Source organism: Nocardiopsis sp. NRRL B-16309 (assembly GCF_001279585.1).
Classification (GTDB): Bacteria; Actinomycetota; Actinomycetes; order Streptosporangiales; family Streptosporangiaceae; genus Nocardiopsis.
Genome location: NZ_LGEC01000079.1, coordinates 1 through 56,851, shown reverse-complemented (window position 1 = coordinate 56,851; position 56,851 = coordinate 1). Strand labels below are relative to the sequence as shown.

Genomic DNA, 56,851 nt, shown 5'->3' with positions numbered 1-56,851 from the left:
GCATGTCGGCTAGCCGTTTCCTCCGCTCGGTCCGTGCGGCGCTGAGACTGGAGGCCATCATCCTCGGCCGGAACCGGCATGAGCTCGTGACCTTCGCGGTCATCCCGTTGCAGACGCTTGGCTTCCTCAGTGTCGTGCGCTTCGCCGGCCGCGCCGACCTGGACATCATCGCCGTGGTCGCCCCCGCGCTCATGGCGTTGTGGGTGAACGCCCTGTACACCGGCGGCGAGGTGGTGCGAAAGGACCGTGACGACCTGCGATTGGAACCGCTGGTGTCGTCGCGGGGGTCGGTCTTCGGCTACCTCGTCGGTCGGGTGGGGGCGGTGACGATCTTCTCTCTCCTGGTCTTCACCGAAGCGCTTCTCGTCGGCTGGCTGGTGTTCGGGGTCTCCCTGGAAATCAGCGCCCTGCACGTCGTCGCCGTCACCCTCGTGACCACGGCGGTCGCCACGACGGCGACGTCGATCCTGTTCTCCGTGGTCTTCGTCAACACGAGGAACCCGCACACCTATCAGAACGCGATGGGTTACCCCTTCTTCCTCCTCGGCGGCGTGCTGGTGCCAGTCACGCTGTACCCGGACTGGATTCAGGCGCTGTGCCGGGCGGTCTACCTGTCGTGGTCGTCCGACCTGTTCCGAGAGGCCTTTGGGGAGGGGCATGCCGACGGTTGGCTGTGGCGCAACGGGGTGATTCTCGGCCTGGCCGCCGTCACGCTCGCGGTCGCGGCCTGGATGCTCATGCGCACCCTGGACAACGCGCGGAGGGAGGGGCGCCTTGCTCTCACCTGAAGCCACCGGTCGGAGACGGCCGAGAGTGTGGGACGTTCTCCGGGCGGGCATCACCGTCGGAGTCGCGGATCTCACCAAGCGTTACACATGGATCACCTGGGGTCTCGGATGGCTGCTCCGAGGCTGTCTGGAAGTCACCTTCTTCGCGCTCATCGGGGTGCTGCTCGGCCGCGCTGACATCGTCACCTTCCTCGTCATCGGGCGCGGGCTCTTCCTGGCCTGTCTGGAAATGCTCCTGGTAGTCCAGACGGTCGCCTGGGAGAGGCAGGCGGGCACACTGCCACTCCTGATGATCTCGCCCAGCCGCGTCTGGCCGGTGTTCGTCGGACGCGCCTGCCAGTGGTTCCCGAGCGCGGTGGTGACGCCGATGATCGTGCTGCTTGTCCTCGGGCCCTTCTTCGGTGTCTCGTTCAGCCTGGCCGGCGCGGTGTTTCTGTTGCCCGCCGTACTCGTGACGGCCCTGGGCTCGTTCGGATTCGCCCTCACCGTCGCCGCGGTGTCCATGCGCTGGCCCGACGCGCGCAACCTGATCTCCAACTTGACGCAGCTAGTGATCGCACTTGGGTGCGGGGTGTTCGTCCCCATCACGTTCTGGCCGACCGTGGTGCAGTACGTCGTCCAAGTGGTGCCTCTGACTCACACCATTCAGGCGGTGCGTGACATCGAGGCGGGTGCGGGGGGCTGGGGACAGTCCGCCGTCGCGGCCGGAACGCCGCTGCTCATGGCCCTCGCGTTGGGCGCGGCGTGGTTCGTGCTCGGTGTGCTGCTGGTTGAGCGGCACGCGGCCACGGGGCGCGCCGACGGAAGCATCGACCTCGATGAGTGACCCCCTTTGAGACCACACGTTGAGAGGACATCCAAGCATGATCATCCGGAGCGCTCCGAACGAGCTGCGCAGAGGTGGCCTTCGCGCGAAGCTTGATCAGGAGGGGTTCGTTCGCCTGATCGAGGCGCACGACCCCCTCTCCGCGGTCGTCGGCGAGCAGACCAGCGTGATGCGCGGGCGCGGTGTGGAGAAGATCGAGTTCGACGGTTTCTGGTCGAGCTCCCTGACGGACTCGGCTCGCCGGGCCCTGCCCGACATCGAGCTGGTCGGCATCCGCAGCCGTCTCGAAAGGATCGCGGAGATCTTCGCGGTGACGGCCAAACCCCTCCTGATGGACGGTGACACCGGGGGCCGGCCCGAACACTTCGAGTTCGCCGTCCGAGACCTGGAACGGGCCGGGGTGTCCGGAGTCGTCATTGAGGACAAGACCGGGCTCAAGCAGAACTCCCTGCTCGGCACCGAGGTATCGCAGACCATCGCCGACATCGACGAGTTCAGCGACAAGATCGCCAGAGGCAGGGCCGCCAGGTCCGGCGACGACTTCATGATCGTGGCCCGGCTGGAAAGCCTGATCCTCGAACTGGGGATGGACGACGCGCTGAAGCGAGCCAGCGCCTATGTCGACTCGGGCTGCGACGCCATCATGATCCACAGCCGCAGAAAGGTGCCCGACGAGGTACTCGAGTTCGCGCACCGGTTCCGGAAGAGCTTCCCCGCCGTGCCGCTGGTCTCGGTTCCCACAAGCTACAACTCGATCAACGCCGAGCAGTTGCGGGAGGCAGGGTTCAACGTCGTCATCTACGCCAACCACATGCTGAGAGCGTCGATGAAGGCGATGTCCAGCGTCGCCGAGAGCATCCTCGTCCATGACCGGACCCTCGAGGCCGAACCGTACTGCTCGGACGTCAAGGACCTGCTGAACATCGAAGTGGAGACCCCGCGGACGGCGGCGCTGTGAACGGCGGCATCGCGAACGGGGCCGCTCCCAGGGGGATGGTGCTGGGGGCCTACCTCTCCTACGCCGCGGGACACCACGCCGCCGCCTGGCGCCACCCCCGGGCCATCGCCGACGGCGCATCCGACATCGACCACTTCGTCCGACTCGCGGCGACGGCCGAAAGAGGGCTCTTCGACTTCGTCTTCCTCGCGGATACGCCTTCGGTGTTCAACGACGACAGCCAGGGCCACGGAGGGCGGGTCGTCAGCCTCGAACCGTTCACGCTGCTGTCCGCGCTGGCCATGGTGACGCGGGACATCGGGCTCATCGCCACCGCCTCGACCACCTACACCGAGCCCTACAACACCGCTCGCCAGCTCGCCACGATGGACCACCTCAGCAGAGGGCGTGCGGGGTGGAACCTGGTGACCTCGTCCAAGGTTGCGGCGGCGCGCAACTTCGGTCTCGATGAGCACCCCGATCACGCGGCCCGCTACGAGCGGGCCAACGAGTACCTCGACGCGGTCACCGCCCTGTGGGACAGCTGGGAGGACGACGCCCTTGTCCGCGACAAGGGGTCCGGGATCTACTACGACCCGGACAAACGCCACGCCCCCCGGTTCCTGGGGCGACACATCCGGGTGGAGGGCGAGCTGAACGTCGCGCGCCCTCCCCAGGGGCATCCCGTGATCGTCCAGGCCGGTTCCTCCGAACCCGGGCTCGACCTCGCCGCACGGGGCGCGGACCTCGTGTTCACCGCGCAGTCCCGGATGCCCGACGCCGTCGCGTTCGCCAGCGGGCTCCGGGCAAGGACTGAACGTGTGAGACCGCATGCCCGTCCGCCGCTCATCCTGCCTGGCATCTCGCCCTACACGGCCGCGACCAGGAAGGAAGCGCTGGAACGCTACCGGTCACTCGAATCGCTGATCCACCCCAGCCATGGGGTCGGCATGCTCGGCGACATGCTCGGGGGACTCGATCTGAGCGGGTACGACATCGACGGTCCGCTGCCCGAGCTGCCGCGGTCGAACGGCAATCAGAGCCGACGCCGCCTCATCGAGGCCATGGCCAGGGACGAAGGGCTGTCGATCCGGGAGCTGTACCTGAGGCTCACGGTGTCACGCGGTCACCTCACCGTGATCGGCGACTACGACGAGGTCGCCGACGCCATGACCGAGTGGTTCCGCTCGGGCGCCGCGGACGGGTTCAACGTGATGCCCCCGGTACTGCCGGGCGACCTCGACGACTTCGTCGACCACGTCCTACCGCGTCTGCGGGAGCGCGGTGTGTTCAAGGAACGCTACGAACCGGGAACCTTGCGGCGCAAGCTCGGGCTCCCCCGCCCGGTCGCGGCTCACAGGGGCCGCGACCAGTCAATGATCACCGTTCCGGCCGAAGCCGGATGAACGAGGAGTACAGCATGCGAGACGACATTGTCCTTGAGGACACCACGCTCCGCGATGGTGAGCAGGCCCCCGGTGTGGCCTTTTCGGAGGACACCAAGGTCCAGATCTTCGACGCCCTGGTCGACAGCGGTGTGAAGTGGATCGAGGCGGGGATCCCCGCGATGGGTGGGCAGGACGTCGCCGCCATCAAGCGGATGCTCGAACGCCGTGACGAGGTCAACCTGATCGGTTGGAACCGAGGCGTTCTTGACGACGTGAAGTACACGGTCTCCCTCGGTTTCAAGGCGGTCCACATCGGTCTGCCCACATCCAACGTGCACCTCAAGAACAGTGTGCGCAAGGACCGCACTTGGCTGTTGGCCACGGCCAAGGACATGGTGAAGTACGCCAAGGACCAGGGGTGCTTCGTCTCCATCAGCGCCGAGGACATCGGGCGTACCGAGATCGGCTTCCTCCAGGAGTACGCCGCCGCGGTGCACGAAGCTGGCGCGGACCGCCTGCGGCTGTCCGACACCATCGGGATCCTCGACCCGGCGGGCTACGCTGAGCGCGTCCGCGCAGTGGTGGAAACCTCGGACATCGACCCCCAGATGCACTGCCACAACGATTTCGGCCTCGCGGTCGCCAACACGCTCGCGGGTCTGGCGGCCGGCGGACGCTACTTCCACGTCACGGTGAACTCGGTGGGCGAGCGGGCGGGCATGCCTGACTTCGCACAGATGGTCCTTGCCCTCAAGCAGTTCCACGGGGTCGACCTCGGGGTCGACCTGACCAAGCTCAAGGAGGTCTCCCGAATCGTCGCAGAGGCCTGCAACCAAGACGTCGCACCGTGGCAGCCGGTGGTCGGGGCCAACGTCTTTGCCCACGAGTCCGGTATCCACACCAACGGGATGCTTCGGGACTCCAGTACCTTCGAGCCCTTCCCTCCGGAACTAGTGGGTGGCGAGCGTCTGCTGGTCGTGGGCAAGCACTCCGGCCGCGCGATGATCCGGCACCTGCTGGAGGAGGAGGGCATCAGCGTCGACGACTCCCTGATCGACGAGTGCCTGGTGGAGGTCCGAGAGCTGGCGATCCGGAACCGGAGCACGGTGAGCACCCCGGATCTGGTCGACCTGTACAAGAGGATCTCCGCCTCGGCGAGTGTCGGGGTCTGACATGGCACGACACGCCTTCCCCCTCGTCAACCGAATCATCGCCGAGCATGCCGGACGCGAGTCCGTCGAGACGGGAGAGCTGTTGTTCGCCGACGTGGACAGGGTCTACGTCCAGGACGGGAACTCACCGACGATCGCGAGGCTGTACCGCGAGCACGGCCTTGACTCGGTCTTCGACCCCGACCGGGTGGCCTTCGTCTTCGACCACTCGGTCCTGGTCCCCAACCGGGACATGGCCGACCGGATCGGTGAGGCCGAGCGTTTCGCCCGCAACCTCGGCGTTCGTGTCTACGGGCGGGGCGCTGGCATCAGCCACCTGGTCGCGATGGAGGAGGGCTGGTTCGTCCCGGGTGACCTGGTGCTCGGTTCCGACAGCCACACCTGCGTGGGTGGGGCCCGGCAGTCCCTGGCCCTCGGGATGGGGGCGACGGACATCGCGGCGGCGATGGCGACCGGACGCACCTGGCTGAAGGTGCCAGAGACGGTGTGGCTGAGGGTCAGCGGAACACCGCATCCGGCCCTGCGCCCCAAGGACGTCCTGTTGGAGGTCCTGCGACGTTTCGGCAGCGAGACGTTCCTGTACCGGTCGGTGCAGTGGACCGGTTCCTGGGCCGAGTCGTTGAGCGAGGATTCCGCCGGCTCCGTCGCGAGCATGGGTGTGGAGATGGGGGCCAAGTGCGTCTTCCTCCCGCCTCGCCCGAGATCGAGCGAGGGTCTTCGGTCGACCGAGGCGGGGACCGACGACCTCGTGTACGACCTGGATGTCTCGGAGCTGATGCCGATGGTGGCATTGCCCCATTCACCGAGTGACACGGTCCCGGTCGACCGGTTGGCGGGCAAACGGGTGGACTACGTGTTCATCGGCACCTGCACCAACGGCCGGTTGGAGGACATCGCCGAAGCGGCCAGGGTGGTTCGGGGGCGTGAGATCGACCCGACGGTCCACTTCGTGGTGACACCCGGGTCGCGCGACACGTATCTCGACGCGGTCGCCGCCGGTCACGTCGACACGCTTGTCCGCGCGGGAGCACTGGTCACTCCGCCGGGTTGCGGGGCGTGCGTGGGCACACAGGGTTCGGTCCCCGAGACCGGGAGCACTGTGCTGACGACGATGAACCGGAACTTCAAGGGCCGAATGGGTAACGGCGGCGCCGACATCTATCTGTCGTCACCGCTGGTCGCGGCCTCCGCCGCACTGGTGGGGCACTTCCCCGACGGAGAGGAACTCCGGCTGTGACCACGTCTCACAGGGTGATGAACGTCCACGGTGTGATTTCCACTGATGACATCATCCCCGCCCGGTACAAACACATGTACACAAAACCCGAGGAACTCGCGCCGCACGTCTTCGAGCACCGGTTTCCGGGGATGGCGGGCGAGTTCCGTCAGGGTGACACCCTGGTCTCGGACTCGATCACCGGTATCGGTAGTTCACGTGAACAGGCCGTTTCCGCGTTGCTGGGCTGCGGGGTTACGGTGGTCATCGCGCCGAAGTTCGGGCGTATCTTCTACCGGAACTGCTGGAACCTGGGCCTCCCCGCCCTGGAGATGGACACACGGGAATTGGGAGCGGCGGAGAAACTCGAGGTCTCGCTGGAAGCCGGCGTCGTGAGCACCGGTTCGATCGAACTCGCGTTCACCCCCGTACCGCAGCTCATGGTCGACATGGTGCGGGCGGGCGGGATGCTCTCCTTCGTTCTCGCCGGGGGAGGACCGGTATCAGCTGCCAACAAAGGAATGCGAGCGTGAGCGTGCGGCAGAAGTTCGATGGTCTGTCCGATGACTACGACCTGCACCGGCCCCGGTACCCCGACGAGTTCTTCGCGACCATCGCGGAGGAGCTCACGTCGTTCGCGGAGGTGACGGTGGTCGACACCGGTGCGGGAACCGGGATCGCCCTGGAGGGGTTGGTGCCAGCGCTGGGCGGGTCCACTCGCTATCTCGCGGTGGACGTGTCCCAGGACATGGTCGACAGGGGGCGGAGGAAGTTCCCGGGCGTCGAGTGGACGGTCGGTGCGGCGGAGGAGTACCTGGAAGGGCTGACCCAGCGGGTGCAGCTCGTGGTGGCGGCCCAGGCCTACCAGTGGATGGACCGGAAGCGCTATGTGGCCGCAGCCCTCGCAGCGCTGGCACCGGGCGGTCTGTTGGCGATCATGCAGAACAACCGGGACCACACCTCCAGCGCGTTCCTCGACGCTTACGAGTCCCTGTTGGAAGTGCACAGTCCGGGTTACGGTCGCGGGTACCGCGACTTCGACATCAGGGCGGAGGTCGCGGCCGACTTCGAGCCTGCCGGTGGTCGGGTAGACACCCGTGTCGCGCGCTGGATCCGTTCGGTGCGGGTGGAGGACTTCGTCCGCATGTCCTCCTCCTCGACCCAGGTTCAGCGGGCTATCGCCAAGGAGGGCGAAGGCTTCCTCGACCTTGTTCGTGGTCTGTGCGAGGAGCACGCGCGGGACGGGTCGCTGGACGTCGCCTACACCTCGGAACTCTTTCTCGGAGTCCGTGGCTGATTCAGGGCACCGGTGCCGCGCCCGCTCCGACAAAGGCGGGCGCGTCTCCGGTCCATCCTCTACCGGATGGCTTCGGCCCTCTGCGGCACCCTGGGGAGAGGAGACCAACCTGGCAGGGGAAGTTATTCGCGACCTTGCGCTTCTCCAGCTCCGCGAGGCGGTGTGGAAGGGGGCCGATGGCCTCGCTTCGGCGTCTACATGCCGCAGGAGCCCTGCCTCCCCAGGTCGGCCTTGCGATCGTCTGCGACGATTACTCCCCGTACTTGAGTACGAAGAAGTGCTGGCGACTGTGCACGTGGGCGGCCAGCCCGCGTAGTCCGGGTATCGCTACGGCGCGTGCAGCACCGACCACAGGTCCTGGTAGGGGTGTTGTCACACACCGGCCTGACCCTCACCGAGACAACCGATAACACGGATGAAGTCTCAGTACTGGCCCCAGGGGCAACGGGGCCGGCACAACTCCTACCCGGTCGAACACGAGGGCGATCTCGGGGTTCTTCATGAGCGGGCACCCGTGCCGGTGCTGTTCACGGTCGCCAACGCGACCGCCATGCCGATGCCCGGCGCCTACTTTCCGTCGTCGACAGGGCGAGCGTTGCTTGAAACGGCACTCATTCCTGCCAGGTTCTCCTGAGAGCTGCTCCGTCTGCTTCCGATTCCGTTCGCCTGCTGAGGTGGGTCGACCTCAGAAACCCTCGGGCCGTCGTTGCGCCGCGATGATCGCGCTCTTCTCCGCTTTTGATTCCGTGCGGGTTGGTATGGATCGTCGGACGAGGTCAGATACGTTTGCGGGAAGCGCCTTCGGGTCGAGTTGGCCGCTCAGGGCTGCAAGGATAATCGCCTGGTTCTTGGTTTCGGTGCCGAATTTCTCCTGGATATTGTTCAGATGTCGGCGTAGCTGGCGATCCGTAATACCAAGCCATTCAGCGGCGGTTTTTTGGTCGGGGGCCGCCACGAGGTGAGAGATTATTCTGCGCTGCCTGTAATTCAGAGACGGGACTACATATTCGCCTTTGACTGAATTCAATGATATCCCCCGGCGCTGTTGATTCAACGTGCAATGATCTTCGATCGGGAGCCATGTTACATCGATTGATTCGGTGAACTCTGGAGCTTGTTCGGAGTGTAGTCACGCGCTTTTCATCAGTGCTGGTCACGTGAAGTAAACCTCCGGGTGGCGTCCGCTTCGGGTCACTTTGAATAACTCTGAGTAACGATCTGTTGCTCTCCAGGCGGCCTCGGCGTCCAGCGGGTCGGGTTCCGCGAGCGCTCTGGGGATGCGGATGGATGCGATGAGGTGCGGGGCGGTTCAGGTCGGGCTGGGGTCTGCCGGTGAGTGGAGCGCATTTTCGCAAGGTGCTCGGCGACCTCGAGGCGCGGATGAGGCTGACGAGCGCACATGGAGCGAAACCAAGGTGGAATGGGCGCCCGATTTGCGCAGTGCATCCGTCCTGAACTGCGGGTTTGTTGCGGGTAAGCGGTGTGATCACGCTTATCAAAAGTCCGCTGCTCTGCCAATTGAGCTAAGGCCCCGTGGCGGGCCCCAGGTGGCCTGGGGTCGGATCGCCAAGGCCCGAGTCTACCGGATACCACAGTAGGTACAGAGCAGGGGATTGGTCCGCGAAGGAGCGTTCTGGGTCGGGTTTCGATGGCGTCGTCGGGAGGGGATTGCGGGGAGTCGGTGGGACCGTGGCGGCGGGCGCGAACCCCCGCGCCAGCGTCGGTCGCGCCGTTCCCCGGTCAGCGCCGGCCAGATCTTCAACGGTGGTCCTGTCCACGGCCCGCAGCGCCGAGTCCACATGCTCTCGCCAACCTCGCGGATGTGCTGCTTTCAGCCACCGGAGCGTCCCCGCGCCCGCCAACGCACCCGGCGATCGCCCGGCCCCGGAAGCGGTGACACAGGAGTACGGGCCTGTGGAATTGCTGGTCTACCCCGCCTTGGATGGGACGATTCCGGTACCGCGTCCTACTCCTACGACGCGGACGACCCACCAGCGCAGCGGCATCGCACGTATTGCCACGTCCGCAGGGCGGGTCACCGTCAAGATCATCAGACCAGGGGTGGCGAGGTCCGGCCCTGCGCCGCTGTTCACCCACGCGCTCTTGCCAGGAGTCCCCTCAACGCCAGGTGCGCTCCCTTGAGAGGCCGGGTACGCAGGACGTCGGACAGTCGCTGGCCCGCGCCGGGGGACGGTCTCTTCGCCATGGTGGGATGCCATCATGACCAGGTGACCGCACTGCTCTGGGATGACGTCGTGGACCTGTTCGACCCCGAGCGCATGGGCTCACTCCCGGACCTGTGCGTCCCCGACGCCTCGGTGCGCGACTGGCAGAGCTTATTGGAGCTGGTCATCGAACGTGGGTGGACTCACCGGTACACCGACGACGGTGTCGTCGTGCCCTTACCCCCAGCGCACACCGTGTTGGCGAGATCTCCGTTCTCGGAGCTGCGGGTATGGCCGAGTGAGGGTGTGCTCGCGATCTTCCGTTTCTACTCACCGGATGAGATCGACTTCGACATGGACCTGCGCGAACTCCAGGGCCAAGGACGTCTGGACATCTTCTGCCACTTCGTCACGGCCATCGGGCGTCGCCTGGGCAAACCCGTCCTGATGCACCGTGAGGGCACCCGCAGTCCCTCGGTTCTCGGATTCGACGTCCGTGCGGATCGGGTGGTCCGCATGATCGAACCGATGTGACGTCGCGGCCGTTCGAGCTCAGGCAGGCCTTCCCTCGGGTTCCAGTTTCCGTCATCTCTTGCGATGCCCAAGGTGCGTAAGTGGCGTCGACCGTCCATCACAGCGCTGTGAGTGTGCCCCCGGATCTCCCAGGAGGTTCGTAGCGGCGCGGACTTCCCCGGCGGGCCCTGCTCCACCCTTCCGGGCGGAGCAGGGAGCCTCCTCAGGCTTCCTCGGTGACCTCGATGGCGGCGGCCGGGCAGACCGCGGCCGACTCGCGGACCAGCGCGTGCTGGTCCGGCCCGGGCGCGGAGTCCAGCAGGACGACGATCCCGTCGTCGTCGCGCTGGTCGAACACCTCCGGCGCGATCAGCACGCACTGCCCAGCGCCGCAGCACTTGTCCTCGTCCACGGTGACCTTCATACGTCTCCCTCTTACTCTTCTCGGCCGGACCCGCTCACCAGCGGACGGGCACCTCGCGCAGACCGCCGACGACCAGGCCGTCCACGCGCTCCAGCTCCTCGGATGGCACGGCGAGCTCCAGGGTGGGCAGTCGGCGCAGCAGGACCGTCAGGACGACCTGGAGTTCGGTGCGCGCCAGGGCCTGGCCCAGGCAGGAGTGGGCCCCCGCACCGAAGGCCAGGTGCGGGTTGGGGCTGCGCGTCAGGTCCATCTCACCGGCGCCCTCGAAGACGGACTCGTCGCGGTTGGCCGCGCCCATGCTGCACATCACGGTGGTGCCGCGCGGGATCACCTCGCCGGAGGCCTCGCCGTCCTCGGGCAGGTAGCGGGGCAGCCCGATGCCCGAGTTGGCGTCGAAGCGCAGCGACTCCTCCACGGCCGTGCGGACCAGCGACGGGTCGGCCAGCAGGGCCTCCCACCGGGTGCGGTCGGCCAGGAGCATGCAGACCATCTTCCCGATCATGTTCGCGGTGGTCTCGTGCCCGGCGACCAGCAGGCCGATCCCGGTTCCCAGGAGCTCCTGGTCGGTGAGCCCCCCGTCGGTGCCGGTCTCCTTGATCAGCTCGCTGAGCAGGTCCTCGCCCGGGTCGGCGCGCTTGGCCGTGATGTGCGCCGACATGTACTCGACGAACGCCCCCATCGCCTCGGCGTTCTCGCCCTGCGAGTAGCGCGTGAGGTTGAGCAGGGCGTCGGACCAGTAGGAGAAGCGCTCCCGGTCCTCGGCCGGCACACCGAGGATGTCGCAGATGACGTACACCGGCAGCGGGAAGCCCAGGCCCGCCTTGAGGTCGCTGGGCTGGCCGCCCTCGATCATCGCGTCGATGAGCTCGTTCGCGATGGCCTCCATCGACGGACGCAGCGCGGACATCCGCTTGGCCGTGAACCACTTGCCGACCAGCCGCCGCCACCGCAGGTGGCCCTCGCCGCTGTCGGGGACCATCGACGACATCTCGCTGTTGAACACGCTGCCCTCGGCCGACAGCCGGGCCGCGTCCTCGGCGTCGAGCCTGCGGGTGAAGCGGGGGTCGGACAGGACCCGCTTGACGTCCTCGTAGCGGGTGACGAGCCGGCCCTCGTCGCCGGTCGGGAACCTCATCCTGGCCACCGGGCACTTCTCTCGCAGGTCCGCCCACTCCGCGGGCGGTTCCAACGCCTCGTCGCTCCGCAGGGGGAAGTCGAGGACCTGGTCGTTCTCACTCATGGGGCTCTCCTCTGAACATGGTGTCGTCCGTCGTGGGTGTCGTCCGGCGTCGGGGTGCCAGGCGTGGGTGTCGGCGGGGGTCGGGGCCGTCTCCGTCGCCGCTCCGGGGCGCCCCGTCGCCACCCTGGGATCACCGCACGGAGGGTTGTGGCGGCCGGCGCGCGTCCGGCGGGGCGAGGTGCTCCTGGCGCAGCAGACGGGCCTGCTTGGGCATGTTCCAGCCGAGGACGCCGGTGACCCGGCCGCCCTCGGTGTACACGGCGACGAACCGGCGGTCGGCCGGGTCGCCCTCGGCGATCGAGACCTGCGCCCCGGGCGACGGCATGCCGTGGGCCTGGATCCTCGCGTCGTACTGGTCGGTCCAGAAGTAGGGGACGGGCGTGAAGGGGCGGTCGGCGCCGAGGATCGCGGCCGCCACGGCCTGGGCCTGCTCGACGGCGTTCGTGCGGTTCTCCAGGCGCAGTCGCCGGCCGAGCCCCTCGTGGAACCACGACGCGGCGTCGCCGACCGCGTAGATCCCGGGGGCGGCGCGGCACCGTGCATCGGTCTCCACACCGTCGCCGAGCGGGAGCCCGCTGCCCTCCAGCCAGGCGGTCGCGGGACGCGACCCGACGGCGGCCACGACCACGTCCGCCGACAGGACCTCGCCGCCGGTCAGGCGCACCCCGCTCACCCTGCCGCCGTCGCCGACCACGGACTCGACCGCCGTGCCGAGCCGCAGCCGCACCCCGCGCTCGGTGTGCAGGTCGGTGAGGACGCCGCCGACGGTGCCGCCCAGCTGGTCGGCCAGGAGCGTGTGACCGAGTCCCACGAGCGTGACGTCCAGACCGAGCCCGCGGGCGGTGGCGGCGATCTCCGCGCCGAGGACCCCCTCGCCGACGACGACCACCCGTGCGGCGGTGACCAGGTCGCGGCGCAGGGCCAGCGCGTGGTCAAGGCCGCGCAGGACGTGGGCGCCGGCGAGGCCGTCCTGGCCGGGCAGGACCACGGGCGCCAGGCCGGTGGCCAGGACGAGGACGTCGTCCTCCAGTGACCGGCCGGTGTCCGTGGTGACGGACCGGTTCCGGAGGTCGAGGGACACGGCGCGCTCGCCGAGCAGGAGTTCGGCGTTCAGCGCGGCCAGCTGGTCGGGGCCGCGCAGCCGAGCCCGCGACGGCTCCCACGCCCCGGACAGGACCTGCTTGGACAGCGGCGGCCGGTCGTAGGGAAGCCGGTCCTCGGCGTCGAGCAGCCGCAGCCGTCCCTGGTAGCCGCGTCGGCGGAGGGCCTCCGCGGTCGACAGCCCGGCGGCCGACGCTCCGACGATCGTGACGCCCGACGGCGGGCCGGGCCGCGTGCCCGCGTCGTCGTCCTGCTGGGGGCCTGCCCTCATCACACGTCCTCACTGCCGGGAGGCGCCGGAACCCGCTGCCGTGGCGCCCGCGTCACGTTAACCTACATCTGTAGGTTTTCCTACAAGAGTAGGTTAACCTGCATATGTAGGGATGGCATAAGCTGAGGAACGTGGTGGTGACGAGAGCAGACCGGGGCCAGCCCGTTGACCGGCGTGTTCGACGTACGCAGGCGGCACTACAGGGCGCGCTGACCGAACTCATCAAGGACCAGGACCTGTCCCGGGTGAGCGTCGCCGACGTCGTGAAGCAGGCTGGTGTGAGCCGCTCGACGTTCTACGACCACTACCGCGACGTGCACGAACTCTCCGAGGCCGCGTGTACGGCGGTGATCGACGAGGTGGTCGGCGCGATCCCGAGGCCCGATCCCGGCAACGCGCCGACCCAACTCCGACTCTTCTTCGCCAGCCTCGCCGAACACGCCGGTCTGTTCCGCGCCGTGCTGGGACCCCAGGGCAGCGCGCGCGTCATCGACCACCTCCGCCGCCGGACGACGGACGCCTGCCACACGGCCATGGCCGACTTCCTGGGCGGCCTCGGGTCCGCCTCTGGTTCCGGAGCCGTTCCCGATCCCGGCCCGGACTCTGACAGCGGATCCGGTTCCGGCACTGGCCCCGGCCCCAGCCCTGACACCGGAACGAGTTCCGGCTCTGGCCCCGCTTCTGACCCCACCCCTGGCTCTGGCCCCACCCCCACCCCCGCTGCCGACCGGAGCGCGGACCGGGCGGGCGCGCCGTACGACCTCGCGGCGGCGTTCATCGCGGGCGCGCTCATCTCCACCGCCACCGACTGGCTCCAGAACGACTGCCCGCGCACGCCCGACGAGATGGCGGCGCTCACCTGGCCGCTGCTCACGGCCCTCTACCCCGACGTCCGGTCGATGGCGGCGGAACCGGGTCCCGAGCAGGTCCGGACGCCGCTCTGGCGGTGACCGGCCGGCCGGTGGTGGGATGGGATGTGGGGCCGATGCCCGAGCCGGCAGGGCGAGCCGCCTTGGCGCCGACCGACGGGCTTGGTCTACTCGATGCGACCGACAGCGACGTTGTGGAGGAAGCCATGGCAGTGGTACCCGAGGACCGGCAGGACATCCTCACCAAGCCCTCGTACGGACACGTGGCCACGCTCGGCCCCAAGGGCGAGCCGCAGGTGAACCCCGTGTGGATCGACTGGGACGGGGAGTTCCTGCGGTTCAGCCAGACCAAGACCCGGCAGAAGGTGCGCAACCTGGGCAGGGACGCGCGGATCTCGGTCTCGGTGCAGGACCCCGAGAACCCCTACCGGTACGTGGAGGTGCGCGGGCGGGTGGACCGGATCGAGGACGACCCGGACAACGCCTTCATCAACGCGATGGCCAAGAAGTACCTCAACGAGGACGTCTACCCCTGGCACCAGCCGGGCGACGAGCGGGTGGTCGTGTACGTCCGCCCCGAGCACTCGACGAAGATGTAGACAGCGCGGCTTCGACGAACGGCTCCGCCCTCGGGCGGGGCCGTTCTCTTGCGCCGAGTGAAATAATTCATCTTGAGAAAGCTTGCAGAGCATGCAACAATCGTCGGTGTACGGGGGAGGAACGCATGGGGCTGCGTGAACGGAAGAAGACGGCCACACGCCGTGCCCTCCAGGAGGCGGCACTGGAGCTCTTCCTGGAGCGCGGCCTGGAGAACGTGACCGTGGAGGAGATCGCGGCCGAGGCCGACGTCTCCGCGCGGACGTTCTTCAACTACTTCGCCTCGAAGGAAGAGGCGGTCCTGGGCGACCTCCCCGTGCGCCCCGACGAACCGGTACGGCAGGAGTTCGCCTCCGGCGGCCCCTCCGGCGACTTCGTCGAGGACCTCATCACCATGCTGACATCGTTCCTGGTCAACACCGAAGACCTCGTCTCGCACCGGCGCAGGATGCGGATGCGCAAAGAACTCATGGAACGCGAGCCCCAGCTCGCCCGCGGCTTCTTCGGGCGCTTCCACACAGTGGAACTCGAAGTGGCCGCGGTCATCGCCGAACGGTGGGGCGACCCGCCGGAGGAGAACCGCTCGTTCGTGGTCGCCGCCGCGGCCATGGCGGTGATGCGACAGACCATGAAGCGCCTCCACTTCGAGGAGGGCGAGCAGGTCGCGGACGTCCGCGCGAAGCTCCGCGAAGCCTTCCAGAACCTCGGTGAGGCCTTCGGCCCCGTCCGTTGACCCGGAACGCCTCCCGAAGGCGAACGGAGTCCCATGTCCACACCCACCGCGCCACCGGCCGAGTCCGGCGTCGGCCGTTCCCGGCTGCGCTGGATCTTCCTGGCGATCATCCTCACGATGCTGCTGGCCGCACTGGACCAGACCATCGTGGCGACCGCGCTGCCCACGATCGTCGGCGAGCTCAACGGCCTCGAACACCTGTCCTGGGTCGTGACGGCCTACATGCTCGCGGCCACCGTCGGCATGCCCATCTACGGCAAGGCGGGCGACATCTTCGGCCGCCGCTACGTGTACATCTTCGCGATCGCCGTGTTCCTCCTCGGCTCGGTCCTGGCCGGGCTCGCTCAGGACATGACCCAGCTGATCCTCTTCCGCGCCCTGCAGGGCATCGGCGGCGGCGGGCTCATGATCAGCGCGCAGGCGATCATCGCCGACGTCGTCTCCCCGCGTGAGCGCGGCAAGTACATGGGCGTGGTCGGCGGTGTCTTCGGGCTGGCGTCGATCGCCGGCCCGCTGCTCGGCGGCTTCTTCACCGACCAGCTCGACTGGCGCTGGATCTTCTACATCAACCTGCCGCTGGGCGCGATCGCGCTGGTCACGGCCATCGTCACGATCCGGCTGCCCCGGCCGTCCGGCCCCAGGCCCAGACTCGACTACATGGGCACGCTGCTGCTGGCCGCGACGAGCGTGTGCCTGGTGCTGGTCACGAGCTGGGGCGGCCACACCTACGACTGGGCCAGCCCGCAGATCATCGGACTGGCGGTGGGCGCGGTGGTCGCCGCCGGGCTGTTCGTCCTGGTCGAGCAGCGGGCGGCGGAGCCCATCCTCCCGCTGCGGCTGTTCCGGGACCGCGACTTCGTGCTCACGGCGATCATCGGCATCACCGTCGGCATCGCGATGTTCTCCACCGTGTCCTACCTGCCGACGTTCTTCCAGATGGTCAAGGGCGCCAGCGCGACCGAGTCCGGGCTGCTGATGATCCCCATGGTGGCCGGAATGCTCACCAGCACCATCACCACCGGTCGGCGCATCTCCACCACGGGTCGTTACAAGCACTGGCCGATCATCGGCACCGCCATCATCATGGTGGGCCTGGTCCTGCTGTCGCGGATGGACACCGACACCACCTACCTCTACAACGGGTCCGCGATGCTGGTCCTGGGCCTGGGCGTCGGCATGGTGATGCAGAACCTCGTGCTCATCGTGCAGAACACCGCGCCCCGGCGCGATCTCGGAGCGGCCACGTCGGCCAACAACTACTTCCGCCAGATCGGCGCGTCCTTCGGGATCGCGGTGTTCGGGTCGATCTTCGTGTCCCGGCTCAACGACCGGATGGCCGAGGCGCCCGGCGGCGGAGTGGAGTTCGCGGGCGGCGAGGCCGGGATCAGTTCCATGACCCCGCAGATGCTCCAGTCCCTGCCGGATCCCGTGCGCGCGTTCGTCGAGCAGGCCTTCGCGGGGGCGCTGCCGCCGATCTTCCTCTACGCGGTGCCGATCGCGCTGGTGGGCTTCGTGCTCTCCTGGTTCATCACCGAGAAGCCGCTGGCGACGACCGTCGGCGCCGAGGACGGCGGCGAGTCCGGCTCGGGGGCGGGGGACGGAGGCGAGCCGCGCCCGGGTGTCGAGGCCGCCGACACGTCCCCCGGCACGTCGGTGGGGGCGTCGGCCGAGGCGTCGGCGGAGGCGTCCCCGGGGACGTCACCCGGGACGGGCAGGGGTACCGCCACCAGGTGAACGTACCGGGGAGCCGTCGGCGGTAGCGGCACCCGCCGTGAGGCCGCCGTGAAGTGCTCCGCCATGAGGTGCCGTCCGTGAGATGCCCCGCCATCAGGCGCATCGGCACGAGGCTGCCCGATGCCCCGCCATGAGGTGCCGCCCGTGTGGCGCACCGCCACGAGGCCGCCCATGAGGTGCCCCGCAATGAGGCGCCGCGCATGAGGGCCGCGCATGAGGTTCCCCGCCACAATGCGCTGCGCATGAGGCGCATCACCCGAGACCCCGTCCACGAAGCCGCCGGGGTGTGCCACACGCCTCAGGAACCACTCGCGCCCCCGTGCCGTCTCACTCGGTACGGGGGCGTATCGCCGCCCCCCACCTGCTCCCTTCCCTGGGGGTCGGGGGGATGTCAGGGGCGGCCCAGGGCTGTCCCCGATGGGAATCGTCGTGGTGAGGAGGCAGTCTGGAGATATGAGCGAGAACTTCACGACCAAGCGCTTCTGCCGCAGTGACTCCGACCGCTTCCTGACCGGCGTTTGCGGGGGCATCGCCGCCTACACCGGGATCGACGCCACCATCGTCCGCCTGATCTTCGTGGTCTTCGCGTTCCTCGGCGGCGGCGTCTTCGTCTACGTCCTGGCGTGGCTGCTGATGCCCGCCGAGCACGAGAAGCGCTCCCTGCTGGAGCAGATCATCCGCAACTTCCAAGGAAAGCCGAGCGAGAGCTGATGTGGACCCTGAGAGCCCACCCCGGGTGGCAACGACGCGACATCGACGCCCCGCGCGAGGAGTGCGAGGGTGAGGAGGCCCGCGACTCCTCGGCCGACGGCGGCCGGGACCGGTAGGTAGAGGGAACGCGGGACAGGAGACGGGCAGCGGGAAGCAGGAGGCGGTGCCGGCCACGCCCTTCGGGCGGCGGCGAGCCCCCTCCCGCCGGGGCGGCTCGGCGGGCAGCTCCCGCTAGGACGTGTATGGCGGATACTCGCCCTGCTGCGCGTCGCCCAGCGGCACTCTCACCGCGTTCTCATCAGTCGGCAGGGGAACCACCCCGACTCCCTCTTCGGCCTTGCGAGAGCACCACTGGCTGCACCGCTCGCGACGGGCAGCATCCACCACACGCGCCCTAGGACGCCTTCTCCGTCTGGTTCATGAGCGCGACGGTGTGGCCCGCCAACCGGGACCACGGCAGCGCCAGACCGGCCGCCAGGACGATCCCCGCGGCTCCGGCGCCGATGACGACGACGTTGGGGCCGAACGACTCGGCGAGGAGTCCCGCGAGCAGGATGCCCAGGCCCTGAGCGGTCTGCAGGCCCGCCGCGACCAGGCCGAAGGCCAGACCCCTGCCCTCCTTCGGGACGCACAGGACGAAGGCCGCGTTCGCCACGATCTGGTAGGAGCTGCACGCGCCGCTGACCGCGAGCGCCGTGATCATCAGCCACAGCGGGGGATCGAAGAGCCACAGCAGCAGGGGCACCGACGCGAGCACGGCCAGCGGGCCGAGCATGCGGATCCTCGTGGGCGGCGGAATCAGCCGGGTGAGCACGAAGCCGCCGACGAACGCGCCGATGAACGGACCCGCCATGATCAGCCCCGCGGAGGTGGGGCCGCCGCCGACCTGCTCCGCCAGCGGGCTGGCCAGCCCGTAGGGGATCATGTACAGGCCCGCGAGCCAGGCCATGAGCGCCAGGGTGCGCAGGCGGTCGTCGCCGAACACGAGCTTGGACCCGTCGCGGATCATCACCGGCAGCCGGGGGCGCTCGGAGGCCTCGGCCCGTGGTGAGGGCCGCGACCGCACGCCGAACAGCACGATGAGCGCCGCCAGGACGATCACGGCTCCGTTGGCCATGAAGGCCGTGTCGACGCCGAGCATGGCGGCGATGTAGCCGCCCGCGGCCAGTCCGGCCAGCGTGCCGATCTGCGTGGTGAGCTGGAAGATCGCCAGGCCCGCGACGTAGCGCTCGCCCTGGACGATCTCGGTCAGCAGCGCGGCGCGGGCGGCGGCGAACGGCAGTGTGGGCAGGACCGAGCAGAACAGCAGGGCCCAGACCGCCCAGAGCGGGACGCCCGGGATGCCGATCGCGAAGATCAGGGACGCGCGGAGCAGATCGCAGACGACCATCACGCGGCGGCGGGGGAAGATGTCGGCGACGCCGGACAGCAGGGGGCCGGCGATGAGCGGGGGCAGGAACGTCAGCGCCAGCGTGAAACCCGCGGCGAGGGGCGAGTCGGTCTGCTGGAACACCAGCGTCACGGCCGCGATGTTGAGCAGGTTGGAACCGATGGTCGACAGGGCGTGGGCGAGCCAGAGGGAACGGAACTCGCTGATGGCCATGACCTGGCGGTAGCTGCTGCGCCAGGAATCGTCCGGGGCATCCGAGGAGGGCGAACGGTCCTCGTCTTCGGGTGTGTGGTTGAGGCGCGGTTCGGCCACCCGGCACTCCCTAACTGTTACATGGTTGAAATCACGCTGTGTCGTGTCCCAATGACCAACGGTTCCGGAAGGACGGCCGTGTCGCAAGCCCGTTCCGGAAATTTGTGTCTGTTTCGTTGCTGCGGGTGAGGGGGATCGCCTGAATTCGGCGCGGAATCGAGTTCGGGAGCTATCTGGTGTTATCGCTGCTGGGAGCGGTGTTCTTGGGGTGATTGAGGTGATTGCTCCGCCGCTGGTTCCACGCGAACCGTTGTTGCCCGGACACGCTAGGAACCCGAAATGGAATCGGATTTCTTCAGGAACCGAGGCCCGTTGTGTGACGCACGGTCGCTCCTGGGGGAATGGCCGGTCGGGGTGTGGCCGAATCCGGGGAGCGTGGCCGTCCGCTCTCGTGGTCGTCCCCGGGCGGGTGGTCGCCCCGGCGGGTGGTCGCCGACCCTCGTCGTCTCCGGCCCGTGCGGGGTCGTGCGGGACGCGCGACCGTCCCCGAGGGCGTGGTTGCCCGCGGTCGCGGTCAGCCCCAGCCGAGGTCGCCGAGACGCGCGTCGTCGATGCCGAAGTGGTGGGCGATCTCGTGCACGACCGTCACCAGGACCTCCTCCACCACCTGTTCGGGCGTCTCGCAGAAGGAGCAGATGTTGAGCCGGTAGACGAAGATCTGGTCCGGGAGCACGCCGAAGTAGCCGTCCCCGCGCTCGGTCAGCGGGATGCCCTCGTAGAGACCGAGGAGGCCTTCCGGGGACTCGTCCTCGACCGTGATGACCACGTTGTCCATCAGGCGGGTCAGCTCCGGAGGGATCCGGTCCAGCGCGTCGGCGACCAGTTCCTCGAATTCTTCGCGTGCGATGTCCACCACGTCTGCCATTGTGCGGCCTCGGAGGGGCTCGGTGGGACGGCGGCCCCTGGCGCGGCGGATCGGGGGAGGCGAGGGGAGGACGGCGTGTCGGCCCCCGGCGAACGCTCCCGGTGGGCGGGGCGCGACGGCACAAAAGCACTCCGGGCGGGAGGAAGCGTTGGGAACGGGCCGTGTCACCGGCATGATGGGGGTGTGGTGTCTTGGGAAGCGATTCGTGCTTACGACTACCGTGGTGCCTTCAACAAGGTGCGCGCCGGGCGTGCGTGGCGGTGGGGCGGCGTCGCCGCGGCGGGCCTGGTCGGGGGCTGGCTGGGACTCGCGCTCGGTGGTGAGGTCGTCACTCCGATCGGGCCGGCCGACGTCACGCTCGGGCTGAGCCTCCAGTGGGACGGCGAGACGGTCGTCGACGTCCGCCCGCTGGGGCAGCTCGCCTTCGACACGCACGACGCGCCGCTGCGTCTGGAGGCGACCATCTCCGACATCCGGCTGTCGGCCGCCGAGGAGATGTTCGCCGACCCCGACGCCATCAACCGCATGGCGGCCGGTATCGGTTCGGACCTGCGCGCCGGCGTGATCTCGCTCGTGGTGCGCGCCCTCGTGGCCGCCACCCTGGGCGCCGTGATCATGGGACTGCTGCTGTTCCGGAGCGCGGGGCGGGCCCTGTTCAGCGGCCTCGTGTCACTGGTGGTGCTCGTGGGGTCCGGGGCCCTTGCGGCCTCGTCCTTCAACCCGAGTGCCATCGCCGAACCCCGCTACACCGGACTGATCGCCGGCGCACCGCAGGTCGTGGGCGGCGCGGAGGCCGTGGTCAGCCGGTTCAACCAGTACCAGGAACAACTCGCCGGACTCGTGGGCAACGTCGCGATGATCTACGAGGCCACGTCGACGCTGCCGGTGTACGAGGAGGACGAGTCGGTCGTCCGGGTCCTGCACGTGTCCGACATCCAGCTCAATCCCGCGTCGTGGAGCATCATCCGCACGCTGCGCGAGCAGTACGGGGCCGACGTGGTCGTGGACTCGGGCGACCTGACCGACCGGGGGAGCGCGGCCGAGGACGTCTTCGCCGACGAGATCGCCGACCTGGAGGTGCCGTACGTGTGGGTGCGCGGCGAGCACGACTCCATGGGAACGCAGCGCGCGGTCGAGTCCCAGCCGAACGCGGTGGTGCTGGACGAGGACACCGAGGAGGTGGCGGGTCTGACGTTCTACGGGGTCGGCGACCCCCGGTACACGCCGGACGCGACCCGGCTCAATCCCGACGAGGAGGCCGTGGCGGCGCTGGGCGAGGAGCAGGCGTCGTCGGTGGCCGAGTCCGACGCGGGGAACGAGGTCGACGTCGCGGTCCTGCACACCCGCACGCAGGGGAACGCGTTCGACGGGGTCGTCCCCCTTGTGCTGACGGGCGGCGACCACATGCGCTCGACCGCGCTGGGCGATCAGGGGACCCGGTTCCTCGTCCAGGGGTCCACGGGCGGGGCCGGATTGAGTGGGCTTGATCACGGCAGGGGAAGACCGACGCCGTACCAGGCGTCGGTGCTGTACTTCGACGTCGAGACCGGGCGGCTCCAGGCCCGCGACGACATCGACCTCGGCGGGATCGGGTTGACGTCGGCGCAGGTCGAGCGGCATATCGAACCGGACCCGGATCGGCCCGTCGGCGACGAGCCGGAGGAGGCCGAGGAGGATGCCACGGAGCCGGAGCGGACCCCGTAGGGTGGGGGTTCGCGCAGGTCGGCTCGGGGTGCCCGACGGGAAGAATCACTTTGGTGTTGGTGACGATCTCCCCTATGCTGAACCTGTCACACGGGCCCCCATCGTCTAGCGGCCTAGGACGCCGCCCTTTCAAGGCGGTAGCGCGGGTTCGAATCCCGTTGGGGGTACGGCGCGGTTCGAGCACTGTCGGACATCTGGCAGAATGAGTACCGCGACAACGCGCCAGGTCAATGCGACCGGGTGCGACAACAGAACAAGGTCCTGTGGAGCAGTTAGGAGTGCTCGCCACCCTGTCAAGGTGGAGGCCGCGGGTTCAAATCCCGTCAGGACCGCTGCGAGATCGAGAGATCGTCGCACGCGGCTAGGTAGCTCAGTTGGTACGAGCGTCCGCCTGAAAAGCGGAAGGTCGGCGGTTCGACCCCGCCCCTAGCCACAACCCACACACATGCAAAAAGGCCCCGCCACCTGCGTAAACAGGTGGCGGGGCCTTCTCGTGCGTTCACCGTCGACCAGCAGTACGCACTGGGAGTCGCCTCAGGCATGCTCGCCGACGAGTTCGCGGGGGTGTTCGACACCGAGACCATCGAGCGGTTCCTGCACTCCAGCTATGACCAGTTCGGGGACCGGGCCACCGTCGCCCAGTTCCTGCCGCTGCTGGCCGAGCGCTTCGCCCGCCAGCGGCTGAGCGCCCTGGCGCGGATCGAGAGCACGGTGGACGACGGCCGCCCCGTCGTGCTGTTCCTGTGCACGCACAACGCCGGGCGCAGCCAGATGGCTCTGGGCTTCTTCCGGCGTCTGGCCGGTGAGCGGGCGATCGCCTGGTCGGGCGGATCCGAGCCCGGGCAGGAGGTCAACCGGTCACGGTGGCGGCCATGAAGGAGGTCGGTATCGACATCGCGAGCGAGTTCCCCAAGCCGTGGACGGACGAGGTCGTGCGCGCCGCCGACGTGGTGGTCGGCAGGGGCTGTGGGCACGCGTGACCGATCTTCCCGGGCGAACGCTACGAGGAGTGGACCCTGGACGACCCGGCGGGCCAGGACATGGCCGCCGTGCGGTCGATCCGCGACGAGGTCGAGGAACGGTCCCGCGGGCGCCGCCGCGCCGACCGGCACGGGACGCGCGAGGGCCCGGCGCGCACGCGCCGGGCCCTTCGGGTCAGCGGTCGGCCCGCCGGCGGCCGGTCAGCTCTCCACCACCCGCTCGGGGGACTGTCCGGCCTCGGGAGCCTTCCCGCTGTCGCGGGGCCTGCGCTCGTGGTTGATCACGCCGTCGTCCTCGCCGGAGAAGAACCGGCGGCCGTACACGAGCAGGCAGAGGACGATGCCCACGGCGAAGCCCCAGGCGGCGCCGTTCAGGGCCAGGACTGCGCCGGTGACTCCGGCGATGCCCAGGTCGGTGCGGCTGCGCGCTTCGAGGATGCCGACCTTGACGCTCACGAAGCCCTGGATGATGAGCGTGAGGGCGAGTGCCACGCCCAGGACGGGCTCCACGAGCGAGACGATCGGCAGCAGCCACAGGCCGGTGTTGGTGCCCCAGCGGAACGAGCCGGCGCCGCCGAAGATGGACTGCATCGCGTCGCGGCCCTTCTTGTACCGCTCCGAGATGGCCACGTGCATGGCCGCCCACAGGGGGCCGCACATGGTGACGTCCGGGCCGATGATGCCCATGAAGGCGTTGCGCCCGCCGAAGATGACGTGGGCGCGGTTCGGGTTGTAGGTGACCTTCTCGTCGGTGCGGACCTCGGAGGCCTCGTCCAGGACGGCACGCGCCTGCAGGACGTCGCCGAAGACCACGATGTAGGCGGCGGCCACGGTGGGGACCGCGGTGAGCAGCATCATCGCCGGCGGGAAGCCCACGCCGAAGACGGTGTACTCCGTCCACAGGGTGACGAAGTCGGGCGTGGCGAAGCCCCATTCCAGGGTCGGCCACGGCGCCTCGCCGAAGAGCGGCGCGACGACGACGGCGAGCAGGATGCACGGCAGGATGCCGAGGCTGCCGATCAGCCGCAGCACCCGGCTGTGCTCCTGCGCCTTGGCGAAGCCCTTGGAGTACAGCAGGAGGAAGGCCAGGCCGACGGCGATCGAGATCGTCCACGGGAAGGTCTCGAACCGGCCGCCCTCGGCGAAGACGCTCTGCACCGCGGCGAAGCCGGCTCCGACCACGATTCCCGCGCGCAGCGCGTTCGGGATGAAGCGGACCACCTTCGAGGCCAGCCCGGTCACCCCCAGGGTGATCGACAGCACCGCGAGGACGAGCTGGAACGCGACCAGCGCCTGGACCCGCTCGGGGCCCTCGGGGAACTGCTGGCAGTAGACCATCAGCAGGGGGATGGCCGGGGTGATCCAGCCGGGCACGACCGGGTCGCCCAGCAGGTGGTGGAGGAGGTAGAGGAGGCCGTTGAGGACGACCACGGCGAGCGCGGCCTCGAACGGCATGCCGAGGAGTTCGGTCAGCAGCGGGATCGCGGCGAGGTCGACCGCGCACATGACCAGGCCCTGCGTGTAGTCCTGCCACTGGAACCTGTAGTGCACGAAGGGCAGGCGGACCTCGAACGGCCCCGCCTTCCAGTGCGCCGAAGCCGCGTCCGGCTGGGAGGGTGTCTGACTCATTGACCAGTGCTTTCGTGATCCCCGGGCACGGTCGCGCCCGGGTCGGTGGCTACTCGGGGGTCACTCGTCGAAGACGATGACCTGGCGGACGGCCCTGCCCTCGGCGAGTTCGTCCATGGCCTCGTTGATCTCCTCCAGCCGGATCCGGCGGCTGATCAGGTGCTCGACGGGCAGCCGGCCCTCGCGCCACCACTGGGCGAACTTCGGGATGTCGCGCGCGGGGACGGCGGAGCCCAGGTAGGACCCGATGACGGTGCGGGCCTCGGCGGTCATCGTGAGCGGTGAGAGCCGCGCCATGGCGTCCGGGCTCGGCAGGCCCACCGTCACGGTGCGCCCGCCCGGGGCGGTGGCGGCGAACGCGGTCTCGAAGGCGCGCGGGTGCCCGGCGCACTCGATGGCGTGGGCGGCCCGGACTCCCTGGTCGGCCACCTCGTCGGGGGTGTAGGCGTGGGTGGCGCCCAGCCGCCGGGCCAGGTCCAGCTTCTCCGGGAGCGTGTCGACGGCTATGACGTCGCCGGCCCCCTCGGCGACCGCGGCCAGCAGCGCGGCCATGCCGACCCCGCCCAGGCCGACGACCATGACGCTCTCGCCCGGCGCGGCGCGCACCGCGTTGAGCAGCGTGCCGCCCCCGGTGAGGACCGCGCAGCCCAGGACCGCCGCTATCTCGGCCGGGACGTCGTCGTCGACGGGGACCAGGGAGGCGCGGTCCACGACGGCGTGCGTGGCGAAGCCGGAGACGCCCAGGTGGTGGTGGACGGTCTCCCCGTCACGGGTGAGGTGGCGCGATCCGCGCAGCAGCCGGCCGTCGTTGTTGGCGGCGGTGCCGGGACCGCAGGGCAGCCTGCCGTCCGTCCGGCAGCCGTCGCACTCGCCGCAGCGCGGGAGGAACGTCATCACCACGCGGCGGCCGACGGAGATGTCGGTCACCTCCGGGCCGACGGCCTCGACGCGGCCGGCGGCCTCGTGGCCGAGCAGCATAGGGACCGGGCGCACGCGGTTGCCGTCGAGCACCGACAGGTCGGAGTGGCACACCCCGGCCGCCTCGATCCGCACCCGCACCTCGGTCGGCCCGGGTTCGGCGAGCTCCACCCGGGCCACGCTGACGGGGGTCGACTCCGCGTACGGGCGCCGCCGCCCGATCTGCTCCAGTACCGCCCCGGTGATCTGCACCGTCGTCCGTCCTTCCTTGTGGGCCTCCGCGAGGGTGGTCCACGGGTCGTGGGACCCGGTTCGCGCCAGCGTGTGGCGGGTGACCAGGCAACTTACGGAAACTTAACGTGGCGGTGACAGCGGACACGATGTGCTGGCGACCATTGATCCGAGTAGGTTGTGTGCATGGCGAACACCCTTCGGCGCTCGCGTGAGGACCTGCTGAGGGTCCTGCTCGACACCGCCACGGACCTCACCGCGCTGCGGGACGTGGAGGCCGTCCTCCAGGCGATCGTGCGCCGCACGCGCGCGATCGTCGGCGCGGACATGGCCTACATCAGCCTCAACGACCCCGAGCGCGGCGACACCTACATCCGCCAGTCCGACGGTGTGACCACGCCTGCCTACCGGGCCCTGCGGATGCCGCTCGGGGTCGGGGTGCTGGGGCAGGTCGCGACCGGCCTGGCGCCCTTCCAGACCTCCGGGTACCTGGCCGACACCTCGGTCGTGCACGACCCCGAGGTGGACGAGATCGTGCGGGCCGAGGCGGTCGAGACGATCATGGGCGCCCCGCTCACCGTGGCGGGCCGGGTGATCGGCGCGCTCATCGTGGCCGAACGGCGGTCCCGCCGGTTCGAGCCCGAGGAGGTCAGCTGCGTCGAGTCGATCGCCAAGCAGGCGGCGGTCGCGATCGACAACTCGCTGCGCTTCGAGGAGATGGCCCGCCGGACCGAACTGCTCAACGTGGAGCACCGGCGCAGCGCCGCCGAGCTGCAGCTGGCCACCCGGATGCTCGAACTCGACCGCAGGCTGCTGGACGCGGTGATGGTCTCCCCGGACGTCGACCGGGTCCTCACCATCGGCCGCGGCGCGCTCGACGACGACCTCCACCTGCGGGACGCCTCGGGCGGACTGCTCGCCACGACCGCGGACCGGGCGGCGGCCGAGGCCGTCCCCGATCCCGGCACCGCCGTCGCGATCACCGCGGCGGCCGAGACCCTGGGCACGCTGCACACGGGGTCGGTCCTGGACTCCGACGACAGGGCGCTGCTGGAGCGGGTCGCCGTGCACGCCGCCCTCGCGCTGCTCTTCTCACGCGCCGAGGAGGACGCCGACCTGCGCGGCCAGCACGAGCTGGTCGACGACCTGCTCTCCGGCGTGGACCTGCCGCACGACCGGCTGGAGCGGCGGATGCGCCGCTGGGGCCTGCGGTCCGACGACCGCCTGTGGTGCGTGTCCCTGGACGTGTCCTTCGCGGACGCGCGGCGGTGCCGCCAGGTGCTGCGCGCCGCGATCGGGCGGTCCGTGATGACCGTGCACGACGACCACCTGTGCCTGCTCACGGCCTCGCCCGGCTGGGAGGACGGACTGCGCGCCGTGTTCGAGGGCCACGGCTGGCCGCTGCGGGCGGGTGCGGCCGGTCCGGTCACGTCCCCGCGGGACCTGCCCGACGCGCACCGGCGCGCGTCGCTCGCCCTCGGGTCGCTCGTCACCCTCGACCGGGACGGCGTGCTCGACGGCGAGCGGCTGGGCATGGTGCACGCCCTGCTCGACCTGGCCCGCGCGGGCGGGCTCCCGGGCTCGCTCACCCGCGCGATCGACCCGCTGCTGGCCTACGACGACGAGCGGGGCACCGACCTGGCGCGTACCGCCTTCCACTACCTGGAGACCGACGGCAGCGTGGCGCGGGTCGCCGCACTGTTGCACCTGCACCGCAACACCGTGCGGCAGCGGCTGACCCGCATCGGTGTCCTGCTCGGCACGGGATGGGACGCCTCGCCGCGCCGTCTGGAGACGCACCTGGCGCTGCACGTGCGCGACGCACAGGTGGGTCTGCGCCGCCCCGGGGCCTCCGCGCCCCCCGGGTGAACGCGGGTCGTACGGCTGTGGTCCGATACGGGTGGTCCTTCGACGACACACCCAGGAGAGCGGTCCATGCCACCTTCCCCGAGCCGACGTCCGAGCGAGACGGAACAGCTCCGACAGCGGTTGGCGCGTCTGGAGGCGCGCTTCCACGCGCACGCCTACGACGCGGAACGGCTGCGGGCGGCCACGGCTCTGCTGACCGGGGGCACGGTCGTCGTGTTCCTGTCGCGCGCCCTGCCGTGGGCGAGTGACGAGAGTTGGGTTCCGTCGGGCGACGACGCCATGCTCACCTCCTTCCTCCTCTGGGTCGCCGTGGCCGCGCTGGCGGCGGTCGTCGTGCGCTACTTGCTCCGTCCGTCCCGCTTCTTGCTGGGGGCCGCCGTCGGGCTGGCGTGCGTGCCGCCGGCCCTCATGCTGGTCGAGTGGGCGATGGTCGCCGCTGCCGCCGACACCGCCTATGCCGACGACGTCGCCGACCCGGAGACCGGCCGGAGTGTCCTGCTCATGGTGCTCGGGTGCGCGGTGGTCGGCGGGACCGCCGCCTGGCTGCTCCAGGAGGAGCGGTCCTCCTGACCTGACCGGTCGATGGAGGCGCGCCCCTCAGCCGCGGATCTGGAGGCGGCGCTGGAGGAAGCGGCTCACGAGCGGGTTGGCGGCCATGCGCAGCGGTAGGTCGCGCAGCCACAGACCGAACCGGTCCTCGGGCGCGTACAGGCCCTTCACCTGGCGGCCCAGGCGCTGTTTGCGCTCGGCCTCCGGGCGGATCCGCCGCTCCCACGCGGCCAGGGCGGCCGGGAGGTCGTCCGGGTGTTCCTCCAGGGCGGTGCCCAGGGCGTCCGCGCCGCCGACGGCCAGCGCCGAGCCGTACCCGGCGAAGAGGGTGACGCACCAGGCCGCGTCGCCGAGCAGGACCACCCGGCCGCGGCTCCACCCGTCCACCTCCATCTGGCTGACGGTGTCGAAGTACACGTCCCGCGCCGCGGCCAGCTGCTCCAGCACCTGGGGTGCCACCCAGCCCATGTCCCCGCAGGCGCGCGGGATCGCGGTGTACGGGCCCTCGGCGAGTTCGCGGCCGGACTCCTCGGAGCGGTAGCCGAAGAAGGCCGCGGCCCCGTTCGCCCCCAGGTCGATGACGGCCAGGGTCCGGCCGGTGTCGGTGAGCGAGGCGGTGGCGCCGGGCGCCACGCCCTCGGGCCGGTGGTCGAGCATGAACACGCCCACCATGTGCCGCAGGTCGCGGCGGTACGCCGACTCCGGGCCGAAGACCTGGGCCCGGGTGGCCGAGTGCAGGCCGTCGGCGCCGATGAGCAGGTCGGCGGTGGTTACGGTGCCGTCGCTGAGCGTGGCGCGCACGCCGTCGGCGTCCTGCTCGACGCGTTCGACGGTGGTGCCGTAGGTGAACTCGGCGTGGTCGCGGACCCTGCGGTGGAGCACGTCCTCGATGTCGCCGCGCAGCAGGTTGAGGTTGCGCTCGCCCGCCAGGGCCCGCACGGTCCGGCCGGGGACGGTGAACGCCTCCGTCCCGTCCTTCCTGACGTAGACCAGGGCGTCGGGCGTGATGTGCCGGTCGAGCAGGTCGGGCAGGACGCCCATCCGCTCGGCGGCGTCGTAGCCGATCCCCGCGAAGGAGACGGCGTACCCTCCGCCTCGGCGCCGCGGGGCGCGCTCGACGACCCGGACGCGCCAGCCGGCCTGGTGCAGGCGCAGGGCCGCGGCCTGGCCGGCGATGCCGGCGCCGACGATGAGGGCGCTCCTGGTGCCGGACGGTCCGGTGTCGTGGGCGGTCATGGCGGTCAGCCCTTCTGCGGGGTGAGGCCCGTGGCGACGATGTCCACCAGCAGGTCCTGGATCCGGGGCAGCAGGGCGGGGTCGCCGAGCAGCTCCTTGTTGAGGGGCAGGACGAGGACCGCCTGGATCACGCCGAGGAGCACGGCGGGGTCGTGTTCGGGCAGCTCGCCCTCCTCCTGGTGGTGGCGGAGGAAGTCCGCGAGGGCCCGCGCCGGGTTGTCGGGCGAGGCCGTGAAGGCGGAGACGGACTCCGGATCGGCGCTGCCGAGCCGGCGCGTGACGGCGGCCATCTCCTCCGGGTGGGTCATGAGGCGCCGGTAGAGCGGGTCGGTCTCCAACCGGCGCAGGGTGGCGTGCAGGAAGCGCCGCAGGCCCTCGCGGACGTCCTCGGTGCTGAGCAGGGCCTCGTCGACGACCTCGCGCTTGACGTCGGCGGCCTGGCGCATCATCAGCTCCAGGTAGAGCGCCTCCTTGGCGGCGAAGAACCGGTAGAAGCTGCTCTTGGCGATGCCGGTGCCGCTGACCAGGTCCTCCAGGGAGGTCTTGCGCAGGCCCTGGGTGGTGAACAGCCGTTCCCCGTTGGCGAGCAGCCGCTCGGTGACGCGGGCGCGTTCGGCCTCGCTGAAGGCGGCGGGCACGGGCCGACTCCCTCCGGTCTCGGTGGCGGGGTGTCCCGCCGTCGTGTGTCTATTTGAACATAGTGGATTTTTGTTTTCAAGACGCGGCTCCCGCGTACGGAGCCGGATCCGGGAGACGCCGGGGGCCGCGGACCAGGTACTGGTCAGGTGTTGTTAGCCTTGCCTAACCAACCCTCTCCGTGCCGCCACGGTCGGCAGAGGCCCGGCCGTACCCCCGTCGAGGAGAACCACCGCATGACCGCCCTGTCCAGCCCCGTCCAGATCACCGCGGCCGCCCTCGTCGGCGCCGCCCTCCTCACCGCCTGCTCCGGAACCGACGCCGGGGACGACGGGCAGCCGGTCGGCGGTGGCGGCGACGGCGCCTTCCCCGTGACCGTCGACAGCGCCCTCGGCGAGGCGGTCATCCCCGAGGAGCCCGAGCGCGTCGTCACCTGGGGCTGGTCAGCGCAGGACGTCGTGCTGGCCCTGGACGTCGTCCCGGTGGCCATGCCCCGCAACGACTACGGCGGCAACGAGGACGGCGTCTTCGAGTGGGACGCCGACAGGATCGAGGAGCTCGGCGGCGAGCAGCCCACCCTCCTCTCCGGCGCGCACGCCGACGCGCCGCCGCTGGAGGAGATCGTCGAGGCCCGCCCCGACGTGATCCTGGCCCCCAACTCCGGCCTCACGCAGGAGGACTTCGACCGCCTCCAGGAGATCGCCCCCACCGTCGCCTACCCCGACCAGCCCTGGGCCACCACCTGGCAGGAGCAGGTCGACATCGTCGGCCGGGCGCTGGGCCGGGAGGAGGAGGCCGCCGCGCTGCTGGAGGACACCCAGGCGCAGGTCGGGGCGCTGGCCGCGGAGAACCCGGAGCTGGAGGGCACGACGTTCTTCTACGCCGCCGCCAACGAGGCCGACGTGCTCAACGTGTACCGCGAGTACGACCCGCGCGTGGAGATGCTCGTGGACCTGGGCATGGAGCCCAGCGCCAGCGTGTCCGAACTGGACGCCGACCCCGACGAGTCGTTCTTCTACTCGCTCAGCTACGAGAACCTGCAGGAGATCGAGACCGACGTCCTGGTGATGTACTTCGCCGACGAGGCGTCCCTGAGGGAGTTCACCTCCGACCCGCTGGTCGCCGCCATGCCCGCCGTCGAGGAGGGCCGCTTCGCGCCGATCGTGGGCGAGGACTTCGTCATGGCCAGCAGCGCCCCCACCGTGCTGTCCATCCCGTGGATGCTCGACCGGTACGTGCCCGAGCTGGTCGCCGCCGCCGAGAACGTCGAGTAGCGCGGAATCCGATGACCACCACCACCGGGGGCGGCGCCCGCACCGCCCCCGCCACCCGCGGGCCCGGGCGGGCGCGCTGGGCGCTCGGCTTCCCGCTGCTGGGCCTGGCCCTGGCGGTCGCCGCGCTGCTCAGCCTCGCCGTGGGGGCCAACCCCCTGCCGCCGGCCGTCGTGCTCGACGCCGTGCTGCGCTACGACCCGACCCTCCCCGACCATTTGGTCGTCGTCGAGAAGCGCCTCCCGCGGACCCTGGTCGGGCTCACGGCGGGCCTGGCCCTGGGCATGGCGGGCGCGGTGATGCAGGGGCTGACCCGCAACCCGCTCGCCGACCCCGGCCTGCTCGGGATCAACGCCGGAGCCTCGCTCTTCGTGGTGGGCGCGATCGGCCTCCTCGGCGTCACCTCGCCCGGAGGGTACGTGTGGTTCGCCTTCGCGGGGGCGGCGGTGTCGGCGGTGGTCGTGTACGGGGTGTCGAGTTTCGGCCGTGAGGGCGCGACCCCCGTCAAGCTCGCGCTGGCCGGTGCGGCGGTCACCGCCGCCCTGACCTCGATCGTCACCGCGGTGCTGCTCGTCGACCAGTCCTCGCTGGACCAGATGCGGTTCTGGCAGGTCGGGGCCCTGGCGGCGCGGGGGCTGCCGGTGGTCGCCCAGACGACGCCGTTCATCGTCGGCGGCGCGCTGGTCGCCCTCCTGCTCGGCCGCTCGCTCAACGGCCTGGCGCTGGGCGACGACGTCGCCCGCGGGCTCGGCCAGAACATCGTGCGGACCCGGATCCTGGCGGCCGTGGCGATCGTCGCGCTGTGCGGCGCCGCGACCGCGTCGGTCGGGCCGATCGCCTTCGTCGGACTGCTCGTGCCGCACATCGCCCGCGGCGTCGTGGGCCTGGACTACCGGCTCATCCTGCCCTTCAGTGCGCTCGCCTCGCCCACACTGCTGCTGGCCTGCGACGTCATCGCCCGGGTCGTGGCCCGGCCGGGCGAACTCCAGGTCGGGATCGTCACGGCGGTGATCGGCGCGCCCCTGTTCATCGCACTGGTACGCAAGGGAAAGGCGGTGCGGCTGTGATCACCACCCGTCCGGACGGCCGGGGCCGGACCGTCCGAGCCGTCCGCCGGAGCGGCACCCGGCGCGAGACGGCGGTCACGCTCGTCCTCGTCCTGCTGCTCCTCGGCGCGATGACGGTGGGAGTGAGCGTCGGTCAGGCGTCGGTGTCCCTGCCCGAACTCCTCGACCTCCTGACCGGGCGGGCCGACCAGGTCACCCGGTTCGTGCTGATCGAACTGCGGCTCCCGCGCCTGCTCACCGCGGTGGTCACGGGCGCCTGCCTCGGCCTGTCCGGGGCGCTGCTCCAGACCATCGTCCGCAACCCGCTGGCCAGCCCGGACATCGTCGGCATCACCCACAGCGCGAGCGCGGCGGGCGTCCTGGGCGTGGTCTACCTCGGCCTCAGCGGCCTGGCGCTGGCCGGGTTCGTGAGCCTGGGGGCGCTCGCCGCCGCGATGGCCATCTACCTGCTGGCCTGGCGCCACGGCGTGGCCGGCTACCGGCTGCTGCTCGTGGGCATCGGGGTGGCGGCCCTGTCCACCAGCGCCGTCTCCTGGGTGCTGACCCAGAGCGACATCCGCGACGCGCAGGTGGCCCTGACCTGGATCACCGGCAGCCTGGCGCGCGCCGACTGGCCCACCCTGAACCCGCTGCTGGGCTGCTTCGCCGTGTTGCTGGCGGTCCTGGTCCCGCTCGGCGGCCGGCTGCGCTCCCTCGAACTGGGCGACGACTCCGCCACCTCGCTCGGCGTGCCAGCCGAGCGCTCCCGGCTGTGGCTGCTGCTGGCGTCGGTGGGCCTGGCCGCCTCGGCGGTGGCGGTGGCCGGGCCGGTCGCGTTCGTGGCCCTGGTCAGCGCGCCGATCGCCCGGCGCACCGTCCGGTCGGGCCGCCTGGCGCTGCTGCCCGCGGCGCTGATCGGGGCGCTCATCATGCTCGCGTCCGACCTCCTCGCGCAGTTCACGATCCCCGACGTCACCCTCCCAGTGGGGGTCGTGACCGGGATCGTGGGCGCGCCGTACCTTCTCTGGCTCCTCATGCGGACCAACCGGTCCGGGGCAGGTGGTTGACATGACCTCGTCCGACACCGCGCGTACGGCGGACCCCGCCGCCTTCTCGGCCCTGGCTGCCGAGGACCTGTCGCTCGGCTACGGCGACCGGACCATCGTGGGCGGCCTGAGCATGGCCGTCCCGCCCGGTGTGGTCACCTCGATCGTCGGCGCCAACGGGTGCGGCAAGTCCACCCTGCTGCGGGGCCTGGCCCGCCTGCTGCCGCCGCGCGGGGGCCGCGTGCTGCTCAACGGCACGGACATCCGGACCCTGCCCACCCGCGACGTGGCCCGGACGGTGGGCCTGCTGCCGCAGAGCCCCGTCGCGCCGGACGGCATCACCGTCGCCGACCTGGTCGGCCGCGGCCGCTATCCGCACCAGGGCTGGTTCCGCCGCTGGACGAGCGGCGACGACGAGGCGGTGCAGGAGGCCCTGGAGGTGACCGGGACGCTGGACCTGGCGGATCGGTCGGTGGACGAGTTGTCCGGTGGGCAGCGGCAGCGGGTGTGGATCGCCATGACCCTCGCCCAGCGGACCGGCCTGCTGCTCCTGGACGAGCCCACGACGTTCCTCGACATCGCGCACCAGGTGGAGGTCCTGGACCTGCTGCTGGAGCTGAACCGGACGCAGGGGACCACGGTGGTGATGGTCCTGCACGACCTCACCCTGGCCTCGCGCTATTCCGACCACCTGGTGGCGATGCTCGACGGCTCGGTGTACGCGTCCGGGCGGCCCCGCGACGTGGTGACCGAGGACCTGGTCAGGGACGTCTTCGGGCTCGCGGCCCAGGTCTTCCCGGATCCGGTCACGGGCACGCCCAGCCTCTCGCCCCTGGTGCGCAATCCCGCGCACATGCCCACCTGAGACCGGAACCGGACCGGGCTCCGGGGATCTCCCCCGGTGACGCTGACACCCGAGCAGGAGGGAACCGAGGTATGGCCGAGAGGAAGGCCGAGGACGGCCCGGACGAGCTCCACCGGCTGCGCAACCGGATGGCCGCCCTGGAACAGCGGGTCGCGCACAACGAGGTGGGCACGCTGCACGCGCGGGTCGTGGCCGGCGGGTTGGGGGCGGGAGCCATGGCCCTGCTGCTGTCACTCTCCCTGCCGTGGGTGCGCGGCGGCGGCTTCGGGCCCTCGTTCGACGAGGACGGAGAACTGAGCCTCGGATCGTCGGCCCGCTCCGTGGGAACCGGGTGGGAGCTGCTGTCGACGGCGTTCGACGACGGCTGGTGGCTGCTCGTCACCGGGCTGGTCGCGGTGCTCCTGACCGCGGCCCTGGCGTTCGCCGGGCTGTTCGGCGCGCGGCGCGGCGTCCACGTCGCCGTCCAGGCCGCGGGGCTGACCCTGCCGGTCCTGCTCCTGCTGGCATGGCCGCACGGATCGGACCCCGAAGCCGGCGGCGGACCGATGATGGCCGCGGCCGCGGGCGTGGTGGTCGCCCTGGCGTCGTTCTGGGCGGTCTCGGAGATCGACCGCACCGCGGAGAACCGGGCCGTGTGGGAGCGGCTGGGCCGACAGGTGTGACCCGCGACGCGGCGGGATCCGGATCGCGCGGGTAGTGTCCGGACGCGTGAGCCACGTGATCGCCGCCGACGGCACCCGACTCTGGTACGACGTCCTCGGGGAGGGCGAACCCCTCCTGCTGTTCAACGGCCAGGCGCTCGACCACGAGATGTGGGAGGGCGTCCACACCGGCCTCGCGCGGCGGTACCGGGTCGTGCGGACCGACTTCCGGGGCACCGGCGGCAGCGACGCGCCGCTGGGGGAGCCCTACAGCCTGGAGCTGTTCGCCCGCGACGCCCTCGCGGTCCTGGACGCGCTCGGGATCGGCCGCGCCCACGTCTACGGCTTCTCGATGGGCGGCAAGGTCGCCCAGACCCTCGCCGCGCTGGCGCCCGAGCGGATCGGCGCGCTGGTCCTGGGCTCGACCGCGCCGGGCGGGGACCACGAGGTGGAGCGTCCCCGTTCGGCCACGCTGGCGCTGCGCCAGGCCGGTACGGCCGCCGGGGCGGACCTGATCGGCCCCCTGTTCTACACGCCCGAGTGGGCCGCCGCGCACCCCGACACCGTCGCCCGGATCCTGCCGCGCGGCCCCCTGCGCGCCCAGCGCCTGCACTACGGGGCCAGCACGGGCTACGACGGCTGGGACCTTCTGCCCGGCATCACCGCGCCGACCCTGGTCGTGCACGGGGAGGACGACGAGCTCACGCCCGTGGGCAACGCCGCGCTGCTCGCCGAGCGCGTCCCCGGTGCCCGTCTGTTGACGCTGCCCGGGATGCGCCACGGCTACCTGCACGAGGACGAGCCCGAGGCCACCCGGGCGGTCCTGGAGTTCCTGGAGGAGCACAGCGCGGCCGTGCGCGGTCGCGCGGACGATCCACTGCGCGCCTGACAGCGCCACCGGTGCCGCTCACACCGGCGGGACCACAGCGGCGGGGGCACACCAGCGGGAGCACCGTCGCGGGATCACAGCGGTGGAGGGAACTCCGTGCGCATGCGCTCCATCTGGCGGCGGTCGCGCTTGGTCGGGCGGCCCGCGCCGCGGTCGCGCCGCACGAACGGCACCGCCGCCTCCGGGGGAGGGGCGGGAGTCCGGTCGGTGTAGCAGCGCGCGGCGACCGGTGCGCCGACCCGCTTGGCCAGCACGTGCGTGACGTCGACGATGCGCGTGGTCCCGTGCAGGCGGACCCGCACCTCGTCGCCCGGCTTGACGGTCGTGGCCGGTTTGGCCGGGCGGTCGTTGACGCGGACGTGTCCGCCACGACAGGCCTGGGCGGCGTCCGCGCGCGTCTTGACCAGGCGCACGGCCCACAGCCAGCGGTCGACCCGCGTGGAGTCGGGGCCGGGCGGCAGGGGAGCCGAGGACTCGTTCACACCGGTTCCCTTCTGGAGAGAGGAGCGTTCTCCGTCACTCTAGGCGTGCCCGCTCGGGCGCCTGGTAGACGGGGCCTTCGCGCCCTCCGGTGGGCCCGCTCGTTCCTCACGGACCCACCTCCGGGCCCTCCAGGACCCGTCGGCGCCCTCGCCGTGCCTTCCTGGGGCCTCCGCTCGTGCCTCGCTTCGGCCCGACCACCCCCCTGGGGTCGGGGTCAGCGGGGCCGTTTCGGCTCGGGCGCCTGGTGGACGGGGCCTTCGCGCCCTCCGGTGTGCCCGCTCGTTCCTCACGGACCCACCTCCGGGCCCTCCAGGACCCGTCGGCGCCCTCGCCGTGCTTGCTTCGGGCCTCCGCTCGTTCCTCGCTTCGGCCCGACCACCCCCTGGGGTCGGGGTCAGCGGGGCCGTTTCGGCTCGGGCGCCTGGTGGACGGGGCCTTCGCGCCCTCCAGGACCCGTCGGCGCCGTTCCCCGGTACGAAGTACTCCGAAGTCGCGCTAGAGTTGTACACGCAGCGAGGTCCTGTGGAGCAGTTAGGAGTGCTCGCCACCCTGTCAAGGTGGAGGCCGCGGGTTCAAATCCCGTCAGGACCGCAGAGGAAGGCCCGGCGTCTGAGGACGCCGGGCCTTCGCTGTTGTGGGGAAAGTCGAGGGGGCGGTTGTGGTCTACCGGTACGCCACGGAACGGGCGGACCACTCGGCGCTGGCCAGCGGGAACGTGCTGCGGTCCGCGCCCGGGTTCCCCGGGTTCCCGGTGCGGTTGGCCAGCGAGCTGTTCCAACGGGGGTTGGCGCACGTTCCCCGGGAGCCGGTCCGGATGTGGGACCCGTGCTGCGGCAGCGGCTACCTGGTGACCGTGCTGGGGCTGCTGCACCGCGACCGGATCGTCCACGCGCGGGCCACGGACGTGGACCCCGACGCGGTCGCCCTGGCCGCGCGCAACCTCGCTCTGCTGACGCGCGAGGGGCTCGCCGAACGCGAGGAGGAGCTGCGCCGCTCCGCACTGGACTTCGGCCGGGCGGAGTTCGTCGGGCGGGCCGAGACCGCCGGAGCCCTGGCCGCGGGTCTGGCCTCGATGGGCGGCGACCTCCCGCACGAGACGGGCGTGGCGGACGTGTTCACGCTCTCGGAACCGGTCGAGGCCGACCTGGTGGTCACGGACGTGCCCTACGGCGACCTCACGCACTGGCGGGGCGAGGCCCCCGGCGACGACCCCATGGCGGCGCTGTTGGCGTCCCTGGGCCGGGTCCTGCCCCCGCACGCCGTGATCGTGGTGACCGCGCGCACGCGCCGGGTCGTCCTGCCTCCCGGGGTGCGCGCCCTGGAACGGGTGAAGGTCGGCAACCGCGCGGCCGTGCTCGTGCGCGCCCGCGACGTGGCGCCCTGACCGAGGCGCACCGCGGCCTTCGTCCACAAGCTGTGGGCGACGCACCGGACTCCGCACCGTGTGTGCTCCGACCCGGACGACTTATCCGCTCCGGACGCATACGACTCACTTCGCCATGATCGGCCACGATTGTCACGTGATGCGGTGTGGGAAGTGGGACTCCGCCACCTCGCGAGGCATATTCGTGAGCGGAGTGTGATGGGACGCCGACGACGGCCCGTCCCGTCCGCACGGCGCGGACACCCGACTCCGTGAGGAGGAGCGAGGATGACCGACACCACCACCAGCGCCACAGAGGGCACCGGGGGCACCGGCGCCGCCCGACGGTCCGACGAACGCGCTTCCCTGCGCGCGCACCGCGTTTCGGTGACGCGCCGGGCCGCCTCGGTCCTGCTGGGCTACCCGGACGAGTGCTTCTTCGACCGCTTGCCCCTGGTGGCCCGCGCGGTCGCCGGACTTCCGCGCGGTGCCGTGCGCGAGGCGCTCGACGAGTTCTGCGAGTACGCCACCACCACGCCCGAACCGCGGCTGTGCGAGCACTACACGGACGTGTTCGACCCGCGCCACCGCCGGACCCTGTACCTGACCCACTACTCCGACGGCGACGCGCGGCGGCGCGACCGCGACCTGGCCGAGGTCGCCGGTGTCTACGCCCGGGCCGGGTGGCGGATGGGCGCCGACGCACGCCCCGACCACCTGTGCGTGGTCCTGGAGTTCGCCGCGCGGGGCGACGCCGCCGCCGGGGAGGAACTGTTGGCGTGGTTCCGGCCCGCCCTGGACGTGCTGGGCACCGCCCTGCACGCCCACGGAACCGCCTACGCGCGCGTGCTCGACGCCGTCCGCCTCACCCTGCCCTCGCCCCGGGGCGGATTCGACGCCGTGTGACCGGGGGAGACGGCGGGGGCCGGGTCTCGACGCGGGGACGCGTCCACCACGACACGAAGGTCACACAGAGACGGAGCACCACGTGGAACTGTTCCCGGACTTCCCGCTCGACTCCTGGTACGACACCAAGCAGACCCTGCACCGCTTCGAGCAGATCGTCGGCAAGGTGCGGATGGAGCACAGCCCCCGCCGCAACCACTGGTGGCATGTGCCCTTCCACCTGACCGGGTCGGGCCTCACCACCCGGCCGATGGGGCTGGGCGACGGCAATCCGGTGTTCACGGTGGACTTCGACTTCGTCCGACACCGGCTGGTCGTGTCGACGCTCGACGGGCAGGAGGCCTCCCTTCCGCTGGAGGGTCTGAGCGTCGCCGACTTCTACCTCCGGTTCCAGTCACTGCTGGACGGCCTGGGGGTGGACGGGTCGATCTCGGTGGCGCGCCCCTTCGACCTGCCGGACTCCGACCGGCCCTTCGTCCAGGACCACGAGCACGCCACCTACGTCCCGGAGCACGCCACGCGGTACTGGCAGGTGCTGAGCCAGGTCAACCTGGTCCTGGAGGAGTTCTCGTCGGGCTTCTCCGGCAAGATCAGCCCCGTGCACCACTTCTGGCACACCTTCGACATCGCCGTGACCCGTTTCTCCCCGCACCCCGTGCCGCAGCCGAGGGAGGCGGGCGGACTCGTCCGGGAGGCCTACTCACGAGAGGTCGTGAGCTCGGGTTTCTGGTTCGGCGACGACACCGTCCCCGAACCCTGCTTCTACTCCTACACGGCGCCCGAACCGGACGGGCTGGCCCGGCAGCCGCTGTCCCCGGTGGCCGCGGAGTGGGTCGAGAGCGGGGGCGGGCACCTGGCGCTGCTGCGGTATGCCGACGTGCGCCGTATGCCGGACCCGCGCGCCTCGGTCCTGGAGTTCCTGGAGAGCTCCTACCGGGCTGGGGCCGCCCTGGCCGGATGGGAGATCTCCGCGCTGGCGTGCCCGGGAGGGGTCACCGACCCCTACACCGTCGGGGGGTGACCCCGTCCGGCTCCCGCCCGGGCAGGACCGTCCCGTCCCGGTTCGAGGTGTGTGCGCGGTCTCCGGGGGAAGTGGCATTCTGTGGGGCGCATGTACCCCGCACGCGCCGCGTGCGGGGCCGACGCACTGAGCGGAGATGGCCATGGAGCTGACGGTCGAGGACGCGCGGGAGCGGTCGAGGTTCGAGGTGAGCGTGGACGGGAACCTCGCGGGGTTCTCCGCCTACCACCTCATCGACGACGGGGTGCTGGCCCTGCCCCACGTGGAGGTCGACCCCGCCTACGAGGGCCGGGGCGTCGGCAGCACCCTCGTGCGTGAGTCCCTGGACACCATCCGCGCGCGGGAGCTGCGGATCGTGCCCATCTGCCCCTTCGTCCAGGCGTTCCTGAAGCGTCACCCGGAGTACGCGGACCTCGTCCACCAGGGCTGATCCGGGGCCGGGCGCGACGGACGCGCGTGGACAAGCGTGAGGAACCGCGACATAGTTCCGTATAACGGAAATATCACCAGAGGGGCAACGTCTGGACAAGGGTTGTCCAAATAGTGGTATGGATCCCTTCGCGGGGTAAGAGTGGGCGGTTGTCCCTCATCACTGAGCGAAGGAGCTCGACCACGTGATATCCGCAGACGCAGCACCCAACCTCAGCGCGAGTCTCACCGAGGCCATCGGCGGCGTCAACGACGTTTTCTGGGCCTGGATCCTGATTCCCCTGCTCGTGGTGGTCAGCCTGTACTTCACCTTCGGGTCCGGCCTGGTGCAGCTCCGGATGCTCCCGGAGATGTTCAAGGTCGTCGGAGGCCAGCCCGAGATCGCCCCGGACGGCAAGAAGGCCGTCTCCTCGCTCCAGGCGTTCATGATCTCGGCCGCGGCCCGGGTGGGAACCGGCAACATCGTCGGTGTGGCCGTGGCGATCTCCCTGGGCGGCCCCGGCGCGGTCTTCTGGATGTGGGCGATGGCGCTGATCGTGGGTGGTGCCAGCTTCGTCGAGTCCACCCTCGCCCAGCTGTACAAGGTGCGTAACCGCACGGGCTACCACGGCGGCCCCGCGTACTACATGGAACGGGGGCTCGGCCAGCGCTGGCTGGGCGTCCTGTTCGCGATCATCCTCATCCTGACCTTCCCGATGGTCTTCAACGCGGCGCAGAGCAACACCATCGCCGGAGCCGTGACCAACTCCTCCGACGCCCTGGGCACCGGCTCGGGCCTGTGGCTGTCGGCCGCCGTCGGCGTCGCGGTCGTCGTGGCCACCGCCCTGGTCATCTTCGGCGGCGTCCGCCGGATCGCGCACACCGCGCAGGCGCTCATCCCGGCCTTCGCGGCCATCTACGTCATCATCGGCCTGGCCATCATGGCGATGAACTACCAGGCCGTCCCGGGCGTGTTCGTGATGATCTTCGAGCACGCCTTCGGACTGCGCGAGTTCGGCGCCGCCGCGCTGGGCACGGTCATCGTCCAGGGTGTGCGCCGGGGCATGTTCTCCAACGAGGCCGGTCTGGGCTCCGCCCCCAACGCCGCCGCCAGCGCGTCGGTCACGCACCCCGTCAAGCAGGGCCTCGTCCAGACCCTGGGCGTGTACTTCGACACCCTGGTGCTGTGCACGGTGACCGCCTTCATCGTCCTGCTGGGCCGCGGGGACGAGCCGCTCGACGGGGGGCTGGAGGGCGATCTGGCCCAGCACGCGGTCATGGCGTCGCTCGGGCCGTGGGCGCTGCACCTGATGACCCTGATCCTCATCCTGGTCGCGTTCACCTCGGTGCTGGGCAACTACTACTACGGCGAGTCGAACATCGAGTACCTGACGCGCAACGAGGGCGTCATGCTCGGCTACAAGGTGGTCTTCCTGGCGGCCACCATGTTGGGCTCCCTGGGCTCGATCGACCTGGTGTGGACGCTGGCCGACACGACCATGGGCCTGATGGCCCTGGTCAACCTGCTGGCGATCACGCCGCTGGCGATGATCGCGTTCCGGTTGCTCAAGGACTACAACGAGCAGCGGCGTGAGGGCCGCGACCCGGTGTTCACGCGGGACCGCCTGCCGGGGCTCAAGGGCGTGGAGTGCTGGGACCCGGCCACCGAGGACGCGCACGTGTCCGAGGAGAGCCGGGCCTGACCCCGACGACCGTGACACGGGGGCGGATCCCTCGGGATCCGCCCCTTCTCGTGCCCGACGTGCGGAGAAGGCGTCAGAAGGGCCCAGGGGTGGGCGTTCGCGGGCAACCGTGTTCTTTCGGTCACGGCCAATGACCGCTAGTGTTCTGGATCACAGTCGTGGCGGCCAGTGTGTCTCGTCGAGGGAGTCCGATGTCCATCGTCTCAATCGAGCCCGCCACCGCCGAGCGGTGGGAAGATCTGGAGAACCTGTTCGGGCCGACCGGAGCCTACGGGCACTGCTGGTGCACGTTCTTCCGAAGACGGGCCAAGGACCATACCGCGAGCACCTCGTGCGAGCGGTCGAACCGGGGCGTGGACAACAAGGAGGAGTTGCGGCGGCTGACCCTCGACGGGCGGGTGCCGGGGCTCCTCGCCTATGACGAGGACGGCCCGTGCGGCTGGGTGTCCGTGGCGCCCCGGGAGGACTTCATCCGGCTCTCCCGCTCGCGCTCGCTGCGTCCGGCCGATCCGCGCGAGCCCGGCGTGTGGTCTCTGGTGTGCTTCTGGCTCCCGCCGCGCCGCCGCCGGCGCGGACTGGGCAGCCGCCTCCTGGAGGGGGCGATCGACTACGCCCGCTCCAGCGGCGCCCGGGTGCTGGAGGCCTATCCGGTGGACACCGCGGGCGGGCGCGCACCGAGCGCGGAGGTCTACACCGGGACGGTGGAGATGTTCCGCCGCGCCGGATTCACGCTGACCGGGCACCACCTGAGCGAGCGCGTGGTGGCCCGCCTGGAGCTCAAGGCCGAGTAGGACCGCCTCCGGACGCCGCCCCCACCGGCCCCGGATGGCGACGCGGTCGAGCCGCACCCCACCGGTCTCGATCGACCCCCGCCCCCCATCCCCCTTCGTCACGGCCCCCGCGGGATCCGGATCCGTCCGGACGCGACGGGGGCTTCTCTGTCGGTCCTTGGTACCCCCCTGGGGTACCGTGTGAGGCATGTCGCGGAGCTGCGGCGACGCGGCTTGACGTATTTATACCCCCTAGGGGTATAGTCGGTTCCAGGCGGAGCGGTCCACGACGGAGACCGCCACACGAACCAGGAGGCGACATGGCTACCGCTGTCTACACGGTCGACGGCATGAGCTGCGGGCACTGCGTGAACTCCGTGACCGAGGAGGTCACCGGGGTCGACGGCATCACCGACGTGCGAGTGGACCTGGAGTCCGGCCAGGTGACCGTCACCAGCGAGGGCGACGTCGACGACGCCTCCGTGCGCGCGGCCATCGACGAGGCCGGCTACGAGGTACGGGCCTGAGATGAACGCGACCACGAAGCTCGGGCTCTACGTACTGGGTCTCGTGGCCGTGTTCGCCGTGATGTTCGGGGCCGGCTCCCTGGCCGGTCCCGTTCTGCCGGAGCGGACGCAGGACACCGGGCACGCGGAGGACCAGGGCCACGAGGACACCGCCGGCCCGGACGGGGCGGGCGGCCACGACCACACGGACACGGAGCGCTGACGTGACGACCAGCAGAACCCAGGAGCGGTCGGTCGAACTGGCCATCGGCGGCATGACCTGCGCCGCCTGCGCCAACCGCGTCGAGAAGCGGCTGAACAAGCTCGACGGCGTCACCGCCAGCGTCAACTTCGCGACCGAGAAGGCACGGGTCAGCTTCGAGGGGGAGCCGACCGCCGTCGAGGAGCTCGTCGCGCAGGTCGAGAAGGCCGGCTACACCGCCACCGTCCCCGAGAAGCCCGGAGACCGGGAGGGCGGCGCGGAGATCGCCGAGGAGCCCGACCCGACCCGCGCGCTGCGCCACCGGGTCATCGTCTCCCTGGCGCTGTCGGTTCCCGTCATCGCCATGGCGATGGTCCCCGCCCTGCAGTTCACCTACTGGCAGTGGGCGTCGCTGGCCCTGGCCGCCCCCGTCATGGTCTGGGGCGCCCTGCCCTTCCACGTCTCGGCGTGGAAGAACCTCAAGCTCGGCACCGCCACCATGGACACCCTGGTCTCGCTCGGCGTGACCGCGGCGTTCCTGTGGTCGCTCTACGCCCTCTTCCTCGGCACCGCGGGCACGCCGGGCATGGTGCACTCGTTCGAGTTCACCATCGCCCGCACCGACGGGTCCGGCAACATCTACCTGGAGGTCGCCGCCGGCGTCACCTCCTTCATCCTGCTCGGAAAGTACGTCGAGGCGCGGTCCAAGCGCCGGGCCGGGACCGCGCTGCGCGCCCTGCTCGAACTGGGCGCCAAGGAGGTCGCGGTCCTGCGCGACGGGCGCGAGGAGCTGGTCCCCGTCGACCGGCTCGCCGTCGGCGACCTCTTCGTGGTCCGCCCCGGCGAGAAGATCGCCACCGACGGCACCGTCGAGACGGGCACCTCCGCGGTCGACATGAGCATGCTCACCGGCGAGTCCGTCCCGGTGGAGGTCGCCCCGGGCAGCGCCGTCGTCGGTGCCACGGTCAACGCGGGCGGCCGACTGGTCGTGCGCGCCTCGCGGATCGGCTCCGACACCCAGCTCGCCCAGATGGCGCGCCTGGTCGAGGACGCCCAGAACGGCAAGGCCGCCGTGCAGCGGCTCGCCGACCGGGTGTCCGGCGTCTTCGTGCCGGTCGCCATCATGATCGCGGTCGGCACCCTCGGCTTCTGGCTCGGCACCGGCGAGCCGGCCGCCGCCGCGTTCACCGCCGCCGTCGCGGTCCTCATCATCGCCTGCCCCTGCGCGCTCGGCCTGGCCACGCCCATGGCGCTGATGATGGGCACGGGCCGCGGCGCCCAGCTCGGCATCCTCATCAAGGGCCCCGAAGTCCTGGAGAGCACCCGCCGGATCGACACCGTCGTCCTGGACAAGACCGGCACCGTCACCACCGGCGCCATGGCGCTCGCCGCCGTCACCGCCGCCCGCGGGCAGGACGAGGACGAGCTGCTGCGCCTGGCGGGAGCGCTGGAGAACGCCTCCGAGCACCCTGTCGCCCGGGCGATCGCCACGGGCGCGGCCGAGCGGGTGGGGGCCCTGCCGGTCCCGGAGGACTTCGCGAACATCGAGGGCCTGGGCGTCCAGGGCGTCGTGGACGGCCGCGCCGTCGTCGTCGGCCGGGTCGCGCTCCTCCAGGAGTGGTCGCAGGACCTGCCGGAGGAGCTCGCCGACGCGGTCGGGGCCGCCGAGGCCCAGGGCCGCACGGCCGTCGTCGCGGGCTGGGACGGCAGGGCCCGGGGCGTGCTGGTGGTGTCCGACACGGTCAAGCCCACCAGCGCCGAGGCGGTCCGGTACTTCCGTGATCTGGGCCTGGTCCCGATCCTGCTCACCGGCGACAACAAGGCCGTGGCCCGCGCGGTCGCCGACGAGGTCGGCATCGAGGAGGTCGTCGCCGAGGTCCTGCCCCAGGACAAGGTCGACGTGGTCGCCCGGTTGCAGGCCGAGGGGCGCGTCGTGGCCATGGTCGGCGACGGGGTCAACGACGCCGCCGCCCTGGCCCAGGCCGACCTGGGCCTGTCCATGGGCACCGGGACCGACGTGGCCATCGAGGCCGGCGACCTGACGCTGGTCCGCGGGGACCTGCGCGCCGCGGCCGACGCGGTGCGGCTGTCCCGGCGCACGCTCGCGACCATCCGCGGCAACCTGTTCTGGGCCTTCGCCTACAACGCGGCGGCACTGCCCATCGCCGCGGCGGGCCTGCTCAACCCGATGCTGGCGGGCGCGGCGATGGCGATGTCGAGCGTGTTCGTGGTGACCAACAGCCAGCGGCTGCGCCGCTTCCGGCCACTCACCGAGCCCGCCCCCCGTGACCGGCCCTGACCCCAGCGGTCCCGTTCGCCGTCACCCAGGGGGTCCATCCGGGCCGAAGCAGGGTGAATCGCGCCGAGGGCGTCCGTTGAGGGTGGTGGCGGGCGACGCAGGGTGAATCGCGCCGAGGGCGTCCGTTGAGGGTGGTGGCGGGCGACGGGTGGGACAGGCGGTAGCGACGGCGAAGGCCCCGGTGTGAAGCGCCCTGGCCGAAGCGAGGCACGAGCGGAGGCCCGGGGCGAGCACGCGTGAAGCGCCCCGAACCTCTCGCTTCCCTGGCACGGGGCCGCTAGGGTTTGCGCGAGAACTCCGTGTAGTCAGGGGTTCTCGCGCACACCCGCGCGGCCCCCGCCGTGCCCGAGCCCTGGAAGGACGGCCCCTCCCGTCCCGACCACACCCCCAGTCGAGGTCCCGTGACATCTGGATGCCCCCGCGCAGCGCTCCACCACAGTGAGCCGCACCCCGACCCCTACGCCGTGTACGAGAAGATGCGCGCCGACCACGGCCCCGTGGTCCCCGTCGAACTCGAACCGGGCGTGCACGGGTGGCTCGTCACCGACTACTCCACACTGATCTCCTGGTCCAGGGACACCACGACCTTCACGCACGACCCCCGGCTGTGGAAGGACTACCGCGAGGGCCGGGTGGGCGTGGACTCCGGCCTCATCCCGATGATGGCGCCCCGCCCCAACGCCCTGTTCGTGGACGGCAGCGAGCACCAGCGCCTGCGCCGCGCCCTCACCGACTGCCTCGGCAGCGTGAGCGAGCGCCGCCTGTCCGAGACCACCCGGCGCTACGCCGACAGCCTGGTCGACCAGTTCTGCGAGCGCGGCGAGGCCGACGTCCTCAACGAGTACGGCCGCATGCTGCCCCTGCTGGTCATGAACGAGCTCTTCGGCTTCGACGAGGACCAGGGCCTGCGCTTCGCCTCCGCCATGCGCAACGTCTGGGCGGGCGTGGACAGTGAGCGCGCCAACGCCGAGGCCGAGCGGGCGCTGTCGGAGGTGGTCTCCACCAAGCACCGCGCGCCCGGGGACGACCTCACCACCCAGCTGCTCCAGCACCGCGCCGCCCTGACCGATGAGGAGGTGCTCCACCAGCTCATGCTCATCATCGCGGCGTCCAACGAGCCCACGGCCGACCTCATGTACGCGACCATCCGCGAGGTCCTCACCAGGCCGGGCGTGGTCTCCGGCTCGGACGCCCCGCTGTCGGCGGCGGCCCTGGACGACATCGTCAACGACGTCCTGTGGAAGGACCCGCCGATCACCAACTACCCCGTGCTCTACCCGCGGGTCGACGTGCCCGTGGGTGGCGGGCGCGTCATCGAGGCCGGGTCGCCGATCCTGCTGGGCTTCGCCGCCGCGGACCACTTCTTCCTCAAGGAGAACGCCGCGGAGATGGCCGAGACCAGCAACCGGGCGCACGTCGCCTGGGGCGCCGGCCCCCACCGCTGCCCGGCCATCGACGAGGCCACCACCATGGTGACCGTCGCCGTACGCGTCCTGCTCACCCGGCTGCCGGGCCTGTCCCTGGCCGTTCCGCCCGAGGAGCTGTGCTACCAGCTCACCACGCTGACCTGGTTCCCCGTGCACCTGCCCGTCCGCTTCACGCCGCAGTCCCCGCTCAGCTCCCCACCCGAGGAAGGAGAGTCGTGGACGCCGTCCGACTCGCCCCTGGAAACCTCCGAGCCCAGACCGAGCACCTCCGCGCCCTGGGGCCTGTCGTCCCTGTCGAGCTTCCTGGTGAGGTTGCTGCGTGGGTCGTGACCACGCACGCGGCCGTCAGCGACGCACTGGCCGACCCGAGGGTGCAGAAGGACAAGAAGCACTGGGCGGCCTTCAACGCCGGTGAGATCCCGCCGGACTGGCCGCTCATCTCCTGGATCATCGCCGAGAACATGCTCACCAGCGACGGCCCGGAGCACACCCGGCTGCGCAAGCTGGTGTCACGCGCGTTCACGCCGCGCCGGCTCGAAGGGCTCCGCGAGGGCATCGCCGTGCTGGTGGACGGGCTCCTCGACTCCCTGGCGGAGCGGGCGGCCGCGGCGGAGGACGGGGTCGTCGACTTCAAGGCGGTGGTGGCCCGACCGCTGCCGATGACGGTCATCAGCGACCTCTTCGGGCTGGACCAGGACATCCGGCCGAAGCTGCACGGGCAGGTCAACGCGTTCTTCGACCAGAGCATCGCACCCGACCAGGCCATGGCGACCTTCATGGAGATGTGGGCGCTGCTGACGGAGCTGGTCGCGGCCAAGCGCGCGGAGCCGGGCGACGACCTCACCAGCGACCTCATCGCCGCCCGCGACGAGGGCGACCGGCTCAGCGAGGACGAACTGGTGTGGAGCCTGGTGCTGATCATCAGCGCGGGCTACGAGACCACCATGAACCTCGTCGCCAACGCGGTGCGGGCCCTGCTCGGCCACCGCGACCAGCTCGACCTGCTGGTGGCGGGCGAGGTGGGGTGGGACCGCGCCCTGGAGGAGGTCCTGCGCTGGGACGGCTCCAGCGGCTTCGTCCCGATGCGGTACACGACCGAGGAGATCGACCTGGCCGGGGTGACCGTGCCCGCCGGTGAGCCCCTGCTCCTGGGCTACGGCTCCGCGGGCCGCGACCCCGAGCGCCACGGCGCCACCGCGGACCTGTTCGACATTACCCGCGAGGACACCGGGCACCTGTCGTTCTCCCGCGGGCGGCACTACTGCCTGGGCGCGAGCCTGGCCCGGATGGAGGTCCTGGAGCTGCTGCCGCGCCTGTTCGCGCGCTTCCCCGGACTCGACCTCGCCGTGGCCGACCAGGACCTGGAGCCGCTGCCGTCGTTCATCGTCGGAGGTGTGCGGGCACTCCCCGTGCGCCTCTCCTGACCCACCCGGGCGCGGGACACGCCCGGACGAGCCGGTCCCGCCGTCGGACGCGTCACAGCGCCCGCGGCGGGATCGCCGCATGTCAGGGGTGTTTCGTCCGGGTTCGCACCAGGTGGGGCACAGCATGGTCACCCGGGCGGGGAGCGTCGTCGGCCGGCGCGGCTCCTAGACTCGCTGGTGTCCCCCGCCGGTGCCCCTCCACCCGCCCCGGTCCCGCATGCCTGCCTCCCCTCAGAGGAATCGCACACTCATGAACAGTTCGGAAGCCGACCCCGGTCGACTCCTGGCCAGCCGCTACCGCCTGGAAGAGGTGCTCGGCACGGGCGGCATGGGGCGGGTCTGGAAGGGGACCGACACCCTCCTGGACCGGCCCGTCGCGGTCAAGGAGCTGACCACCCCCGCCAACCTCCCCCCGCACGAGATCGAGGTCCTGCGGACGCGCATGCTCCGCGAGGCGCGCAGCGCGGCGCAGCTCAGCCACCCGTCGATCATCACGGTGTTCGACGTGGCCGAGGAGGACGGCCGCCCGTGGATCGTGATGGAGCTCGTGCGCGGCCCCTCCCTGGGCGACCTCGTCAAGGCCGACGGCGTCATCGGCGTGGGCCGCGCCTCGGGCATCGGCGAGCAGATGGCCGCCGGGCTGGCGGAGGCGCACGGGCGCGGGATCGTGCACCGCGACGTCAAGCCCGGCAACGTGCTCATCGCCGGGAACGACCGCGCGGTGCTCACCGACTTCGGCATCGCCCACCTCGACGGCTCCACCCACCTGACCAGTACCGGGCTGCTCATCGGTTCACCCAGCTACCTGGCCCCGGAGGTCGCCCAGGGGCAGTCGGCGACCCCCGCCTCCGACCTGTGGTCGCTGGGCGTGACGCTCTACCAGGCGGTCGAGGGTGCCCTGCCGTTCGACCGGCCCACCCCGATGGCGACCCTCACCGCGATCGTCACCCAGGACCTGCCCGAGGCGGAGCGCGCCGGAGCCCTGCGGCCGCTGCTGGAGGCCCTGTGCGAGAAGCGCCCCGAGGACCGGCCGACGGTCGCCGAGGCACGGGCCCGGCTGCGGGAGGTCCGCGACGCCGAGGAGGCGGCCGGATCGGCGCCGGCCGTCGCCCCGACCCTGGCCACGACCGCGCCCGCGGACCTGTCCCGGGCTGAGGAGGCGGATGTGGCGGAGGCGGCGTCCGCCGCACCGAGCGGGGGCGTTCCGGGGGAGTCGACAGGGGCGGACGGGACGGCGGAGGCGGCGATGTCCGCCGGGACGCCCGCCGAGGCGTCCGCCGGAAGGCTCGCCAAGGGGGCCGCCGCGGTCGCCGGGACACCCGCTGGTCCGCCCGCGCCCTCGTCCGCGTCGGCGCGGGGCGCGGCCCGCGGTGGCCGGAGTGGACGGCGCGCCCTGCTGGTGGTGGCGGCCGTCCTCGTCCTCCTGGTGGCCGGCGCCACGGCCAGCGTCCTGGTGAGCATGAACCGGCCGGGGGCGGGATCGGACGCGGGACTGGTCGACGGCTCCCAGGAGGCGGGCGCCGACGCGGGCGGGGACTCCTCCGCCGCCGAGTCGGAGGCCGACGCCGCCGGGGGCGCGGGAGCGGACGACGCGGACGAACCCGTGGCAGGGGAGTCCGAAGAGGCCGACGAGCCCGAGGAGGTCGAGGAGTCGGACGACGAGTGGGACTTCCTGGTCCGCCACGACGACCCGAGCGGCTTCTCCGTGGACGTGCCCGAGGACTGGACCGAGGAGCGCCGGGACCACATGGTGTACTTCCACAACCCCGACGGCGGCTACCTGCTCGTGGACCAGACCGACGACCCCAACCCGGACGCCGGGGACGACTGGCGCGAGTTCGAGCCCTCCGCCCGGGACAGGTTCGGCGGGTACGAGCTGACGGGGATCGAGGACGTCGAGGCCGACTGGGCCGACGACTACGTCAGCGCCGCCGACTGGGAGTTCACCTACGACGGGAGCGGCGGTCGGATGCACGCCATCAACCGTGGCTTCCACACCGAGGACAAGGGCTACGCGCTGTTCCTCGTCGCGAGCAACGACGACCCCGAGGCCAACCGGGCGCTGCTGGACCGGATGTCGCGGACCTTCGAGCCGGCCGCCTGACGCACGCGCCTCCGACCGCGGTCCGGGGCACGCGCCCACTGGTGAGGGGCACCGAGTGGTCCGAGGGTGCGCCCGCAACGGTCAGTCGCGCGACCGACGCCTCAGAACCCCGCGCGCCCACCGGCTCGGAACACCGAGCGGCGCGTGAGGCCGGTGAACGCCTCCAGCGCCGCCGAGCCCGCCACCGGGTTGCCCTGGGATCCAGGCCCGGCCCCAGGCGGCCACGGAGTGGCGTCCCGGCACGATCGCCAGGGTGCCGCCGGCCACGCCGCTCCTACTCGGTGCCGTCCAGGAGCTGGGCGTCGTGGACCAGCAGTGCCACCTGCACCCGGTTGTTGAGGCCGAGCTTGGTGAGGATGTTCGACACGTGCGTCTTCACGGTCGGCACGCTGAGGAACAGTGTGGCGGCGATGTCGGCGTTGGAGCGGCCCTCGCCGACGGCGACCGCGACCTCGGACTCCCGGGTGTTGAGCGCCGCCAGCCGTTCCCGGGCCCGGACCGCGCGCTGGTCGTGCCCGGTCGAGGCCACCCGGTCGATGAGGCGCCGGGTGACGCTGGGAGAGAGCACGGGCAGGCCGCGGGCGACCCGGCGCACCGACTCGACGATCTCGTCCGGCGGGGTGTCCTTGAGCAGGAAGCCCGCCGCGCCGGCCCGCAGGGCCCGCAGGACGTGCTCGTCGGCGTCGAAGGTGGTCAGGACCAGCACCTCGGGCGGTCGCGGGAGGGCGCGCAGGCGCTCGGTGGCGGTCAGTCCGTCCACACCCGGCATGCGGATGTCCATCAGCACGACGTCGGGGTCGTGCTCCTCGACGAGCGCGAGCACCCCGGCGCCGTCCTCGGCCTCCGCGAGCACCCGGACGTCGGGCGCTCCGCCCATCATCATCACCAGCCCGACCCGCACCAGCGCGTCGTCGTCGACGATGACGACCCCGATCCGTCGGCTGCCCTGCTGCGGTTCGCTCATGAGGGCCACGGTAGCCAGGCCGAGAGCCGCCAGCCACCGGAGTCGGTCGGGCCGTGCTCCAGCCGCCCCGACGCCAGTGACACCCGCTCGGCCAGGCCGACCAGCCCCTGCCCGGCCCCGTCGCCGCCGGCCCGGTGGGCGGGCGGCGTGGCGGCGGCGTCGTTGACCACGTCCACGGTGAGCCCCTCGCCCGGGGCACCGGACACCCGGACCCTGGTGTCGGCGCCCGGAGCGTGCTTGCGCGCGTTGGTCAGGGCCTCCTGGACGATCCGGTAGGCCGTCCGCCCGACCCGGTCCGGCACCCGCCCCTCGTGCTCCTGCGACAGCTCGACACGCGAGCCGACGTCATCGGCCTCGGCCACGAGCTGGTGCAGATCGGCCATGGTCGGCTGGGGCAGCTCGCCCACCGGGGCCCGCAGGACGCCGATCACCTCGCGCAGGTCCTGGAGCGCCTGGTGGGCGCTCTCCCGGATGACCTTCGCCGAGCGCGCCACCTGTTCCGGCGGCGTGTCCGGACGGTACTCCAGGGCCCCGGCGAGCACGCTCAACAGGGAGAGCCGGTGCCCGAGGACGTCGTGGATCTCGCGGGCGATGGACTCCCGGACCTGGTGCTGGGCCTGTTCGGCGCGCAGGCGGGCCTCGGTCTCGGCGTGCACGGCCCGGTCGCGCAGGGACTCCACGAGCCGGCGGCGGTGGTGGACGGTCAGGCCCCAGCCCGTCACGGCCCCCAGGATGGCGGTGCCGAGCAGGAAGTCGACCAGGAAGGGCGAGACGGGGTCGGGGCGTACGACCGCGTGGACGGAGGCGGCTCCCACGGCGAGCACGAGGACGGAGAGGCTGACCTTCGGGGGCCGGTGCACGGCCAGGGAGAACAGGGCGATCAGCATCGCCCCGGACACCAGGGTCAGGACCGAGGAGAACAGGACCAGGACGACGGCGAGCTCGACGGGCCACCGGCGCCGCCACCACAGGCCCACGCAGGCGGCCAGCGCGATCACCTGCTCGGTGGCCGAGAGCCACAGCGGCAGGTCGACGGAGGGGTAGGGGGCGCCCTCCCCGTGCGGGGAGTCGGGGAACTCCAGCGCGAGGGCCAGACCGAAGCCCACGGCGAGGAGGAAGATGGTGAAGTCCACGATCCAGTCGCGCACGGTGCGCCGCCGCGGTCGGGCCCGGTCGGTGGATGCGTTCATCGTCCCGGAGTCTACGGCGCGCCCGGTGCCGGATCCGGCTCCGGAGGGGAGCTCGGTACCGACGTCGGACGACTCCCTACTTTGGTCGTGCCGGTCCGCGGCCGACCGGTCCTCCGGACGCCCGGGTCCACGCCCGTGGCCGATGTGCGCGGCACCGCCCGGGGCCTAGCGTCGGTGGCATGCGCAAAATCCTTCAGGGCCTCGGCCTGCTCGTGTTCCTCATCGGCGTCAGCGGTGCCATCGACCACCTCTGGTACCAGCCGTTCTTCGGTATCGTCCTCAACTCCTTCAACCGGCTGGTCGTGCCCAACGTCTCGTTCCTCCAGGAGTACGCGCTGTTCGCCAACCTGGCGGTGGCGGTCCTGGGCGGCGCGCTCATCCTGGCCATGGAGGCCCTGGCCCCCGAGCGCCGCGGGTGAGGAGCCCGTCGGGCGGAGCCGTCGGCCCGGCCGGGGCCGGACGCGCGGTCACCGCCCGGGGCCGAACGGGAGCGCCAGGTGTCCGGGATCGGTACGGTGGGGCCGATGAGCACATTGGTCACCGGGGCCACCGGGATGGTGGGCAGACGCGTCCTCGCGGAGCTGGAGCGGCGCGGGCTGCCCGCGACGGGTGCCTCGCGCACCTCGCCCACCCGCCTGGACTGGACGGACACCGCCAACTGGGGGGACGTCCTCAAGGACGTGGACCGGGTGTTCGTGGTGACGCCGGTCGGCCTCGGCCTGGGCAGCCGCGTGGGCGGCTTCCTGGAGCGCGCGGCCGAGGCGGGTGTGGACCACGCCGTCGTGATGTCGGCCATGGGCACCGAGCACGCGCCCTCCGACTCCGACCAGCGCACGGCCGAGATGCGGGCCAAGGAGCTGTTCGGCCGCTGGACCGTCCTGCGCCCCAACTGGCTCCACCAGGACTTCACCGAGGGCGTCTTCGCCGACCTCGCCCGCTCGCGCAACGGGCGCCTGGAGCTGCCGGTGCGCAAGAGGTCGGCGGTGAGCTTCGTGGACGCGCGCGACGTCGCCAACGCGGCCGTGGCAGCGCTCACCGGCGACCACCACGGCCGTGAGTACACGCTGACCGGCCCGCAGGCGCTGACGTTCCGCGAGGTCGTGAAGATGACCAAGGGCACGGACAGCCCCGTGTGGCGGTACAAGGCGATCGACGAGGCCGGGTTCTACTTCCGGGCGACCGACCGCGGGTGGGGCGACCGCTACGTCGACACCCTCAACGAGCGGTTCGCCGCCGCCAACGAGGGGCTGGCGGGCTCGGTCACCGGGGACGTGCGCGACGCGCTGGGCCGCGACCCCATCCCGATGGCCCGCTTCGTACGCGAGGCCACAGCCTGACCGGCCCGCGGGCGGGTCCGGCCAGGCCGTGGCGGGGGCCTACTCCTTGACGCCTACTTCTTCAGGAGCTGGCGGGCCATGACCATGCGCTGGATCTGGTTGGTGCCCTCGTAGATCTGGGTGATCTTGGCGTCGCGCATCATGCGCTCCAGCGGGAAGTCCTTGACGTAGCCCGCGCCGCCGAGCAGCTGCACGGCGTCGGTGGTGATCTCCATGGCCGCGTCGGAGGCGTAGCACTTGGCCGCGGCGCCGTAGAAGGCCAGGTCGCTGTCGCCGCGCTCGGACTTGGCGGCGGCGACGTAGACCATCTGGCGGGCCGTCTCCAGCTTCATCGCCATGTCGGCGAGCATGAACTGGACGCCCTGGAAGTCGGCGACGGCCTTGCCGAACTGCTTGCGCTCCTTGACGTAGGCCACGGCGTGGTCGAGCGCGCCCTGCGCGATGCCGACGGCCTGGGCGCCGATGGTCACGCGGGTGTGGTCGAGGGTGCGCAGGGCGATCTTGAGGCCCTCGCCCGGGGCGCCGACGATGCGGTCGCCGGGCACGCGCACGTTGTCGAAGAACAGCTCGCGGGTGGGGGAGCCCTTGATGCCGAGCTTGCGCTCGGGCTCGCCCAGGGAGAAGCCCTCGTCGTCGGCGTGCAGGACGAACGCCGAGATGTTGCGGCCGCGCGGGCCGTCGGGGTCGGTCACGGCCAGGACGGTGTAGTACTTGCTCACACCGGCGTTGGTGATCCAGGACTTCTGGCCGTTGAGGATCCAGTCGTCGCCGTCGGCGACGGCCTGGGAGCGCATGCTGGCGGTGTCGGAGCCCGCCTCGCGCTCGGACAGGCCGTAGGAGAACATCGCCGCGCCGCTGGCGACCTCGGGCAGGTAGCGCTGCTTGACCTCCTCGGAGGCGCCCAGGATGACGGGCATGGTGCCGAGCTTGTTGACCGCCGGGATGAGGGACGACGAGGCGCAGGCCCGGGCGACCTCCTCGATGATGATGCAGGTGGCCAGCGCGTCGGCGCCGACGCCGTCGTACTTCTCCTCGATGTGCGCGGCGTGGAAGTCGGTGGCGACCAGGGCGTCGTGCGCGGCCTGGGGGAAGGAGCTGGTCTCGTCCACCTCGGCTGCGTGCGGCGCGATCTTGTCCTCGGCGACGGAGCGTACGGCCTCGCGCAGCTCCTCGTGCTCCTCGGTGGTCTTGAACAGGTCGAAGTCGCTCATCAGTCTTCCCTCCCCGAGGGTGTCCCGCCCCTCGGCAGTTGGCACCGCGTGCCGGTGTATGGCATCCAGTGCCAGGGTAGGGGGTGAACGGGACGAAGTACACAAGACCGGGTCGGATACCTTCTGGGAGGCGTCGAGTGGACGCGGGGCCGGTGGAAGGGGTGAGCAGCGTGGGGAACGGTGTCCAGGAGCGGTCGGCCGGCCGGAACGGGCCGTCGCGCACGGCCACGCGCGACGTGGTGCTGGCCGCGGTCCGGCTGTTCACCGAGGACGGCTTCGAGAGCACCACGATGGAGGGGATCGCCACCGCCGCGGGGATGAGCCGGCGGAGCCTGTTCCGCCGCTTCGGCTCGAAGGAGGACATCCTCTTCGCCGAGCACGACGAGCTCTTCACGACCGTGGCCGCCTACCTGGAGGCGTCGCCGGACGAACCGCTGGAAGCGGTCTGCTCCGCCGCCCGCCTGGTGCTCCAGGGCTACCTGCGCGACCCCGAGGTGACCGTTCCGCGCTACCGCCTGGTGCGCGCCCATCCGCGGCTGCGCGACCGCGAGGTCGCCATGACCGCCCGCTACCAGGCCGCGTTCAGCCGGTTCCTGGCCGACCGGGAGGGTGCCGAGGGCCGCTCGCTGTCCGCGGGGGTGGTCGCGGCCTCGGTCATCGCCGCGCACAACCACGTGCTGCGGTCCTGGCTGCGCGACCCGTCGGAGGACGGGCGGCGGGTGTGGGCCCGGTTCGACACCGCGATGGACCTGGTCCGCCGCACGGCGCGGACGGTCCTGGCGGTGGAGGAGGAGCCCCCGTCCGCGGACAGGGTGCTGGTCGCGGTCTACCCGGGGGGCACCGACCGCGAGGCCCTGCTCCGACGCATCGGCGCGGCCGTCGAGCAGGACTCCTGACCCGGCCGAAGCGGGAAGGACCGCGCTTCCACCTGCACCCCAAGGGGTTGGACGTGCACACGCACCCCCGCCGCCGCACCCCCAGGGGGTCGAACGCGAGCAGCACAGCCTGCGGGCGGATCCCCAGGGGGTCCATCCGGGCCAAAGCGAGGAACGAGCGGAGGCCCAAAGAAAGCACAGGTGTGAGGGGCGCGCCGGTGCCTGCAGGAGGAGCCAAGCCGGAGCAGGGAGAACCGCGCCGGAGGCGTCCGTTGAGGGTGGTGGCGGGCGACGGTGTGGGAACGAGCGCAGGCGCAGGCGACGACGAAGGCCCCGGCGTGAAGCGCCCCGAACACAGGCGAAGGCCCCGTCTTCCGGGCGCGCGAGCGCCCCGCGCCGGGCGTAGGCTGGACGGGGCCCGGATCCGGGCCGACCAGTACACGAGGCGGGACGGGCAGCGAGGATGAGCGTGGACACGGCGGGCGCGGCGAGGCAGGAGGCCGAGGTCGCCCGGGAGGCGGGGCGTCGGCGGACGTTCGCGGTGATCTCGCACCCGGATGCCGGTAAGTCGACGCTGACCGAGGCCCTGGCGCTGCACG

Annotated in this window: 54 protein-coding genes and 4 tRNA genes (1 of these 58 cut by a window edge); 44 read left to right on the top strand and 14 right to left on the bottom strand. The window is 71.2% G+C overall.

Features of this window, described 5'->3' with window-relative positions; translation table 11 throughout:
- The 9 genes from ADL05_RS16650 to ADL05_RS16610 all read left to right on the top strand — a co-directional run.
- Window positions 1-13, top strand: partial view of an ABC transporter ATP-binding protein gene (locus ADL05_RS16650; RefSeq protein ID WP_053617889.1) — the final stretch only. It extends 956 nt beyond the left edge of the window; the window shows 13 of its 969 coding nt (coding positions 957-969); the start codon falls outside the window, past its left edge; it ends in the stop codon at window positions 11-13.
- A 73-nt stretch (window positions 14-86) separates the two neighbouring features.
- Window positions 87-788 carry an ABC transporter permease gene (locus ADL05_RS16645; RefSeq protein ID WP_197285826.1) on the top strand — a complete coding sequence of 234 codons (702 nt, stop codon included), beginning with the start codon at window positions 87-89 and terminating at the stop codon, window positions 786-788.
- Window positions 789-813: 25 nt separating this feature from the next.
- Window positions 814-1,614: an ABC transporter permease gene (locus ADL05_RS16640; RefSeq protein ID WP_053617887.1), complete on the top strand. Its 801-nt coding sequence runs from the start codon at window positions 814-816 to the stop codon at window positions 1,612-1,614.
- Window positions 1,615-1,651: 37 nt separating this feature from the next.
- Window positions 1,652-2,572: a phosphoenolpyruvate mutase gene (aepX, locus tag ADL05_RS16635; RefSeq protein WP_053617886.1), complete on the top strand. Its 921-nt coding sequence runs from the start codon at window positions 1,652-1,654 to the stop codon at window positions 2,570-2,572.
- Window positions 2,569-3,957 carry an LLM class flavin-dependent oxidoreductase gene (locus ADL05_RS16630; RefSeq protein ID WP_231640777.1) on the top strand — a complete coding sequence of 463 codons (1,389 nt, stop codon included), beginning with the start codon at window positions 2,569-2,571 and terminating at the stop codon, window positions 3,955-3,957. Before aepX ends, ADL05_RS16630 begins: the two co-directional genes overlap by 4 nt.
- 14 nt (window positions 3,958-3,971) lie before the next feature.
- A complete protein-coding gene (locus ADL05_RS16625) occupies window positions 3,972-5,111 on the top strand; it encodes a hypothetical protein (RefSeq protein WP_082376480.1) in 1,140 nt (379 codons plus the stop codon).
- A 1-nt stretch (window position 5,112) separates the two neighbouring features.
- Window positions 5,113-6,348 (top strand): aconitase/3-isopropylmalate dehydratase large subunit family protein, encoded by a 1,236-nt coding sequence (locus tag ADL05_RS16620; protein WP_053617884.1) that lies wholly within the window; start codon window positions 5,113-5,115, stop codon window positions 6,346-6,348.
- Window positions 6,345-6,860: a hypothetical protein gene (locus ADL05_RS16615; RefSeq protein WP_197285825.1), complete on the top strand. Its 516-nt coding sequence runs from the start codon at window positions 6,345-6,347 to the stop codon at window positions 6,858-6,860. Before ADL05_RS16620 ends, ADL05_RS16615 begins: the two co-directional genes overlap by 4 nt.
- Window positions 6,857-7,624: a trans-aconitate 2-methyltransferase gene (locus ADL05_RS16610; RefSeq protein ID WP_053617883.1), complete on the top strand. Its 768-nt coding sequence runs from the start codon at window positions 6,857-6,859 to the stop codon at window positions 7,622-7,624. The genes ADL05_RS16615 and ADL05_RS16610 overlap by 4 nt, the downstream gene beginning before the upstream one ends.
- A 685-nt stretch (window positions 7,625-8,309) precedes the next feature.
- Here the strand turns inward: ADL05_RS16610 and ADL05_RS30590 are convergent.
- The gene (locus ADL05_RS30590) at window positions 8,310-8,579 is read right to left on the bottom strand and encodes a hypothetical protein (RefSeq protein WP_156365874.1); all 270 of its coding nucleotides are present in this window, start codon (window positions 8,577-8,579) and stop codon (window positions 8,310-8,312) included.
- Between the two features lie 1,273 nt (window positions 8,580-9,852).
- Between ADL05_RS30590 and ADL05_RS16605 the strand changes: the two genes are divergently transcribed.
- Complete coding sequence (locus ADL05_RS16605; protein ID WP_156365873.1) at window positions 9,853-10,323, top strand: hypothetical protein; 471 nt, start codon at window positions 9,853-9,855, stop codon at window positions 10,321-10,323.
- Window positions 10,324-10,525: 202 nt separating this feature from the next.
- Here the strand turns inward: ADL05_RS16605 and ADL05_RS16600 are convergent, their stop codons facing one another.
- From ADL05_RS16600 to ADL05_RS16590, 3 genes are all read right to left on the bottom strand, one after another.
- Window positions 10,526-10,726 (bottom strand): ferredoxin, encoded by a 201-nt coding sequence (locus tag ADL05_RS16600; RefSeq protein WP_053617881.1) that lies wholly within the window; start codon window positions 10,724-10,726, stop codon window positions 10,526-10,528.
- Between the two features lie 34 nt (window positions 10,727-10,760).
- Complete coding sequence (locus ADL05_RS16595; protein ID WP_053617880.1) at window positions 10,761-11,966, bottom strand: cytochrome P450; 1,206 nt, start codon at window positions 11,964-11,966, stop codon at window positions 10,761-10,763.
- Window positions 11,967-12,096: 130 nt separating this feature from the next.
- On the bottom strand, window positions 12,097-13,338 hold the full coding sequence (locus tag ADL05_RS16590; RefSeq protein ID WP_053617879.1) for an NAD(P)/FAD-dependent oxidoreductase: 1,242 nt from the start codon (window positions 13,336-13,338) through the stop codon (window positions 12,097-12,099).
- A 137-nt stretch (window positions 13,339-13,475) separates the two neighbouring features.
- Between ADL05_RS16590 and ADL05_RS31820 the strand changes: the two genes are divergently transcribed.
- The 5 genes from ADL05_RS31820 to ADL05_RS16565 all read left to right on the top strand — a co-directional run bounded on the left by ADL05_RS31820 (window position 13,476) and on the right by ADL05_RS16565 (window position 17,982).
- A complete protein-coding gene (locus tag ADL05_RS31820; protein WP_231640776.1) occupies window positions 13,476-14,288 on the top strand; it encodes a TetR/AcrR family transcriptional regulator in 813 nt (270 codons plus the stop codon).
- Window positions 14,289-14,413: 125 nt separating this feature from the next.
- Entirely contained in the window at window positions 14,414-14,806 is a 393-nt protein-coding gene (locus tag ADL05_RS16580) for a PPOX class F420-dependent oxidoreductase (protein ID WP_053617877.1), read from the top strand.
- A gap of 125 nt (window positions 14,807-14,931) precedes the next feature.
- Window positions 14,932-15,537: a TetR/AcrR family transcriptional regulator gene (locus ADL05_RS16575; protein WP_053617876.1), complete on the top strand. Its 606-nt coding sequence runs from the start codon at window positions 14,932-14,934 to the stop codon at window positions 15,535-15,537.
- A gap of 33 nt (window positions 15,538-15,570) precedes the next feature.
- On the top strand, window positions 15,571-17,271 hold the full coding sequence (locus ADL05_RS16570) for an MDR family MFS transporter (RefSeq protein WP_082376470.1): 1,701 nt from the start codon (window positions 15,571-15,573) through the stop codon (window positions 17,269-17,271).
- Window positions 17,272-17,724: 453 nt separating this feature from the next.
- A complete protein-coding gene (locus tag ADL05_RS16565; RefSeq protein WP_053617875.1) occupies window positions 17,725-17,982 on the top strand; it encodes a PspC domain-containing protein in 258 nt (85 codons plus the stop codon).
- A gap of 394 nt (window positions 17,983-18,376) precedes the next feature.
- Here the strand turns inward: ADL05_RS16565 and ADL05_RS16560 are convergent, their stop codons facing one another.
- Window positions 18,377-19,684 carry an MFS transporter gene (locus ADL05_RS16560; protein ID WP_053617874.1) on the bottom strand — a complete coding sequence of 436 codons (1,308 nt, stop codon included), beginning with the start codon at window positions 19,682-19,684 and terminating at the stop codon, window positions 18,377-18,379.
- 514 nt (window positions 19,685-20,198) lie between these two features.
- On the bottom strand, window positions 20,199-20,549 hold the full coding sequence (locus tag ADL05_RS16555; protein WP_053617873.1) for a metallopeptidase family protein: 351 nt from the start codon (window positions 20,547-20,549) through the stop codon (window positions 20,199-20,201).
- 186 nt (window positions 20,550-20,735) lie between these two features.
- Between ADL05_RS16555 and ADL05_RS16550 the strand changes: the two genes are divergently transcribed.
- The 5 genes from ADL05_RS16550 to ADL05_RS32460 all read left to right on the top strand — a co-directional run bounded on the left by ADL05_RS16550 (window position 20,736) and on the right by ADL05_RS32460 (window position 23,129).
- Window positions 20,736-22,253, top strand: coding sequence for a metallophosphoesterase (locus ADL05_RS16550; protein WP_053617898.1), 1,518 nt, complete (start codon window positions 20,736-20,738; stop codon window positions 22,251-22,253).
- A gap of 94 nt (window positions 22,254-22,347) precedes the next feature.
- A tRNA-Glu gene (locus ADL05_RS16545) sits at window positions 22,348-22,420 on the top strand.
- Window positions 22,421-22,510: 90 nt separating this feature from the next.
- Window positions 22,511-22,585, top strand: a tRNA-Asp gene (locus ADL05_RS16540).
- A gap of 27 nt (window positions 22,586-22,612) precedes the next feature.
- Window positions 22,613-22,686: transfer RNA gene (locus ADL05_RS16535), tRNA-Phe, on the top strand.
- Between the two features lie 44 nt (window positions 22,687-22,730).
- Entirely contained in the window at window positions 22,731-23,129 is a 399-nt protein-coding gene (locus ADL05_RS32460) for a three-helix bundle dimerization domain-containing protein (RefSeq protein ID WP_369800953.1), read from the top strand.
- Between the two features lie 305 nt (window positions 23,130-23,434).
- On the opposite strand, the gene ADL05_RS16525 is transcribed toward ADL05_RS32460, so the two are convergent.
- Window positions 23,435-24,862: a hypothetical protein gene (locus ADL05_RS16525; RefSeq protein WP_082376469.1), complete on the bottom strand. Its 1,428-nt coding sequence runs from the start codon at window positions 24,860-24,862 to the stop codon at window positions 23,435-23,437.
- Window positions 24,863-24,922: 60 nt separating this feature from the next.
- Entirely contained in the window at window positions 24,923-26,032 is a 1,110-nt protein-coding gene (locus ADL05_RS16520) for an alcohol dehydrogenase catalytic domain-containing protein (protein ID WP_053617872.1), read from the bottom strand.
- Between the two features lie 165 nt (window positions 26,033-26,197).
- On the opposite strand from ADL05_RS16520, the gene ADL05_RS16515 reads away from it, so the two are divergent.
- A complete protein-coding gene (locus ADL05_RS16515) occupies window positions 26,198-27,880 on the top strand; it encodes a GAF domain-containing protein (RefSeq protein ID WP_053617871.1) in 1,683 nt (560 codons plus the stop codon).
- Window positions 27,881-27,946: 66 nt separating this feature from the next.
- Entirely contained in the window at window positions 27,947-28,450 is a 504-nt protein-coding gene (locus tag ADL05_RS16510) for a hypothetical protein (RefSeq protein WP_156365872.1), read from the top strand.
- Between the two features lie 27 nt (window positions 28,451-28,477).
- Here the strand turns inward: ADL05_RS16510 and ADL05_RS16505 are convergent, their stop codons facing one another.
- On the bottom strand, window positions 28,478-29,665 hold the full coding sequence (locus tag ADL05_RS16505; RefSeq protein ID WP_053617869.1) for an FAD-dependent monooxygenase: 1,188 nt from the start codon (window positions 29,663-29,665) through the stop codon (window positions 28,478-28,480).
- A 5-nt stretch (window positions 29,666-29,670) separates the two neighbouring features.
- A complete protein-coding gene (locus tag ADL05_RS16500) occupies window positions 29,671-30,303 on the bottom strand; it encodes a TetR/AcrR family transcriptional regulator (RefSeq protein WP_053617868.1) in 633 nt (210 codons plus the stop codon).
- A 234-nt stretch (window positions 30,304-30,537) separates the two neighbouring features.
- On the opposite strand from ADL05_RS16500, the gene ADL05_RS16495 reads away from it, so the two are divergent.
- The 6 genes from ADL05_RS16495 (at window position 30,538) to ADL05_RS16470 (ending at window position 36,059) form a co-directional block, all read left to right on the top strand.
- On the top strand, window positions 30,538-31,575 hold the full coding sequence (locus tag ADL05_RS16495) for an iron-siderophore ABC transporter substrate-binding protein (protein WP_053617867.1): 1,038 nt from the start codon (window positions 30,538-30,540) through the stop codon (window positions 31,573-31,575).
- A gap of 11 nt (window positions 31,576-31,586) precedes the next feature.
- Window positions 31,587-32,639 carry an iron ABC transporter permease gene (locus tag ADL05_RS16490; RefSeq protein WP_053617866.1) on the top strand — a complete coding sequence of 351 codons (1,053 nt, stop codon included), beginning with the start codon at window positions 31,587-31,589 and terminating at the stop codon, window positions 32,637-32,639.
- Window positions 32,636-33,685, top strand: coding sequence for an iron chelate uptake ABC transporter family permease subunit (locus ADL05_RS16485; protein WP_197285824.1), 1,050 nt, complete (start codon window positions 32,636-32,638; stop codon window positions 33,683-33,685). Before ADL05_RS16490 ends, ADL05_RS16485 begins: the two co-directional genes overlap by 4 nt.
- Window position 33,686: 1 nt before the next feature.
- Complete coding sequence (locus tag ADL05_RS16480; RefSeq protein WP_053617865.1) at window positions 33,687-34,529, top strand: ABC transporter ATP-binding protein; 843 nt, start codon at window positions 33,687-33,689, stop codon at window positions 34,527-34,529.
- Window positions 34,530-34,600: 71 nt separating this feature from the next.
- The gene (locus tag ADL05_RS16475) at window positions 34,601-35,191 is read left to right on the top strand and encodes a hypothetical protein (RefSeq protein WP_053617864.1); all 591 of its coding nucleotides are present in this window, start codon (window positions 34,601-34,603) and stop codon (window positions 35,189-35,191) included.
- Between the two features lie 46 nt (window positions 35,192-35,237).
- Window positions 35,238-36,059, top strand: coding sequence for an alpha/beta fold hydrolase (locus tag ADL05_RS16470; RefSeq protein WP_231640775.1), 822 nt, complete (start codon window positions 35,238-35,240; stop codon window positions 36,057-36,059).
- Window positions 36,060-36,133: 74 nt separating this feature from the next.
- Here ADL05_RS16470 and ADL05_RS16465 read toward each other — a convergent pair whose 3' ends face one another.
- On the bottom strand, window positions 36,134-36,541 hold the full coding sequence (locus ADL05_RS16465) for an RNA-binding S4 domain-containing protein (RefSeq protein WP_053617862.1): 408 nt from the start codon (window positions 36,539-36,541) through the stop codon (window positions 36,134-36,136).
- 517 nt (window positions 36,542-37,058) lie between these two features.
- On the opposite strand from ADL05_RS16465, the gene ADL05_RS16460 reads away from it, so the two are divergent.
- The 13 genes from ADL05_RS16460 to ADL05_RS16400 all read left to right on the top strand — a co-directional run bounded on the left by ADL05_RS16460 (window position 37,059) and on the right by ADL05_RS16400 (window position 50,675).
- Window positions 37,059-37,133, top strand: a tRNA-Asp gene (locus tag ADL05_RS16460).
- Between the two features lie 67 nt (window positions 37,134-37,200).
- On the top strand, window positions 37,201-37,926 hold the full coding sequence (locus ADL05_RS16455; RefSeq protein WP_053617861.1) for an rRNA methyltransferase: 726 nt from the start codon (window positions 37,201-37,203) through the stop codon (window positions 37,924-37,926).
- Between the two features lie 267 nt (window positions 37,927-38,193).
- Window positions 38,194-38,811, top strand: coding sequence for a nitrate reductase molybdenum cofactor assembly chaperone (gene narJ, locus ADL05_RS16450; RefSeq protein WP_053617860.1), 618 nt, complete (start codon window positions 38,194-38,196; stop codon window positions 38,809-38,811).
- A gap of 82 nt (window positions 38,812-38,893) precedes the next feature.
- Window positions 38,894-39,832, top strand: a complete 939-nt coding sequence (locus ADL05_RS16445; protein WP_053617859.1) for a DUF5996 family protein — start codon at window positions 38,894-38,896, stop codon at window positions 39,830-39,832.
- A 142-nt stretch (window positions 39,833-39,974) separates the two neighbouring features.
- Window positions 39,975-40,262: a GNAT family N-acetyltransferase gene (locus ADL05_RS16440; protein WP_053617896.1), complete on the top strand. Its 288-nt coding sequence runs from the start codon at window positions 39,975-39,977 to the stop codon at window positions 40,260-40,262.
- A 184-nt stretch (window positions 40,263-40,446) separates the two neighbouring features.
- Window positions 40,447-41,943, top strand: a complete 1,497-nt coding sequence (locus ADL05_RS16435) for a sodium:alanine symporter family protein (RefSeq protein WP_053617858.1) — start codon at window positions 40,447-40,449, stop codon at window positions 41,941-41,943.
- 191 nt (window positions 41,944-42,134) lie between these two features.
- Complete coding sequence (locus ADL05_RS16430) at window positions 42,135-42,734, top strand: GNAT family N-acetyltransferase (RefSeq protein WP_053617857.1); 600 nt, start codon at window positions 42,135-42,137, stop codon at window positions 42,732-42,734.
- Between the two features lie 299 nt (window positions 42,735-43,033).
- The gene (locus ADL05_RS16425; protein ID WP_053617856.1) at window positions 43,034-43,240 is read left to right on the top strand and encodes a heavy-metal-associated domain-containing protein; all 207 of its coding nucleotides are present in this window, start codon (window positions 43,034-43,036) and stop codon (window positions 43,238-43,240) included.
- 1 nt (window position 43,241) lies between these two features.
- On the top strand, window positions 43,242-43,442 hold the full coding sequence (locus ADL05_RS16420; RefSeq protein ID WP_053617855.1) for a hypothetical protein: 201 nt from the start codon (window positions 43,242-43,244) through the stop codon (window positions 43,440-43,442).
- A 1-nt stretch (window position 43,443) separates the two neighbouring features.
- A complete protein-coding gene (locus ADL05_RS16415) occupies window positions 43,444-45,720 on the top strand; it encodes a cation-translocating P-type ATPase (RefSeq protein WP_053617854.1) in 2,277 nt (758 codons plus the stop codon).
- A gap of 401 nt (window positions 45,721-46,121) precedes the next feature.
- Entirely contained in the window at window positions 46,122-47,477 is a 1,356-nt protein-coding gene (locus tag ADL05_RS16410; protein ID WP_369800952.1) for a cytochrome P450, read from the top strand.
- Window positions 47,474-48,571 carry a cytochrome P450 gene (locus tag ADL05_RS16405; RefSeq protein ID WP_053617852.1) on the top strand — a complete coding sequence of 366 codons (1,098 nt, stop codon included), beginning with the start codon at window positions 47,474-47,476 and terminating at the stop codon, window positions 48,569-48,571. Before ADL05_RS16410 ends, ADL05_RS16405 begins: the two co-directional genes overlap by 4 nt.
- A gap of 250 nt (window positions 48,572-48,821) precedes the next feature.
- Entirely contained in the window at window positions 48,822-50,675 is a 1,854-nt protein-coding gene (locus ADL05_RS16400; protein WP_053617851.1) for a serine/threonine-protein kinase, read from the top strand.
- 274 nt (window positions 50,676-50,949) lie between these two features.
- On the opposite strand, the gene ADL05_RS16395 is transcribed toward ADL05_RS16400, so the two are convergent.
- Window positions 50,950-51,639 (bottom strand): response regulator transcription factor, encoded by a 690-nt coding sequence (locus ADL05_RS16395; protein WP_197285823.1) that lies wholly within the window; start codon window positions 51,637-51,639, stop codon window positions 50,950-50,952.
- Complete coding sequence (locus tag ADL05_RS16390; RefSeq protein WP_053617849.1) at window positions 51,636-52,829, bottom strand: sensor histidine kinase; 1,194 nt, start codon at window positions 52,827-52,829, stop codon at window positions 51,636-51,638. Before ADL05_RS16390 ends, ADL05_RS16395 begins: the two co-directional genes overlap by 4 nt.
- A gap of 179 nt (window positions 52,830-53,008) precedes the next feature.
- Between ADL05_RS16390 and ADL05_RS16385 the strand changes: the two genes are divergently transcribed.
- Both ADL05_RS16385 and ADL05_RS16380 read left to right on the top strand, forming a co-directional pair.
- Window positions 53,009-53,248: a hypothetical protein gene (locus tag ADL05_RS16385; RefSeq protein WP_053617848.1), complete on the top strand. Its 240-nt coding sequence runs from the start codon at window positions 53,009-53,011 to the stop codon at window positions 53,246-53,248.
- Between the two features lie 105 nt (window positions 53,249-53,353).
- Entirely contained in the window at window positions 53,354-54,166 is an 813-nt protein-coding gene (locus tag ADL05_RS16380; protein ID WP_053617895.1) for an NAD-dependent epimerase/dehydratase family protein, read from the top strand.
- 53 nt (window positions 54,167-54,219) lie between these two features.
- Here ADL05_RS16380 and ADL05_RS16375 read toward each other — a convergent pair whose 3' ends face one another.
- Window positions 54,220-55,377: an acyl-CoA dehydrogenase family protein gene (locus ADL05_RS16375; RefSeq protein WP_053617847.1), complete on the bottom strand. Its 1,158-nt coding sequence runs from the start codon at window positions 55,375-55,377 to the stop codon at window positions 54,220-54,222.
- A gap of 170 nt (window positions 55,378-55,547) precedes the next feature.
- Between ADL05_RS16375 and ADL05_RS16370 the strand changes: the two genes are divergently transcribed.
- Window positions 55,548-56,273, top strand: a complete 726-nt coding sequence (locus ADL05_RS16370; RefSeq protein WP_053617846.1) for a TetR/AcrR family transcriptional regulator — start codon at window positions 55,548-55,550, stop codon at window positions 56,271-56,273.
- The last annotated feature ends 578 nt before the right edge of the window (window positions 56,274-56,851 follow it).

Excerpts from the sequence above, each read along its gene's own strand:
- narJ (WP_053617860.1), top strand. The coding sequence starts at position 38,194 with ATGACCGACACCACCACCAGCGCCACAGAGGGCACCGGGGGCACCGGC.
- ADL05_RS16375 (WP_053617847.1), bottom strand. The coding sequence starts at position 55,377 with ATGAGCGACTTCGACCTGTTCAAGACCACCGAGGAGCACGAGGAGCTG.
- ADL05_RS16565 (WP_053617875.1), top strand. The coding sequence starts at position 17,725 with ATGAGCGAGAACTTCACGACCAAGCGCTTCTGCCGCAGTGACTCCGAC.
- ADL05_RS16620 (WP_053617884.1), top strand. The coding sequence starts at position 5,113 with ATGGCACGACACGCCTTCCCCCTCGTCAACCGAATCATCGCCGAGCAT.
- ADL05_RS16570 (WP_082376470.1), top strand. The coding sequence starts at position 15,571 with ATGTCCACACCCACCGCGCCACCGGCCGAGTCCGGCGTCGGCCGTTCC.
- ADL05_RS16580 (WP_053617877.1), top strand. The coding sequence starts at position 14,414 with ATGGCAGTGGTACCCGAGGACCGGCAGGACATCCTCACCAAGCCCTCG.
- ADL05_RS16625 (WP_082376480.1), top strand. The coding sequence starts at position 3,972 with ATGCGAGACGACATTGTCCTTGAGGACACCACGCTCCGCGATGGTGAG.
- ADL05_RS16385 (WP_053617848.1), top strand. The coding sequence starts at position 53,009 with ATGCGCAAAATCCTTCAGGGCCTCGGCCTGCTCGTGTTCCTCATCGGC.
- ADL05_RS16390 (WP_053617849.1), bottom strand. The coding sequence starts at position 52,829 with ATGAACGCATCCACCGACCGGGCCCGACCGCGGCGGCGCACCGTGCGC.
- ADL05_RS16595 (WP_053617880.1), bottom strand. The coding sequence starts at position 11,966 with ATGAGTGAGAACGACCAGGTCCTCGACTTCCCCCTGCGGAGCGACGAG.
- ADL05_RS16590 (WP_053617879.1), bottom strand. The coding sequence starts at position 13,338 with ATGAGGGCAGGCCCCCAGCAGGACGACGACGCGGGCACGCGGCCCGGC.
- ADL05_RS16480 (WP_053617865.1), top strand. The coding sequence starts at position 33,687 with ATGACCTCGTCCGACACCGCGCGTACGGCGGACCCCGCCGCCTTCTCG.
- ADL05_RS16400 (WP_053617851.1), top strand. The coding sequence starts at position 48,822 with ATGAACAGTTCGGAAGCCGACCCCGGTCGACTCCTGGCCAGCCGCTAC.
- ADL05_RS16525 (WP_082376469.1), bottom strand. The coding sequence starts at position 24,862 with ATGAGTCAGACACCCTCCCAGCCGGACGCGGCTTCGGCGCACTGGAAG.
- ADL05_RS16430 (WP_053617857.1), top strand. The coding sequence starts at position 42,135 with ATGTCCATCGTCTCAATCGAGCCCGCCACCGCCGAGCGGTGGGAAGAT.
- ADL05_RS16475 (WP_053617864.1), top strand. The coding sequence starts at position 34,601 with ATGGCCGAGAGGAAGGCCGAGGACGGCCCGGACGAGCTCCACCGGCTG.
- ADL05_RS16380 (WP_053617895.1), top strand. The coding sequence starts at position 53,354 with ATGAGCACATTGGTCACCGGGGCCACCGGGATGGTGGGCAGACGCGTC.
- ADL05_RS16395 (WP_197285823.1), bottom strand. The coding sequence starts at position 51,639 with ATGAGCGAACCGCAGCAGGGCAGCCGACGGATCGGGGTCGTCATCGTC.
- ADL05_RS16425 (WP_053617856.1), top strand. The coding sequence starts at position 43,034 with ATGGCTACCGCTGTCTACACGGTCGACGGCATGAGCTGCGGGCACTGC.
- ADL05_RS16495 (WP_053617867.1), top strand. The coding sequence starts at position 30,538 with ATGACCGCCCTGTCCAGCCCCGTCCAGATCACCGCGGCCGCCCTCGTC.
- aepX (WP_053617886.1), top strand. The coding sequence starts at position 1,652 with ATGATCATCCGGAGCGCTCCGAACGAGCTGCGCAGAGGTGGCCTTCGC.
- ADL05_RS16555 (WP_053617873.1), bottom strand. The coding sequence starts at position 20,549 with ATGGCAGACGTGGTGGACATCGCACGCGAAGAATTCGAGGAACTGGTC.
- ADL05_RS16510 (WP_156365872.1), top strand. The coding sequence starts at position 27,947 with ATGCCACCTTCCCCGAGCCGACGTCCGAGCGAGACGGAACAGCTCCGA.
- ADL05_RS16420 (WP_053617855.1), top strand. The coding sequence starts at position 43,242 with ATGAACGCGACCACGAAGCTCGGGCTCTACGTACTGGGTCTCGTGGCC.
- ADL05_RS16515 (WP_053617871.1), top strand. The coding sequence starts at position 26,198 with ATGGCGAACACCCTTCGGCGCTCGCGTGAGGACCTGCTGAGGGTCCTG.
- ADL05_RS16440 (WP_053617896.1), top strand. The coding sequence starts at position 39,975 with ATGGAGCTGACGGTCGAGGACGCGCGGGAGCGGTCGAGGTTCGAGGTG.
- ADL05_RS16505 (WP_053617869.1), bottom strand. The coding sequence starts at position 29,665 with ATGACCGCCCACGACACCGGACCGTCCGGCACCAGGAGCGCCCTCATC.
- ADL05_RS16490 (WP_053617866.1), top strand. The coding sequence starts at position 31,587 with ATGACCACCACCACCGGGGGCGGCGCCCGCACCGCCCCCGCCACCCGC.
- ADL05_RS16600 (WP_053617881.1), bottom strand. The coding sequence starts at position 10,726 with ATGAAGGTCACCGTGGACGAGGACAAGTGCTGCGGCGCTGGGCAGTGC.
- ADL05_RS16575 (WP_053617876.1), top strand. The coding sequence starts at position 14,932 with ATGGGGCTGCGTGAACGGAAGAAGACGGCCACACGCCGTGCCCTCCAG.